The 56995-nt window shown below is 55.9% G+C and carries 55 protein-coding genes (1 of these 55 running past the window's edge); 34 read left to right on the top strand and 21 right to left on the bottom strand.

Translation table 11 applies throughout. The features are described from left to right. Both ABRP31_RS27200 and ABRP31_RS27195 read left to right on the top strand, forming a co-directional pair. Window positions 1-840: the 3' portion of a response regulator gene (locus tag ABRP31_RS27200; protein ID WP_087273808.1), read on the top strand. 75 nt of this gene lie to the left of the window's left edge; only the last 840 of its 915 coding nucleotides appear in the window; its start codon lies off the left edge, out of view; its stop codon occupies window positions 838-840. Between the two features lie 217 nt (window positions 841-1057). Continuing rightward, entirely contained in the window at window positions 1058-1954 is an 897-nt protein-coding gene (locus ABRP31_RS27195) for a M23 family metallopeptidase (RefSeq protein WP_087273807.1), read from the top strand. A 111-nt stretch (window positions 1955-2065) separates the two neighbouring features. Here ABRP31_RS27195 and ABRP31_RS27190 read toward each other — a convergent pair whose 3' ends face one another. The 3 genes from ABRP31_RS27190 to phoB form a co-directional block, all read right to left on the bottom strand. After that, the gene (locus ABRP31_RS27190) at window positions 2066-3406 is read right to left on the bottom strand and encodes a hemolysin family protein (RefSeq protein ID WP_087273799.1); all 1341 of its coding nucleotides are present in this window, start codon (window positions 3404-3406) and stop codon (window positions 2066-2068) included. Window positions 3407-3527: 121 nt separating this feature from the next. After that, window positions 3528-4793 (bottom strand): phosphate regulon sensor histidine kinase PhoR, encoded by a 1266-nt coding sequence (gene phoR, locus ABRP31_RS27185; protein WP_349972640.1) that lies wholly within the window; start codon window positions 4791-4793, stop codon window positions 3528-3530. A gap of 126 nt (window positions 4794-4919) precedes the next feature. Next, window positions 4920-5609, bottom strand: a complete 690-nt coding sequence (phoB, locus tag ABRP31_RS27180; RefSeq protein ID WP_027901508.1) for a phosphate regulon transcriptional regulator PhoB — start codon at window positions 5607-5609, stop codon at window positions 4920-4922. A 183-nt stretch (window positions 5610-5792) separates the two neighbouring features. On the opposite strand from phoB, the gene ABRP31_RS27175 reads away from it, so the two are divergent. Further along, on the top strand, window positions 5793-6152 hold the full coding sequence (locus ABRP31_RS27175; RefSeq protein ID WP_372489481.1) for a hypothetical protein: 360 nt from the start codon (window positions 5793-5795) through the stop codon (window positions 6150-6152). Window positions 6153-6258: 106 nt separating this feature from the next. Here ABRP31_RS27175 and ubiA read toward each other — a convergent pair whose 3' ends face one another. Both ubiA and ABRP31_RS27165 read right to left on the bottom strand, forming a co-directional pair. After that, entirely contained in the window at window positions 6259-7149 is an 891-nt protein-coding gene (gene ubiA, locus ABRP31_RS27170) for a 4-hydroxybenzoate octaprenyltransferase (RefSeq protein WP_349972600.1), read from the bottom strand. Then, window positions 7149-7709, bottom strand: coding sequence for a chorismate lyase (locus tag ABRP31_RS27165; RefSeq protein WP_349972641.1), 561 nt, complete (start codon window positions 7707-7709; stop codon window positions 7149-7151). Before ABRP31_RS27165 ends, ubiA begins: the two co-directional genes overlap by 1 nt. Before the next feature lie 201 nt (window positions 7710-7910). On the opposite strand from ABRP31_RS27165, the gene ABRP31_RS27160 reads away from it, so the two are divergent. The 3 genes from ABRP31_RS27160 (at window position 7911) to ABRP31_RS27150 (ending at window position 9724) form a co-directional block, all read left to right on the top strand. Next, the gene (locus ABRP31_RS27160) at window positions 7911-8078 is read left to right on the top strand and encodes a rubredoxin (RefSeq protein WP_002555879.1); all 168 of its coding nucleotides are present in this window, start codon (window positions 7911-7913) and stop codon (window positions 8076-8078) included. Window positions 8079-8111: 33 nt separating this feature from the next. Next, window positions 8112-9260 carry an FAD-dependent oxidoreductase gene (locus tag ABRP31_RS27155; protein ID WP_349972601.1) on the top strand — a complete coding sequence of 383 codons (1149 nt, stop codon included), beginning with the start codon at window positions 8112-8114 and terminating at the stop codon, window positions 9258-9260. Window positions 9261-9448: 188 nt separating this feature from the next. Further along, the gene (locus ABRP31_RS27150; RefSeq protein WP_003213368.1) at window positions 9449-9724 is read left to right on the top strand and encodes an HU family DNA-binding protein; all 276 of its coding nucleotides are present in this window, start codon (window positions 9449-9451) and stop codon (window positions 9722-9724) included. A 115-nt stretch (window positions 9725-9839) separates the two neighbouring features. Here the strand turns inward: ABRP31_RS27150 and ABRP31_RS27145 are convergent, their stop codons facing one another. Further along, the gene (locus ABRP31_RS27145; protein ID WP_349972602.1) at window positions 9840-10535 is read right to left on the bottom strand and encodes an OmpW family outer membrane protein; all 696 of its coding nucleotides are present in this window, start codon (window positions 10533-10535) and stop codon (window positions 9840-9842) included. 232 nt (window positions 10536-10767) lie between these two features. On the opposite strand from ABRP31_RS27145, the gene ABRP31_RS27140 reads away from it, so the two are divergent. Then, on the top strand, window positions 10768-11436 hold the full coding sequence (locus ABRP31_RS27140) for a hypothetical protein (protein WP_349972603.1): 669 nt from the start codon (window positions 10768-10770) through the stop codon (window positions 11434-11436). Between the two features lie 148 nt (window positions 11437-11584). On the opposite strand, the gene ABRP31_RS27135 is transcribed toward ABRP31_RS27140, so the two are convergent. Further along, window positions 11585-12103, bottom strand: a complete 519-nt coding sequence (locus tag ABRP31_RS27135; protein WP_349972604.1) for an Hcp family type VI secretion system effector — start codon at window positions 12101-12103, stop codon at window positions 11585-11587. Between the two features lie 367 nt (window positions 12104-12470). Between ABRP31_RS27135 and tssA the strand changes: the two genes are divergently transcribed. From tssA to ycaC, 17 genes are all read left to right on the top strand, one after another. Further along, a complete protein-coding gene (tssA, locus tag ABRP31_RS27130; RefSeq protein WP_349972605.1) occupies window positions 12471-14024 on the top strand; it encodes a type VI secretion system protein TssA in 1554 nt (517 codons plus the stop codon). Between the two features lie 33 nt (window positions 14025-14057). Beyond that, window positions 14058-14564 carry a type VI secretion system contractile sheath small subunit gene (gene tssB, locus ABRP31_RS27125; protein ID WP_349972606.1) on the top strand — a complete coding sequence of 169 codons (507 nt, stop codon included), beginning with the start codon at window positions 14058-14060 and terminating at the stop codon, window positions 14562-14564. A 28-nt stretch (window positions 14565-14592) separates the two neighbouring features. After that, on the top strand, window positions 14593-16068 hold the full coding sequence (gene tssC, locus ABRP31_RS27120) for a type VI secretion system contractile sheath large subunit (RefSeq protein WP_349972607.1): 1476 nt from the start codon (window positions 14593-14595) through the stop codon (window positions 16066-16068). A 7-nt stretch (window positions 16069-16075) separates the two neighbouring features. Continuing rightward, a complete protein-coding gene (tssE, locus tag ABRP31_RS27115) occupies window positions 16076-16483 on the top strand; it encodes a type VI secretion system baseplate subunit TssE (protein WP_349972608.1) in 408 nt (135 codons plus the stop codon). A 142-nt stretch (window positions 16484-16625) separates the two neighbouring features. Then, complete coding sequence (gene tssF / locus ABRP31_RS27110) at window positions 16626-18413, top strand: type VI secretion system baseplate subunit TssF (RefSeq protein WP_349972609.1); 1788 nt, start codon at window positions 16626-16628, stop codon at window positions 18411-18413. Further along, window positions 18377-19399 (top strand): type VI secretion system baseplate subunit TssG, encoded by a 1023-nt coding sequence (gene tssG, locus ABRP31_RS27105; RefSeq protein WP_349972610.1) that lies wholly within the window; start codon window positions 18377-18379, stop codon window positions 19397-19399. Before tssF ends, tssG begins: the two co-directional genes overlap by 37 nt. Next, window positions 19396-22008 (top strand): type VI secretion system ATPase TssH, encoded by a 2613-nt coding sequence (gene tssH, locus ABRP31_RS27100; protein ID WP_349972611.1) that lies wholly within the window; start codon window positions 19396-19398, stop codon window positions 22006-22008. The genes tssG and tssH overlap by 4 nt, the downstream gene beginning before the upstream one ends. Window positions 22009-22098: 90 nt before the next feature. Further along, window positions 22099-22239, top strand: coding sequence for a type VI secretion protein (locus tag ABRP31_RS27095; RefSeq protein ID WP_349972612.1), 141 nt, complete (start codon window positions 22099-22101; stop codon window positions 22237-22239). A gap of 16 nt (window positions 22240-22255) precedes the next feature. Continuing rightward, a complete protein-coding gene (gene tagH / locus ABRP31_RS27090; protein WP_349972613.1) occupies window positions 22256-23458 on the top strand; it encodes a type VI secretion system-associated FHA domain protein TagH in 1203 nt (400 codons plus the stop codon). Between the two features lie 10 nt (window positions 23459-23468). Continuing rightward, a complete protein-coding gene (gene tssJ / locus ABRP31_RS27085; protein ID WP_349972614.1) occupies window positions 23469-23957 on the top strand; it encodes a type VI secretion system lipoprotein TssJ in 489 nt (162 codons plus the stop codon). Continuing rightward, window positions 23954-25285 carry a type VI secretion system baseplate subunit TssK gene (gene tssK, locus ABRP31_RS27080; RefSeq protein WP_349972615.1) on the top strand — a complete coding sequence of 444 codons (1332 nt, stop codon included), beginning with the start codon at window positions 23954-23956 and terminating at the stop codon, window positions 25283-25285. The genes tssJ and tssK overlap by 4 nt, the downstream gene beginning before the upstream one ends. A 5-nt stretch (window positions 25286-25290) precedes the next feature. Continuing rightward, window positions 25291-26154 (top strand): type IVB secretion system protein IcmH/DotU, encoded by an 864-nt coding sequence (gene icmH / locus ABRP31_RS27075; protein ID WP_349972616.1) that lies wholly within the window; start codon window positions 25291-25293, stop codon window positions 26152-26154. 9 nt (window positions 26155-26163) lie between these two features. Next, on the top strand, window positions 26164-29661 hold the full coding sequence (gene tssM, locus ABRP31_RS27070; RefSeq protein ID WP_349972617.1) for a type VI secretion system membrane subunit TssM: 3498 nt from the start codon (window positions 26164-26166) through the stop codon (window positions 29659-29661). Next, window positions 29658-30389 carry a PP2C family serine/threonine-protein phosphatase gene (locus tag ABRP31_RS27065; RefSeq protein WP_372489182.1) on the top strand — a complete coding sequence of 244 codons (732 nt, stop codon included), beginning with the start codon at window positions 29658-29660 and terminating at the stop codon, window positions 30387-30389. Before tssM ends, ABRP31_RS27065 begins: the two co-directional genes overlap by 4 nt. After that, window positions 30386-31366, top strand: coding sequence for a serine/threonine-protein kinase (locus ABRP31_RS27060; RefSeq protein ID WP_349972619.1), 981 nt, complete (start codon window positions 30386-30388; stop codon window positions 31364-31366). Before ABRP31_RS27065 ends, ABRP31_RS27060 begins: the two co-directional genes overlap by 4 nt. A 157-nt stretch (window positions 31367-31523) precedes the next feature. Further along, entirely contained in the window at window positions 31524-31967 is a 444-nt protein-coding gene (locus ABRP31_RS27055) for a hypothetical protein (protein ID WP_087273755.1), read from the top strand. 260 nt (window positions 31968-32227) lie between these two features. Further along, entirely contained in the window at window positions 32228-32854 is a 627-nt protein-coding gene (gene ycaC / locus ABRP31_RS27050; protein WP_349972620.1) for an isochorismate family cysteine hydrolase YcaC, read from the top strand. 165 nt (window positions 32855-33019) lie between these two features. Here ycaC and ABRP31_RS27045 read toward each other — a convergent pair whose 3' ends face one another. After that, window positions 33020-34180, bottom strand: a complete 1161-nt coding sequence (locus tag ABRP31_RS27045) for an HPP family protein (RefSeq protein WP_349972621.1) — start codon at window positions 34178-34180, stop codon at window positions 33020-33022. Between the two features lie 124 nt (window positions 34181-34304). Then, entirely contained in the window at window positions 34305-35402 is a 1098-nt protein-coding gene (locus tag ABRP31_RS27040) for an NADH:flavin oxidoreductase (RefSeq protein WP_349972622.1), read from the bottom strand. A 124-nt stretch (window positions 35403-35526) separates the two neighbouring features. On the opposite strand from ABRP31_RS27040, the gene ABRP31_RS27035 reads away from it, so the two are divergent. From ABRP31_RS27035 to ABRP31_RS27005, 7 genes are all read left to right on the top strand, one after another. Further along, on the top strand, window positions 35527-36411 hold the full coding sequence (locus ABRP31_RS27035) for a LysR family transcriptional regulator (RefSeq protein ID WP_349972623.1): 885 nt from the start codon (window positions 35527-35529) through the stop codon (window positions 36409-36411). Window positions 36412-36550: 139 nt separating this feature from the next. Beyond that, window positions 36551-37231: a GntR family transcriptional regulator gene (locus tag ABRP31_RS27030; protein WP_349972642.1), complete on the top strand. Its 681-nt coding sequence runs from the start codon at window positions 36551-36553 to the stop codon at window positions 37229-37231. Window positions 37232-37476: 245 nt separating this feature from the next. Further along, window positions 37477-38379 carry a transporter substrate-binding domain-containing protein gene (locus ABRP31_RS27025; protein WP_349972624.1) on the top strand — a complete coding sequence of 301 codons (903 nt, stop codon included), beginning with the start codon at window positions 37477-37479 and terminating at the stop codon, window positions 38377-38379. A gap of 66 nt (window positions 38380-38445) precedes the next feature. Further along, on the top strand, window positions 38446-39186 hold the full coding sequence (locus tag ABRP31_RS27020; RefSeq protein ID WP_349972625.1) for an amino acid ABC transporter permease: 741 nt from the start codon (window positions 38446-38448) through the stop codon (window positions 39184-39186). A gap of 2 nt (window positions 39187-39188) precedes the next feature. Then, window positions 39189-39881: an ABC transporter permease subunit gene (locus ABRP31_RS27015; protein WP_349972626.1), complete on the top strand. Its 693-nt coding sequence runs from the start codon at window positions 39189-39191 to the stop codon at window positions 39879-39881. Between the two features lie 12 nt (window positions 39882-39893). Continuing rightward, window positions 39894-40622 carry an amino acid ABC transporter ATP-binding protein gene (locus ABRP31_RS27010; protein WP_349972627.1) on the top strand — a complete coding sequence of 243 codons (729 nt, stop codon included), beginning with the start codon at window positions 39894-39896 and terminating at the stop codon, window positions 40620-40622. A 13-nt stretch (window positions 40623-40635) separates the two neighbouring features. Then, window positions 40636-41814 (top strand): glycine hydroxymethyltransferase, encoded by a 1179-nt coding sequence (locus ABRP31_RS27005; protein WP_349972628.1) that lies wholly within the window; start codon window positions 40636-40638, stop codon window positions 41812-41814. Here the strand turns inward: ABRP31_RS27005 and ABRP31_RS27000 are convergent. Beyond that, entirely contained in the window at window positions 41807-42118 is a 312-nt protein-coding gene (locus ABRP31_RS27000) for a hypothetical protein (RefSeq protein WP_349972629.1), read from the bottom strand. The genes ABRP31_RS27005 and ABRP31_RS27000 overlap by 8 nt on opposite strands. A 626-nt stretch (window positions 42119-42744) precedes the next feature. Between ABRP31_RS27000 and ABRP31_RS26995 the strand changes: the two genes are divergently transcribed. Next, window positions 42745-43134 (top strand): helicase, encoded by a 390-nt coding sequence (locus tag ABRP31_RS26995; protein WP_349972630.1) that lies wholly within the window; start codon window positions 42745-42747, stop codon window positions 43132-43134. On the opposite strand, the gene ABRP31_RS26990 is transcribed toward ABRP31_RS26995, so the two are convergent. From ABRP31_RS26990 to ABRP31_RS26940, 11 genes are all read right to left on the bottom strand, one after another. Continuing rightward, window positions 43131-45092 (bottom strand): DUF4105 domain-containing protein, encoded by a 1962-nt coding sequence (locus tag ABRP31_RS26990; RefSeq protein WP_349972631.1) that lies wholly within the window; start codon window positions 45090-45092, stop codon window positions 43131-43133. The two genes, ABRP31_RS26995 and ABRP31_RS26990, sit on opposite strands and share 4 nt — an antisense overlap. Further along, the gene (locus ABRP31_RS26985; RefSeq protein WP_087274609.1) at window positions 45089-45409 is read right to left on the bottom strand and encodes a DUF2388 domain-containing protein; all 321 of its coding nucleotides are present in this window, start codon (window positions 45407-45409) and stop codon (window positions 45089-45091) included. Before ABRP31_RS26985 ends, ABRP31_RS26990 begins: the two co-directional genes overlap by 4 nt. 36 nt (window positions 45410-45445) lie before the next feature. Then, window positions 45446-45751 (bottom strand): DUF2388 domain-containing protein, encoded by a 306-nt coding sequence (locus ABRP31_RS26980; protein ID WP_349972632.1) that lies wholly within the window; start codon window positions 45749-45751, stop codon window positions 45446-45448. Between the two features lie 104 nt (window positions 45752-45855). Then, on the bottom strand, window positions 45856-46173 hold the full coding sequence (locus ABRP31_RS26975) for a DUF2388 domain-containing protein (RefSeq protein WP_087274612.1): 318 nt from the start codon (window positions 46171-46173) through the stop codon (window positions 45856-45858). Between the two features lie 134 nt (window positions 46174-46307). Beyond that, a complete protein-coding gene (locus tag ABRP31_RS26970; RefSeq protein WP_349972633.1) occupies window positions 46308-47501 on the bottom strand; it encodes an MFS transporter in 1194 nt (397 codons plus the stop codon). Between the two features lie 415 nt (window positions 47502-47916). Further along, window positions 47917-48132 carry a DUF1127 domain-containing protein gene (locus tag ABRP31_RS26965; protein WP_122664644.1) on the bottom strand — a complete coding sequence of 72 codons (216 nt, stop codon included), beginning with the start codon at window positions 48130-48132 and terminating at the stop codon, window positions 47917-47919. Window positions 48133-48450: 318 nt separating this feature from the next. Next, on the bottom strand, window positions 48451-49944 hold the full coding sequence (locus tag ABRP31_RS26960; RefSeq protein ID WP_349972634.1) for an acetyl-CoA hydrolase/transferase family protein: 1494 nt from the start codon (window positions 49942-49944) through the stop codon (window positions 48451-48453). A 183-nt stretch (window positions 49945-50127) separates the two neighbouring features. Further along, window positions 50128-51573 carry an NAD(P)(+) transhydrogenase (Re/Si-specific) subunit beta gene (locus tag ABRP31_RS26955; protein WP_087274619.1) on the bottom strand — a complete coding sequence of 482 codons (1446 nt, stop codon included), beginning with the start codon at window positions 51571-51573 and terminating at the stop codon, window positions 50128-50130. Beyond that, window positions 51573-51893 carry an NAD(P) transhydrogenase subunit alpha gene (locus ABRP31_RS26950; protein WP_027899877.1) on the bottom strand — a complete coding sequence of 107 codons (321 nt, stop codon included), beginning with the start codon at window positions 51891-51893 and terminating at the stop codon, window positions 51573-51575. The genes ABRP31_RS26955 and ABRP31_RS26950 overlap by 1 nt, the downstream gene beginning before the upstream one ends. 10 nt (window positions 51894-51903) lie before the next feature. Continuing rightward, on the bottom strand, window positions 51904-53025 hold the full coding sequence (locus tag ABRP31_RS26945; protein ID WP_349972635.1) for a Re/Si-specific NAD(P)(+) transhydrogenase subunit alpha: 1122 nt from the start codon (window positions 53023-53025) through the stop codon (window positions 51904-51906). 422 nt (window positions 53026-53447) lie between these two features. Then, window positions 53448-54365, bottom strand: a complete 918-nt coding sequence (locus ABRP31_RS26940; RefSeq protein ID WP_349972636.1) for a LysR family transcriptional regulator — start codon at window positions 54363-54365, stop codon at window positions 53448-53450. Window positions 54366-54518: 153 nt separating this feature from the next. On the opposite strand from ABRP31_RS26940, the gene ABRP31_RS26935 reads away from it, so the two are divergent. Both ABRP31_RS26935 and ABRP31_RS26930 read left to right on the top strand, forming a co-directional pair. Next, window positions 54519-55700: an acyl-CoA dehydrogenase gene (locus ABRP31_RS26935; protein WP_349972637.1), complete on the top strand. Its 1182-nt coding sequence runs from the start codon at window positions 54519-54521 to the stop codon at window positions 55698-55700. Between the two features lie 11 nt (window positions 55701-55711). Next, window positions 55712-56932, top strand: a complete 1221-nt coding sequence (locus tag ABRP31_RS26930; RefSeq protein ID WP_349972638.1) for a CaiB/BaiF CoA-transferase family protein — start codon at window positions 55712-55714, stop codon at window positions 56930-56932. Window positions 56933-56995: the final 63 nt, after the last annotated feature.

The raw sequence follows: 56995 nt of genomic DNA, 5'->3' as shown, positions 1-56995 counted from the left end.
TATTTTCCCGGTATTCACACCGAGGACGCCGTCAACGGTCGCAAGGCTCAGGTCACCCTGAACCGCGAAGAGTTTGACCTGATCCTGTGCGACTGGGAAATGCCGGAGATGTCCGGCCTTGAACTGCTGACCTGGTGCCGTGAACAGGACAACTACCTGAAAACCGTTCCCTTCATCATGGTGACCAGCCGTGGCGACAAGGAGAACGTGGTGCAGGCGATTCAGGCTGGCGTGACTGACTTTGTCGGCAAGCCATTCACCAACGAACAGCTGCTGACCAAGGTCAAGAAAGCCTTGGCCAAAGTCGGCAAACTCGACGCCGTGATGTCCACCGCGCCGTCGCGCATGAACTCGCCGCTCAATGACTCGCTGAGCGCACTGACTGGCGGTAAGGCTGAAGTGGTACGTCCTGCCGCTGGCCCTGCTGTGACGGCCGCACCCGGATTTGGTGGTATTGCCAAAGCTCCGCCAGTCCCGCCGAAAGCCGCTGCGAAAGAACCTGCAGGCCGTGGTCAGGGCCAATTGCGCCTGCCGAGCGGCAATCAGAGTTGCGTGATCAAGGCGCTGACCCTGAAAGAAGCATTGCTGGTGGTACGCCGCAGTGAATCCCTGCCGCAGATCCTTGAGCAGGCTGTGCTCGACCTGGAACAGGGCGAGAGCAATGAAGTAGCGCGCCTCAACGGCTACCTCCACGCGATCGTGGCGTTCGAACAGAAGCCGGACAGCGAGTGGCTGCAAGTGACCTTCCGCTTTACCGATCAAGACGCGCAGAAGCTGGACTACATCTCCCGCCTGATCGCCCGCGGCACGGTACAGAAGCACTTCTCGCCGGGAGCTTGATTGCGACACTCGCAGGACCGGCTTTAGCCGGGAGGGCAATACTGCCGAATGATGCAGTATTGCCCTCTCTCGGTTGAAGCCGGTTCCTTCCGGTTGAACGCGCATCTGGCGCGATTTCCTTGACGGCTACTCTATTGCCGATTGAGACAGCTGAGTCCTCATTCGCAGGAATCACTGTTAGGCTTGCCTCATCTTCTTTACAGCCCAGACCAATCCCATGCTTGAGCGCTTACTGATCCTGTGTGCTCTGTTGCTGGCTGCTCAAACGGCCGGAGCGGTGACGATCTACAAATTCACCGATGCCAACGGCGTGGTCTCGTTTACCGACCGGCCGACGCCGGGGGCTGCCGTGGTGGTGTTCAAGGATCGGATGGTTGAGCACATCGAGCGTCAGGTGCATTTGAGCACCAAGCGCGACAAAGGCGTGGACAGCCTTTATGTCCGCAACGACCTGTATGCGCCGGTAGAAATCGAACTGAAAATCTCTGGCGGGAAGAACGTCCTTGGCGTCGCCGACCAGACCATTCGTCGCACGATCCCGGCGCGGGGCAATGAGCGCGTCACGGTCCTGAGCCCCAAAGTCGTCGGCAAGGCCATGAGCTACAAAACCAGCCTGCGTTCGATTGTGGGTGATCCGCAGCGCACAAGCCTGGCTTATCGTTATCCGTTGCCGTGGGTCGGCGGTCCGTTTCGTTTGAGTCAGGGGCCTAACGGCAAGTACAGCCACTTCGGCCCCAAAGGCCGTTATGCCATGGACATCGCCATGCCGGAGGGCACGCCGATCATCGCCGCGCGCGGTGGCGTGGTCGTCAAAATTGAAAACGACCAGACCGGCAAAGGTTCGAACCCATCAGGCAATTTCGTGCGCATCCTGCACGACGACGGCACCATGGGCGTGTACCTGCACTTGATGCGCGGCTCGGTCAGCGTCAAGGAAGGTCAGCACGTCGTGGTAGGCAGCGCCCTGGCCCGCTCAGGCAACACCGGCAACAGCAGCGGCCCGCACCTGCACTTCGTCGTCCAGCGCAACGTGGGCCTGGCGCTGGAGTCCATCCCGTACGAGTTTGCACAGCCGGTGCAAAGCCTGCCGAATTTTGCTGTGGGTGGGAATTGAGGGAACACGGCCGAGCAGTAAACATGATCTCTGTAGGAGCTGCCGAAGGCTGCGAAAGCGCTGCATCAGGAGATGGGTTTCGCAGCCTGCGGTAGCTCCTACATAAACGCCTCAATCAATCTTGACCACCTTGGCCAACACGATCTTCGGGCCTTTCATCTTTTTGATGATGATCCGCAGGCCCTCGAACTCCATGACTTCTTCGACTTCCGGCACCCGCTTGAGGGTTTCGTAGATCAGGCCTGCCAGGGTTTCGGCTTCCACGTGGTCCAGATCGATGCCCAGCAGGCGTTCGACCTTGAACAGAGGGGTATCGCCGCGCACCAGCAGTTTGCCGGGCTGATAGGCGAGGATGCCGCGCTCTACCTTGCGGTGTTCGTCCTGAATGTCGCCGACCAGCACTTCCAGCACGTCTTCCATGGTCAGGTAACCGATGATCTTGCCGTCGGCTTCTTCCACCAGCGCAAAGTGCGCGCCGCCCTGACGGAACTGCTCAAGCAGGCGCGACAGCGGCATGTGCTTGGACACCCGCTCAAGCGGACGCGTCAGCTCGGCCAGGTTGAAGGATTCCGGGATGTGGTCCAGTGCCGCCAATTCCAGCAGCAGGTCCTTGATGTGCAGCAGGCCGACAAATTCGCCGCGGTCGGCGTCGTAGACCGGATAACGGCTGAACTTGTGGCGGCGGAACAGGGCGAGGATTTCTTTGAGTGGCGCGTTGAAGTCCAGCGTCACGAGGTCTTCCCGGGAGTTGGCCCAGTCGACCACTTCCAGTTCGCCCATTTCCACGGCGGAAGCCAGTACCCGCATACCCTGATCGCTCGGATCCTGGCCACGGCTGGAGTGCAAGATCAGTTTCAGCTCTTCGCGACTGTAGCTGTGTTCATGATGCGGACCAGGCTCGCCCTGGCCAGCAATACGCAGAATCGCGTTGGCGCTGGCGTTGAGCAGGTAAATGGCCGGGTACATCGCCCAGTAGAACAGGTACAGCGGCACCGCCGTCCATAGCGACAACAGCTCCGGTTTGCGGATCGCCCAGGATTTGGGAGCCAGCTCGCCGATCACGATGTGCAGGTAGGAGATGATGAAAAACGCGGTGAAGAACGACACGCCCTTGATCACTTCCGGAGTGTCTACGCCCAAAGCCGCCAGCAGCGGCTCCAGCAGGTGGGCGAACGCCGGCTCGCCGACCCAGCCCAGACCCAGCGAAGCCAGGGTGATACCCAACTGGCAAGCCGAGAGATAAGCGTCAAGCTGGCTGTGAACGGTGCGCAGGATGTGTCCGCGCCAGCCGTTTTTTTCTGCAATGGCTTCAACCTTGGTCGAGCGCAGTTTGACCATGGCGAACTCTGCCGCAACGAAAAAGCCGTTGAGCAGGACCAGAACCATTGCGAAGAGAATCATGCCGAAGTCGGCGAACAGTGAAGCGAGGTTAAAACCAGGGGAAGGGTCCATGATGGAGTTTTACGGGTTCCGTTTTAGCGAGATAGGTTATTGCCGCACCGAAATCCGGGGGCATAAGTGCCGCAATGTAGCGGCTGAATGCCTGCTTGCCTAGTGGCGGAGGTGTCGCAGCCTAGGCTTGAGCCAGTTGGATGGGTGGGAAATGGCAGGTAAACACGCTGCCTTTGCCTGGAACGCTGTTGATTTCCAGTGTTCCACGGTGGCGCAAGAGCACGTGTTTTACGATCGCCAGACCCAGACCTGTACCGCCAGTATTGGAGGCGCGGCTGGAGTCTACGCGGTAGAAACGCTCGGTCAGACGCGGCAAATGCTTGGTTTCGATGCCGATCCCCGAATCCTGCACGCTCAGGTGCGCGCCTCGCTCGTCGGCCCACCAGCGAATCTGGATTTTGCCTTCGGCGGGGGTGTATTTCACGGCGTTGAAAATCAGGTTGGAAAACGCGCTGCGCAGTTCGGTATCGCTGCCCTTGAGCTGAACATCGGTTTCGATATTCAGGTTGATCTGCTGATTTTTGTTGCCGGACAACGCCTGCGCATCACTGGTGATGGTCTTGAGCAATGTGCTGATGACAATCGGATGGTTATCCGACGGATAGTCCGTGGCTTCGAGCTTGGCCAACAGCAACAGGTCATTGAGCAACGTCTGCATCCGCCCACCTTGCTGATGCATTTGCTGCAAGGCCCGCACCCAGCGCGGGTTCACTTCTTCGACGTTATCCAGCAAGGTTTCCAGATAACCAAAAATTACGGTCAAAGGCGTGCGCAGCTCGTGGGACACGTTGGCGACGAAATCCTTGCGCATCTGTTCCAGTTGATGAATTCGCGTGACGTCGCGCACCAGCATTAAATGTTCGTTGTTGCCGTAGCGGGTAATCAGCATCTGAATGCGCACCCGGTCATTGGTCGGCGAAGGAATTTCCAGAGGCTCGGCAAAACTGCCCTGCTCGAAATACTCCTTAAAACGCGGGTGGCGAACGAGGTTAGTAACCTGCTGACCGCTGTCCTGCGGAGTTTTGAGACCCATCAGGGTTTCTGCGGCGCGATTCCACCATTCCAGGTTGCCTTCGCTGTCGAGCATGATCACCGCGTCCTTTAGGGCGGCGGTGGATTCCTGCACACGGTCGATTACAGCCTGCAGGCGACCACGTACCCGCTGATCACGGCGTTGCAGGTGGTAGATGCTATCGAAGACCTCACCCCACAGACCGTAGCCATCCGGCGGCGGTTCGTCGGTCTGGTGGTTGCTGAGCCATTCGTGCAGGCGCAAGAGTTGTTTGAGGGTCCAGGCCAGATACAGCCCCAGACCGATGGCCAGGCTCCAGCCATATTCGCCGCTGATCAACCCGACCACGAGGCAGGCCGTCACCAACAACAGCATGTGGCGGATCAGGGTGCCATGCCAATTTTGATTCAATTAAACGTACATCCATGTCGAGCGCATACCGGGCGGTTGCGCTGCCTGTTTGCGGCTATCTGTTCAAACTGTCTGTTTACGGGCAGGTCATCAGCTTTTTGTAGAAAAGCGATAGCCTGTGCCGCGCACGGTTTGTACCAGATTTTCATAAGCATCGCCGAGGGCTTTGCGCAGTCGACGGATGTGCACGTCAACGGTACGTTCTTCGACATAAACATTGCCTCCCCAGACTTGATCCAGCAATTGGCCGCGGGTGTAGGCGCGCTCCTGGTGGGTCATGAAGAACTGCAGCAAACGGTATTCAGTAGGCCCCATCTCGGCAGGTTTGCCATCAATGGTCACGCGGTGGCTGATCGGGTCGAGCAGCAGACCGCCGACTTCGATAGGCGCTTCACCATCGGTAGGGCCTGCACGGCGCAGCACAGCCTTGAGGCGTGCGACCAGTTCGCGAGGGGAAAACGGCTTGGTGATGTAATCGTCGGCGCCCACTTCCAGCCCCTGGATCTTGTTGTCCTCTTCACCCTTGGCGGTCAGCATGATGATCGGGATGTCCCCGGTCAGCTCATCGCGTTTGAGGCGTCGGGCCAGTTCGATACCGGAAGTGCCAGGCAGCATCCAGTCGAGCAGGATCAAGTCCGGTTTGCGGTCTACGATGATTGCATGGGCTTGCTGAGAGTTCTCTGCTTCCATGCAGTCATAGCCGGCCATTTCCAATGCAACGGCGATCATTTCGCGAATAGGCGCTTCGTCGTCAACGATCAGAATGCTCCTGCCAACCATGCTTGAACCTCTTGTCATTTAACTGTCTTGGGGCGCATTAGATAACGGAATTATTGCAGTCGTGTGACAGTCAGGGTATGGGCTAGCATGCCACGTTCTTTAAGGACTAATGTGCAGTCTCGTCCGACAACGGTTTCCACATAAGAAGAGGATCTACCGATGTTCAAGATTTCATCGACATTCATGGGCTTGATAGCTGCTGCGGCAATGGCGTCTTCCAGTCTGGTCATGGCTGCTGAACCCGGCATGACAGGGGACAACGGCTACCTCACCGACCACAGCGGTAAAACGCTCTACACCTTCGACAAGGACTCGGTAGGCAAATCCGTTTGTAACGACAAATGCGCAATCAACTGGCCGCCACTTGTGGCTGAAGCCAATACCAAAGCGTCAGGCAAATGGACCCAGATCAAACGCGACGACAAAACCCTGCAATGGGCTTACGACGGCAAGCCGTTGTACTTCTACAAGGATGACAAGAAAGTCGGTGACGTCACTGGCGATGGCAAAGGCGGCGTCTGGCACATCGTCAAACCTAAATAGCACGACACTTCCGTAGGAATTTTCGGAGGTTACGACGGCGCCGATTGCGATGTAACTGACACACCGCCATCGTGACCTCCGATTGCTGCTACGTTTCCAGAGTCATTCAACGCAACCCATAATCCGCAACAATCCCGACAAAGATCGCCAACCCAGCCCAATGGTTGTGCAGAAATGCCTTGAAGCAGGCATCGCGGTCGCGATTGCGGGTTGACCAGAATTCCCAGACGAAACAACCCGCCGCCACCAACAGACCCAGGTAGAAATACACCCCCAGCTCAAAACGCGCACCGGCCAGCAGCAGGCAGCCCAATGCCAGGACTTGCAACGTCAGAATGATGATCCGGTCAGCATCGCCAAACAGCACAGCGGTGGACTTCACTCCAATCTTCAGATCGTCTTCACGATCGACCATCGCGTAATAGGTGTCGTACGCCACCGTCCATAACAGGTTAGCGATGTAAAGCAGCCACGCGGCGGCAGGCAGGTTGCCGGTTTCGGCGGTGAACGCCATCGGCATCCCCCATGAAAACGCCGCACCCAGTACCACTTGTGGGTAATAGGTGTAACGCTTCATGAATGGATAACAGGCTGCTAGCGCCAGACCGCCGAAGGATAACCAGATGGTTGTTGCGTTAGTCAGCATTACCAGCAGAAAACTCACCAGCACCAATACCGCAAATAGAACCAGCGCCTCTTTAGAGCTGACTTTGCCACTCACCAGCGGCCGCTGCTCAGTGCGTTTGACGTGACCATCGACCTTGCGGTCGGCGAAGTCATTGATCACACAGCCTGCCGCTCGCATCAGAAACACGCCGACCACAAAAATCACGATATTGAGTAGTGACGGCGAACCTTCACCCGCGATCCACAGCGCCCAGAGCGTCGGCCACAGCAAGAGATAAATGCCAATGGGCTTATCAACGCGCATCAACTGGATGAAGTCCCAGATGCGAGGGTTCAGGCGATTAAGCGATTTCAGAAGTGTCAGGTACATCAACCATGCTCCGTGGTGCGAATCGCCTGCCAGAGCGTAGGCAGGAAGACCTCGGCAACCAGTATTTTCAATGGGCCCCGACTAAAGCACGAGCGGCGTCCCCATAAACCTTCGGTGGCGTCTGCTGCCGGTAGCCAGACCGCAGGATAACGACAGACCTGCAACGCGCCGCGATCAAACGCCGGGTCGCAGAACAACAACTCGCCAAGCGAGCGTGTGCCCAATTCATCCATCTGCAAGCCGCTTTCCTGCAGCGCGCTGCGAGCCGCGACACTTCGAGCGAAGACCCACTTTTCGCCATACCCGTGTAAATAAACTTCCCGTGCCCAACCCATGCTCTGTTCAGGCAGACCCAATGCCTGGCACTCATCGTCGCGCAGCGCTTGCCAGCCTTCGAACAGAGGCGTGACACTGAAGTGGTCAGCGGAAAGGGCTGTCAGGCGGCGAGTCAGCGAGTCCTGATGAAACAGCCACTCCAGAACCAAGGGTTCGACGGCGTCTCCAAGCGGCTCGCGTCCAAGCCAGTCAACAGGTACGCAAGAGGGTTTTTGCTCAGTCACGGTAAGCATTTATTGAGGCTGATCGGGGCCGCGAGCTTAGCATGATTGCCCCCTTCAGCCGACGACCGGCAAAAGGCTGTAGTGATGTTCGGGGTTGCATGTCGGCGTCGCGGTCAGTACAAAACGCCCTGAGTTCGGCGCAAGCGTGGCACCTCACGACCACGTACACCCGAAATAGCCTGAAAATATGAGAGATATACGATGAAAAAGTGGCAATGCATTGTCTGTGGCCTGATTTACAACGAAGCGGATGGCTGGCCGGATGACGGTATCGCGCCGGGCACGCTTTGGCAGGATGTTCCCGAAGATTGGCTATGCCCGGATTGCGGCGTGGGCAAAATGGATTTCGAAATGATCGAAATCGGCTGATCCGGTTTTTTACTCTCTGGTTTGGAAGTACGTATGAACGCACCTGTTGTGATTGTTGGCACTGGCCTGGCGGGCTACAACCTCGCCCGGGAATTTCGCAAGCTCGATGGCGAAACGCCGCTGCTGCTGATCACCGCCGATGACGGGCGTTCCTACTCTAAACCGATGCTCTCCACCGGCTTTGGCAAAAACAAGGAAGCCGATGGCCTGAGCATGGCTGAACCCGGCGCGATGGCCGACCAGCTCAAGGCTGAGGTGCGCACTCACACGCGCATCAGCGGCATTGATCCGGGGCACAAACGCCTATGGATCGGTGAAGAGGCCGTGTATTACCGTGACCTGATCCTCGCCTGGGGTGCAGAAACCATCCGCGTACCGGTTGAAGGCGATGCTAGCGACGCCGTCTTCCCGATCAATGATCTTGAGGATTACGCCCGCTTTCGCGCCGCAGCAGCAGGCAAGCGCCGGGTGTTGATTCTTGGCGTCGGCTTGATTGGCTGCGAGTTCGCCAATGACTTGATTCTGGGGGGCTACGAAGTCGATCTGGTCGCGCCTTGCGAACACGTGATGCCGACTTTGTTGCCGCCTGCTGCCGCAACTGCCGTGCGTGCCGGCCTGGAAAGCCTCGGTGCGCGCTTCCACCTCGGCCCATTGATGACGCGCTTGCAGCGCACTGCCGATGGCCTTGAAGCTCACCTGTCCGATGGGCAGGTCATTGAGTGCGACGTTGTGGTCTCCGCCATCGGCCTGCGCCCACGAGTCGATCTGGCTGCGGCCGCAGGCTTGCAGATCGGCCGTGGCATCATCGTGGACCGAGAGCTGAAAACCTCCCACGCCAATATCTATGCATTGGGCGACTGTGCTGAAGTCGACGGTTTGAACCTGCTGTATGTGATGCCGCTGATGAGCTGCGCTCGCGCCTTGGCGCAAACCCTCGCGGGTACTCCGACAGCGGTCAAATACGGGCCTATGCCGATTACGGTAAAAACTCCGGTTTGCCCACTCGTCGTGTCACCGCCTCCGCGTGGCAGCGAGGGCGTCTGGAGTGTCGAAGGGCAGGGCGCTGATATCAAAGCTCTGTGTCACGACCCGGCCGGCAACCTCTTGGGTTACGCCCTGACGGGAGCCGCCGTGATGGAAAAACTCGCCCTCAATAAGACGCTTCCAGCGCTATTGGCGTAAATACTGGCCGTTCTGTCGGATAAGCCACATTTTTGGCCGCATAAAGGTCGTTGGTCTACTGGCGTCGGCCAGAACAGCATGCCATCCTCATTCCCGTCTGCCGCAACGTAGAGCTGTTGCGGCACCTGACGCCGTTCTGCATGAGCGGTCCGGGACATAAAAACAAAAAACCGTAGAAGAGGCTTCATATGCGTAAACCAGAACTAGCGGCCGCTATTGCTGAAAAAGCGGACCTGACCAAAGAGCAAGCCAATCGAGTTCTCAATGCCGTCCTCGAAGAAATCACTGGTGCTTTGCATCGCAAAGACAGCGTCACCCTGGTCGGCTTCGGCACCTTCCTGCAACGCCATCGCGGCGCACGCACTGGCAAAAACCCACAAACCGGCGAGCCAGTGAAGATCAAGGCCAGCAACACCGTCGCCTTCAAGCCGGGTAAATCCCTGAAAGACAGCGTCAACCCCTAGTTACCAGCTGGACGCCTCGGCGGGAGGCGAGCAGTGAAAAAACGGGCACACCAACTCAGGTTGGGTGCCCGTTTTTTGTTGTGTCGCCATTGATGCCTCGCCTTGGTGTGTGATCTCAGAACTTGTAGCCAAGCCCCACCATGTAAACGAACGGATCCACGTCGACATCGACTTTGGCCCTGACGCCAAGATTGGTGTTGCTGACGTAAGCGTCGGTTTCAATGTCGATGTAGCGCATCTGCGCGTTAATCATCAAACGGTCAGTGAGCATGTAGTCCGCGCCCACTTGAGCGGCCCAGCCCCAGGAATTGCTAGCGTGAAAGTTATCGAACCCTGCGGCGCTGGCGCTGCTGCCGACACTTTCATCATAGATCCAGGTGTAGTTAATGCCCGCGCCCACATAGGGCTGGAAGGCTGACTTATTGTTCAGCGGGTAGTAAATCAGGCTCAACGTCGGCGGCAGATGTTTCAGCGAGCCAAGCTTGCCGTCCGCAATACCACCGGAAGTGCCGCTTATGTTTACGTCGTGCTCAAACGGCGTAGCCGCCAACAACTCAATCCCCAAATGATCAGTGACCATGTAAGCGAAGTTCAGACCCAATTGGGTATCGCTGTTCATGCCTGCCTTGCCACCCAGATCCGTGCCCGCCAGACCTCCGCGATCAACGCGCACGCTGGAACTGCTTTCCCGTGGGTCGACAGTTACTGCACCGGCCCGGACAATAATATCCCCGGCCTCATAGGCCTGGGCCGTCGACACCGCCAGGGTGAAAATCAGCACCGGGGTGCCAAGAAGGGTCAGTCTGCGCATATCTCACTCCGCTATTCGAACAACGACCAGCCGCATCGGGCTGTGTCGGGGAAGGTCCGAGTATCGAGAAGTGACCCTGTATGAACGTCTGCCGGATGGCATAGCATCCTCTCGGATAGACACGAAAAACGTTACGAGGTTTGTCCCCCGAAGCGTCTAGGCTGAGAACTTTCGGTAAAAAAACGGGTCATAGCGTTGTGCCATATCGGCACTTCATATGGAAAACCTAGTGATGACTAGTAAGTCCGCTTTCCTGAGCTCCAAAATCCGATTCGCAGCATTTTTGATGGGTAGCCTTGCGCTGTCACAGGCCCAAGCCGCAGTCGATTTAAGCTCCTACGACGCCACTTCCCAAGACAGCATTGTTGCCAGCCACTACGAGCCAACAGGCGTTTATTCAATACGTAAAACCGACTTCACTCTGGGCGGCTTGCAGCAATTGCAGAAAGAGTCCCGCCAGAACGCCAGCGAGCTGGCCGCCCTCAAGGAAACCGTCAAAGCCCAGACCCGTTTGATCGAAGAACTCAAACGTAACAACGGCACCACCACTCAATCCAGCAACGCTGACGTGTCCGGCCTCAAAAGCAAGATGGACGAGCAAAGCCGCACCATCAGCAAACTGGAAAGCCAGCTCAACGACCTCAAGCGCAGCGCTGGCTCTAGCTCAAGCAGCAACTCAAGCTCCAGTGACGTATCGAGCTTGAAGAGCAAAATCGAAGACCAGAATCGCAGCATTAGCAAACTGGAGAGCAAGTTGAGTGATATCCAGCGCAGTTCGGGTTCAAGCAGCAACTCAAGCTCTGGCGACATCAGCAGCCTTAAACAGGACATCAGCAACCTGCGCAGTAGCGTGGGCAGGCTGGAGAGTCAGGTGAGTAGTTTGAGTAGTAAGGTTAAGTAGTTGTGGTGTGGCAGACGGGGCTTAGGCCCCGTTTGCTTTTAGTGGCTGAAACTAATCTCTGCTAAGTGCTATGTGCATTCTTTAGAAAGAGAAGGCTTATATAAACTTCTACTCTTTCTACCAAGCTGGTTAGTGCGCATGCCTAGCGTTAACCTGCAACAGGAACGCGCCAGTCATCAGAGCCAGAAGTCCCGGAAACTTCATGGGTCCACGTTATCTTACGATAAGTGAAATATACATCTTCCAGGTGGGTGAAGTGCGATTGGCTTGGGTCCTGGCAGTTAGGCATCGTTGAATTAATGTCGACGATAATTGCGTCTTCAAGCTCTATAGTGAAATAGTGCTGCTGGGTACCCTCTGCGGAAGTCCGGTACCATTCCAGACGGCACTTTGTCAGGCGTTCGCCGGTGGTAAGTGCTGTGAATAGCAAAGGCGAAGATTTGTCGAAAACCTTGGTTATCATCAGCGGTTTGTGAACCCGCTGACCAGTGGGCTGGCCGGATTGCGGGTCGCGGGGAATGATTACCTGGTGATCAAATGCCTGAACCAGTATCTGATCTTCGTGGCCTTCCTGATAGATATTCCCCACGGAGTCCTGGGTGAAAGTCCCGGAAGTAATAAGTCCTTGTGTAGTTCCTTCAATGGACAAATATGCTGGTGTAGGCATCGTTGCACTCCTGGCAGTTTTTAAAGATGTTTCTAGGTTTCATAAAAGCTGTGTTTTATTTTTGCTGTGTTTCTTAAAGGTTGGCGAACTTTACAGTCATATGTTTTGCTGGTCTGTAGTTGCTTTCTCGTAAGTGATGTAGGAAGTTTCGCCATATTATGTAAGATTAAATCCGGAGTAAAATATTTGATTTTAATCTTGCATGTGGATTGCTTTGCTGGATAGTATTGTTGCCGGTGATGAGTTTCTGGCCTTGGTTAATAGTTTTCGGATCATATGTGTGTGATTGTTGGTTTGCGTATTCTGCTGACTTTTTGTTGAGTTTTAATATTTGTCGCTGATTTGATTTTTCCGAAGATTGGAAGTTATGTATTCAGCTGATACCGCGCGTAAATACCTGAAACTCGCTCAAAGCCCTGTATCCGAAGATGAGTATGCGGGAGCCGACGTTCGTTATTCGTGTGAATTCGAAGCGTTGGAGGCGGAGCTTTCAAAGCCACTGGCATTGCATGATGCGGCTCAGATCGATTGGCAGCGAGTGCAGGATTGTAGCGAGGCGCTCCTCGCAGAAATGTCCAAGGATTTACGTGTTGCCTGTTGGTTGAGTTGGGCGTTGTACCAGAACCAGTCGTTCGCTGGCTTAGTCGCAGGGCTGGAGATGCTTTGCCATTTTTGCACGCATCGTTGGATGGAAATTTACCCTAAGAAAACCAGAACGCGTGCGGCCACGCTTGGATGGTTAGTCGCGCGGCTTGAGAAAGCCCTGGACGTGAATATCCCGGTCAGCGACCAGCTTGAGTTGTTTCAACGACTGATTCTGCAGCTTGAGGTTCTGGACGTCGCGTTAACGGAGCATTTGGTGGAAGAGGCGCCGCTGATACTGCCACTGCGCAGGCGTCTGGCGAATATGGTAACGCGAGCCACTGACAGCCGACCGCATACCGGCCCCGTGGACACAGTCGTCGCCCAGGTGAAGGAAGTCGCGACTCAGTGGTTTTCGGGGGGCGCCACTATTGAAAGCGAAAGGGATGCACAGCAAGCGTTACGTGCTCAGCGGGAAAATACTTTGCTGTTGTGTAGCTGGTGGCTGCGCCAGAAAGCCATAGACCCTCGCGCCTTACGTCTAAATCGAACGTTGAGCTGGTTATCGATTAACAGCATTCCGCAGCACAACCCTGAGCGCGTTACTGATCTTCATGGAGTGCCAAGCGACAAGCTCAAGAGTTATCAGTTGCACTTCGACCAGGGTCAATACGCCGACCTGTTGGTGCAATTGGAGACGAGTATTGCCCGCGCACCCTTCTGGTTCGATGGTCAGAGGCTGGTTTGGGAGTGTCTTGAGGCTCTGAATGCCGATGCTGCGAAGCGAGAGCTGGAGATCCATTTCGCGTTATTCCTGCAACGGTTACCGGGGATCGCAGATTTGCGGTTTCACGACGGGACGGAGTTCGCGGATGCGGCGACTCGTGACTGGATCGCTGCGTGTGTCACTCCTCATCTGGAGCGTGCAAGCGGTGCGCAACAAGTTTTGGTTTCAGATAGCTCGCCCGCGTGGGATATCGCGCTCCAAGAGGCCACAGTTATTTTGCGTAGAGGAAATCTCAAGGCTGCAATACAAAAGCTCAAGTCAGGTTTTCAGCACGCTCAGGGTGGAAGAGAAAAATTCTGCTGGCAATTGAGTCTCGCCCGACTGTGCCATCAGGCTAAAAAATTCGAACTGGCCAGGGCTCAGCTGGAGGCCCTTGACGAGCAAATACTGCGATCGGATTTGCATCTCTGGGAGCCAGGTCTGGCTCTGGAGGTCTTGCAGCTTTTGCATGCTTGTTATGGGTTGCTACCTACCGGTCATGAAGCGCGCGAGCGTAAAGAAGGGATTTACCGCAGGTTGTGCCATCTGGATATCGAGGTGGTACTCGAATAAGCCCTCGGGCTTCAACAGTGAAGGAGAAAAGCTGTGGCCAAAGAAGGCTCGGTAGCCCCCAAAGAGCGTATCAATATTACCTTTAAGCCTGCCACCGGCAGTGCTCAGGAGGAAATTGAACTGCCGCTGAAATTGATGGTGTTAGGTGACTTCACCCAGCAGGCGGATGAGCGCAAGGTCGAAGATCGCAAGCCTATCAATATCGATAAAAATAATTTCGATGAAGTGCTGGCCAATCAGAAGCTCGGTCTGACTCTGAGTGTGCCAAACCGATTGCAGGATCAGGACGACTCGCAAGAGTTGGCGATCGATTTGCGCATCAACTCGATGAAAGATTTCAACCCTGCGAGTCTTGTTGAGCGCGTACCGGAAATGAGAAAGCTGATGGAGTTGCGCGACGCACTGATGGCCCTAAAGGGACCATTGGGCAATGCTCCGGCATTCCGTAAAGCGATTGAAAGCGTTCTGGAGGATGAAGACTCCCGTAGTCGTGTGCTCGACGAGTTAGGTCTGGAAGCCCCAACTCCAAAGGATGCTTGAGTTAGTAATCGATAAGGAGGCCACTCTTATGAGTACCCGTGCAGTAAAGCAACAAGATGCTGAAACCACTCAGTTCGGCATACTCGATCAGATCATCGCTGAGACAAAACTGACCCCGGATGATGATGCCTACGGCATTGCCAAGCGTGGTGTTGCTGCTTTCATCGAAGAGTTGCTCAAGCCGCACAACAGCCAGGAGCCCGTCAAGAAGGCGATGGTTGACCGTATGATCGCAGAGATTGATGGCAAGCTTAGTCGGCAGATGGACGAGATCCTGCATCACTCTGACTTTCAGGCGCTGGAAGCTTCGTGGCGTGGTCTGCAGCTGCTTGTCGACCGGACCAACTTTCGGGAAAACATCAAGGTTGAAATACTCAATGTCTCCAAGCAGGACCTGCTGGACGATTTCGAGGATTCACCCGAGGTAATGCAGTCTGGTCTTTACAAGCATGTGTATTCCGCTGAGTACGGACAATTTGGTGGCCAGCCAGTTGGCGCAATTATCGCTAATTACTTTTTCTCCCCAAGTTCCCCCGACGTCAAAACCATGCAGTACGTTTCCAGTGTCGCCTGTATGGCCCATGCACCATTCATCGCAGCCGCCGGGCCGAAGTTTTTTGGTCTGGAAAGCTTTACCGGGCTGCCCAACATGAAAGAGCTCAAGGATCATTTTGATGGTCCACAGTTCGCCAAATGGCAAAGCTTCCGTCAGCAGGAAGATGCTCGTTATTTTGGTTTGACCATGCCGCGCTTTTTGCTGCGCAATCCTTACGACCCGGAAGAGAATCCAGTCAAGAGCTTCGTCTATACAGAAAATGTTGCCAGCAGTCATGAGCATTATCTGTGGGGAAACACCGCTTATGCCTTCGGGACACGACTGACTGAAAGCTTCGCCAAGTTCCGCTGGTGCCCAAATATCATTGGCCCGCAAAGCGGTGGGGCGGTCGAAGACCTGCCGTTACATCACTTTCAGAGCATGGGTGAAATCGAGACCAAAATTCCCACTGAAGTATTGGTTTCCGACCGGCGAGAATACGAATTGGCTGAAGAGGGCTTTATAGCCCTGACCATGCGCAAAGGAAGCGATAACGCGGCGTTCTTTTCTGCCAGTTCGGCGCAGAAGACAAAGTCGTTTGGGATGAGTGAGGAAGGTAGAGAGGCGGAGTTCAATTACAAGCTGGGAACTCAACTGCCCTACCTGATGATCATTAACCGTCTTGCCCACTATTTGAAGGTTTTGCAGCGTGAGCAATTGGGCTCCTGGAAAGAGCGCACAGACCTAGAAGAAGAGTTGAATAAGTGGATTCGCCAATACATTGCAGATCAGGAAAACCCAAGCGCTGATGTGCGTGGTCGGCGCCCGCTACGTGCAGCGAAAATCACGGTCAGCGATGTTGAAGGTGAGCCGGGCTGGTACCGAGTGAGTCTTAACGTACGTCCGCATTTCAAATACATGGGAGCGGATTTCACCTTGTCTCTAGTCGGCAAGCTGGATAAAGAGTGATCGAGTAATGTCTGGATACGGCAGCCTTTTCGAGCGCCTTGCAGGTGATGCCGATGAACGTATCGGCATGGGGCACGAGGAGTGCGTCGTTGCCTCCGTTGCAGCCCATCTTGCGAAGATGCTTAGCACTCGGGCTGGCAGTGTGCAAACGCTGCCCGACTACGGGCTTCCAGATTTAAATGACATGAGCTTGAGTCTGCATGACTCGCTTACTCAAGCTCGTCAGGCCATCGAGAATTTCATTGCACTCTACGAGCCGCGTCTGAACAGTGTGAAGGTCACTTCTACTCCGCGTGAAAGCGATCCATTTCGGTTGTTCTTTGCGATTGAAGGAGTGTTGGAAGTTGCAGGCGTCAAGAGACCAATCAGGTTCTCCGCTGCTTTGAATGGATCAGGACAGGTTATGGTCACGTAAGACTCCATTCGCTTATTGCTTAACCAACCGTGTCTGTTTAGACGCTGGAAAGTTATAGAACATTATTAAAACGCTTTCTCGGCACTTGTTGCTGATGGCTTTGTGCGCGCCGCGTTTAAAGGTGCCGGGAATAAATACAGCGATGTCCTTCAATGATTACTACCAGAGTGAACTGACCGCCTTACGGCAGTTAGGTCGTACTTTTGCTGAGCGTAACCCTGCCTTGGCCCCCTTTCTCGGACAAAGTGGAAGCGACCCGGACGTTGAGCGTCTGCTGGAGGGTGTCGCCTTTCTGACCGGGCGCTTGCGACAAAAGCTTGATGATGAATGGCCTGAGCTCACCCACTCTCTTATGCAATTGCTGTGGCCCAACTATATGCGGCCACTGCCATCGTTCAGCATTTTGCAATTCGACGCGTTGCCGCAAACTGGTCCAGCCATACGGGTCGAGCGCGAGACGCCGGTGGACAGTAAGCCTGCTGATGGAGTCATTTGTCGTTTTCGCACCTGTTATGTCACGGATGTCTTGCCGCTCGAGTTAGTTGCGTTGAACTACTCGGCAAGCGGAGAAGGGGCGTTATTAAGCCTTCGTTTGAAGGTTTTAGGCGATGGTCACCTGGGCGATCTAGGGCTGCAACGTCTGCGCTTACACTTTTCAGGCGAGCGCTACATTAGCCAGACTCTCTATCTAAATCTGTTGAGAAACCTTGGCGCTACTGATGTTGTACCTCTGGATTCAGAGGGTAATTCATTCAAGGGCCCAGGCAACAAAACCCTGTCTATCCGCTTGTCAAAGCTGGACATCCAACCTGTGGGGTTTTCCGAGTGCGAAGGGCTGATTCCCTACCCTCTGAACACCTTTCGAGGATATCGATATCTTCAAGAGTTTTTCGCGTTTCAGGACAAGTTCCTGTTTGTGGACATTGGCGGTCTTGATGTTCTAAACCAGCTACCCGGAGACGTACTGGAGCAGACCAAGGGCTTCGAGCTACGGTTCAGCATTCAGAAAAATGCCATTCAGCGTTCACAACCGACACTGGATAACGTCCGTCTCTATTGCACGCCTATCGTCAATTTATTTCCTCAGGATGCGCTCCCTATAAGGCTGGATGGGAAGCAGGATGAGTATCTACTGCTGCCATCTGCTGATGAGCGCAAACACTGCGGCGTGTACTCGGTCGAAAGTGTTGTCGGCCATTTGCAATCCGTTGCGGGTGAGCGCCGCTACGTGCCCTTCGAGTCCTTCAAACATGACCCCAGCTTTGACGTATCCGGGGAGAGTTCGCATTACAGCATTCGTCAACGCACATCCCCATTACACGGTGGTCTGGATACCTATTTAAGTTTTGATATCCGCCATTCGGATGAGCAGGAAGCACTTTCTATCGAGTTGATATGTACCAACCAGAACTTGCCGGCACGCCTCAGGACCGGCGAGATTTGTGTGGGGCGTGAGCTAACGCCGGGCAACTTAACGTTTCGAAATATCACTTCATGCACCGCTCATTATCCACCGCCGATCAGTGAAAACTTCCTTTGGAAATTGATCAGCAATATGTCGCTGAACTATCTCTCGCTGGAAAACGTTGACGCATTGAAGGTCATTCTCGAGACGTATGACCTTGCCCAGTATTACGACCGCAACGCGGCGAATGTCACACAAAAAATGCTCGCGGGGCTTAAGTCCATTCGCCACGAACCAATTGATCATCTATTCAAGGGGCTTCCGTTGCGAGGGCTGCGTACAGAGTTGGTTGTCGATGCAGAGCAATTTATCTGTGAGGGAGAGGTATTTCTATTCGCTTCTGTACTCAACGAATTTTTTGCCTTGTACGCGAGCCTCAACTCCTTTCATGAACTTCGAGTCAAAACTGTCACTGGGGAGGTATACGCATGGCAACCGCGTATGGGTCTGCAGCCCCTGCTTTGAACGATATGACTCACGGTATACGCGAATACTCGCTGTTTCAGGCCGTGTTGCTGACTATGGACGTATTGCGTGAAGCGCATCCGGACCGGAATGAAAATCAGCTTTATGACCAGATCGAGTTTCAGGCGAATCCTGGTCTGGGTTTTCCCTGCAGTGACGTAGATCGCGTGGAGTATTTCCATGAGCACGGGCTTTTGCGCGCGCGTATGCGTCTGAATCTGCTGGGGTTATCGGGGTCTGCCTCTCCATTACCAGCGTTTTACGCGGAGCAGTCGTTGGGTGACAACGATGCTGGCAACCCGACGCGGATGTTCCTGGATCTTCTAAACCATCGCCTGCACCGGTTGATAACTCCGATATGGCAACGGTATCGCTACCGGGCCAGTTTTCAGATGGGAGCCGTCGACCCGTTTTCCCAGCGGCTATTTGCGTTGATCGGGTTAGCGGGCACCCCTATTCGCCAAGGACGAGAAATCAACTGGAAGCGCCTTTTACCCTATCTCGGATTGCTCAGTCTGCGGGCTCATTCTGCTGCATTGATTGAAGCTGTGCTGCGTTACTACTTCAAACATGTTGAGTTGAGCATTGAGCAATGCCTCCCGCGCGTTGTGGACATTCTGCAAGACCAGCTCAATCAATTGGGGGCGGCGAATAGCCTGATGGGGCACGACTTCGTTCTTGGCGAGCGGGTAAATGACCGCAGCGGCAAATTCAGAATCCACATCCGTGAGCTGAGTTGGCAGCGTTTTCATGAGTTCTTGCCCATCGGAACAGGCTACCCATCTCTCGGCGCTTTGGTCCGCTTCAGCTTGCGCGACCCTCTGAGCTACGACATTCGATTAATGCTACGCCAAGAAGAAATTCGGGAGCTGCGTCTTGGCGCCCAGAGTGATTGTCGTCTCGGCTGGACAACCTGGCTTGGACGAGAAGATGCAGACGGTGTTGTAACTCTGGGCAGTAACCTCGCAAGGATTGATGAAAAATGATCAACGTAGACCTACAGCAACTGGTTCAGGCATTGAATGCTGATACGCGCCGCGATCTGGAAGCCAGCGCCGAACGTTGCGTCGCCAGGGGTGGCAGCAAAATTCTGGTCGAAGACCTCTTACTGGCGCTGCTCGAACGACCCCGCAGCCTGTTAAGTCGTGCCCTGATGGATGCGGAGGTTGATGGCGGCGAGTTGGCGGCAGCGCTACAGCCCAAGTGTGAAGACAGCGCATCGCGTAATCCGGTGTTCGCTCCTGAACTGGTTCAGTGGCTGCAAGACTCGCTGCTGGTTGCGACTCTCGAGCTCGGGCAAAGCCAGGTTGACCAAGCTGCGCTAATACTGGCTTTGCTACGCAACCCGATTCGCTATGCGGGCAGTCGTTATTACGTTCTGCTGGGGAGAATTGACGGCCAGCGCCTGCTAGATTTTTCGCTGTCCGAGAAACCTGGCTCTATCTCTGCTGCTACGTCCCCTAGAGATGAGTCGCTACTCAATCGATTTACTCACAACCTCACGCAGCAGGCTCGCGACGGAAAGTTGGACCCCGTGCTTTGTCGTGATGACGCGATTCGGCAGATGGTCGACATTCTTGCCCGGCGACGTAAGAACAACCCTATCGTAGTAGGGGAGGCGGGTGTCGGCAAAACAGCTGTCGTCGAAGGTTTGGCGTTACGGATCGCTAGCGGTGAGGTCCCTCAGGCTCTTGAAGGTGTTGAGTTGCTGTCGCTGGACATGGGCTTGCTACAGGCAGGTGCCAGCGTCAAAGGTGAGTTCGAGAGAAGGCTCAAAGGCGTCATTGATGAAGTGAAGGGTTCACCCGTACCGATCGTATTGTTTATCGACGAGGCCCATACCTTGATAGGCGCTGGCGGGCAGGCGGGTGGTTCGGATGCAGCCAATCTTCTCAAGCCGGCGCTGGCCCGTGGAGAGTTGCGCACCATCGCTGCAACTACTTGGCTGGAATATAAGAAATACTTCGAGAAAGACCCGGCTTTGGCGCGTCGCTTTCAACCCGTGAAACTGCAAGAGCCCACGGTTAACGAAGCCATCACTATTTTGCGGGGCCTGGCCCCCATCTACGAGCAGAGTCACGGTGTCTATCTGCGTGACGATGCTGTTGTTGCTGCTGCGGAGTTGTCTGCGCGCTATTTGACAGGGCGTCAGTTGCCGGATAAAGCCGTAGATTTGTTGGATACGGCGAGCGCCCGAGTGCGTATCAGTCTTGCTGCTGCGCCTGAAAGTCTTGAGCGTTTGCGTAGCCATTTAGTGGAAGGCGCACGCGAGCAGAAAGCCCTGAGTCGCGATATGGATGCTGGGATTGCTGTTGATAGCAAGGCGTTGGATGCGCTTGGCGTACATCTTGCCCAGAAGCAGAGTCAATTGCTGGAACTGGAGCGGCGCTGGATAGAACAGCAGCAGCTTGCAGTGCGTTTGCTTGAGTTGCGCAGGCTGCGAGCGCTTGCCGATATCGTCGGCGATGGCGACGACTTGGCCACGGCGAGCTGTAATGACAGCGAGACAAGTCTCGACGAGTTAGACGCGCAATTGCACGAGACTCAGCGGGCGTTGATGAAGGCGCAGGCGGTCGAGCGCCTCGTCAGTCATGAAGTTTGTCCACGCCTGGTCGCTGAAGTGGTCAGTGCCTGGACGGGGGTGCCGCTCACGCAACTGGCGCGGGAGCACAATGCCAAGGTCACGAGTTTCGCAGACGATCTACGTCAACGCATTCGTGGGCAAGAACAAGCTGTACAAGCCCTTGATCGAGCCATGCGTGCTACTGCAGCGGGCTTGAATAAACCTGATGCACCGGTTGGAGTATTTTTGCTGGTAGGCCCGAGTGGGGTGGGCAAGACCGAAACAGGTTTGGCTCTGGCCGATCTTCTGTATGGCGGCGAACGTTTCGTGACCACCATCAACATGTCCGAATTTCAGGAAAAACATACCGTCTCGCGACTCATCGGCGCGCCTCCCGGGTACGTCGGTTATGGAGAGGGCGGCATGCTCACCGAAGCGGTGAGACAAAAGCCTTATTCCGTGGTGCTACTGGATGAAGTGGAGAAGGCTGACCCGGATGTTCTGAATCTTTTTTATCAGATTTTCGACAAAGGTATCGCCAACGATGGCGAGGGGCGCGAAATAGACTTTCGCAACACGCTGATTTTGATGACTTCCAATCTGGGCAGCGAGCGTATTGATGCCTTGTGTATGAATGGCGATCGACCCAGCGCCGAACAACTGGAAGAGGCCATTCGGCCATTGCTGAGCAAGCATTTCAAACCTGCTTTATTGGCGCGTATGCGGGTCGTTCCGTATTACCCGGTCACTGGTCCAGTGATGCGTGAATTGGTTGAACTGAAGATGCAGCGACTTGGTGAGCGCTTGAGCTGTCGTGGGCTGGTGTTTACCAGCAGTAACGAGCTGCTGGAACACCTTGCCGATCGCTGTGTTCAGGGCGAAAGCGGCGCGAGGCTTATCGACCACCTTATCGAGCTGCATGTCATGCCGCTCATTGCAGACCGTCTGCTAACCGCTATGGCTGAAGGCCAACCTCTATCGCGAGTGCACGCCACCCTGAAGGGGCTTGGTGTCGTCTGCGAGTTCGCCTGAAACACCGCAAGCAACTTTGAAACTATCCGTTTTTATCCGGCAGTCGCTCATCGGGTGGCTGTCTTCACATCGTTATCAGGGAAAACCTCGATGTCTGTACGACCCCGGCACGCCATTGCGTTGTGCCTGTTCTTGATGCTCTGCCTGGCGGGCTGTTCTGGCCACTATCGGTTCAGCGATCACGAGTATCGGCCCTTGGGCGAGCCTCTAGCGGTTAATCGTGGCAACTGATCGCAAGGAGATTCGTATGGAGTTGATATTCGAACTCGCGGGTGGCGAGCTGCCTGCGCAAAGTCAACAAGTGTCCAAGACCTTTAAGCGGGCTGGGGGGCTGATTGGTCGTGCCGAAGGCTGCGACTGGGTCATTGTCGACAATCAGGCTCATGTATCCAGTGAACATGCGCAAATCACGTTCAGTGACGGTGAGTTTTTTCTGACCGACCTTAGCACCAACGGGACGCAAATCCTGCAGAGCGGCCAGCGGCAGGGCCAAAATCTACGCAGAGGGGAAACGCACCTGATTGAACACGGCAGCCGGTATCGTCTGGGCAAATTCGAGATTCATGCCCGGCTGGTCAAAAACGCTGCAGGATTTGTAGGTCACTTGGGATCTGCCTCCATTGAAGGCGCTATCGTTCCGGATGATTCGTTTCTGAGTCTGGATCTACTGAGGGACGTCGATCACTCAGTTGGCCTGGACTTGGGCTTTGATGAGCTACTGCCAACTTACGCATCACAGCAAGCCAGTGAGCAAGGTGTTGATTACGGCTCCGCCGATCGACAGAGTCTTTTGTTGCCCGAGTTGGTTCCTGAGTCTCGGCCGACAACTGACACCGAGCCTGTTCAGAGTAAACCTCAAAGCGATGATTTCTGGCAGCGTTTCGGCGCTGCGATCGGCATTGATTTATTGACTCTGGACCAAGTGCAGCGCGAGACATTAGCCATCAATTCTGCTGCTTTGCTCAAGCAAAGTATTGGCAGCCTCCAACAGACCTTACGTACTCGTAGCGAGTTGAAGAACGAGCTGCGCTTGACGCTGAGCATGGCCCAACACAGCGGCAACAATCCACTCAAGTACGCAGGCGATGCCGGCGAGGCTATCAGCCTCCTCTTACAGGCCCACAGGGTTGGGCAATTGCCCGCAGACGAGGCCGTTGCTCGTGCGTTTCGTGACATCCAGGCGCATCAGGTTGCGCTACTTGCTGCCAGTCGCAAGGCGTTGCGTGGTGCCTTGGATCATTTTGCTCCGCAACAGTTGGCGCTGCGTTTTGAGAGCGACATGCGCAACTCGTTTTTCCACACCAAGGCTGCCCGCTGGAAAGCGTTTGAGAGATATCACCGCACGCTGTGCCAGGACGATGACTGGAGTGAGCGCTTATTGGCTCGGGATTTTGCCCAGACTTATGAGGAGCAGGTGCGCTTGATAGCGACCTTGCATACCGGATTCTAAGGACCCCCCCATGTTGAAAATCAATACCTTGGCCACGTTGGCGATTACGTTGCTGCTGGTGGGCTGTACGGCACTCTCGCCTTACTCAACCCAGACCCGACTTGAGCTAAAGCTGGCGGCCAGTGACCAACTTAACCCGGATATCAACGCTCGCCCCTCGCCAGTCGTTTTGCGGTTACTGGAATTGAAAAATCCCGTGCTTTTCATGACGGCAGATTTTTTCAGTCTCTACGGTCAGCCAAAAGTGGTTTTAGCCCCCGACCTTGTTGCGATTGAAGAGATGGAACTTCGGCCCGGTGAGCAACTGCAATTCAAACTGCATGTTCAGGAGGGCAGTCGGTATGTCGGCGTATTGGCCGCGTATCGGGACCTGCCTGAAACCAAATGGCGATATGTCATTCAACTGGTGCCAGGCGAGACCAATCGGGCGCAACTGACCCTTGATCATGCGGGTATCCACGATAGCGACGATGCATTCAATCAGGCGGATCGCCAATGAACAGCCATAAGGTCATTTGGCAGGAAGGCATGTTGCTCCGGCCCCAGCATTTACAGCAGAACGACCGGTACTTTGATGACAGGATCAAGTCCCAGACACGACTGATGCAGCGCAATGCTTGGGGCTTTTTTGAGCTAATGATTGATCCGCAGTACTTCAAGTTGAGCAAGGTGGTGGTCACCCATGCCTCGGGTGTACTTCCGGACGGGAGCTTTTTTGATATAGGTAAAAGCAGACAGCCCTTGATGCTGGACATCCCGGCTGATAGCGACAATGTTTCGGTCTATCTGGCGTTACCGCTTTTAACGGGTAGCAACATCGAAGCGAGACGCGATGATCATGCGGATGTGCTGGCCCGCTACATCACTTACGAAACCGAGATATTTGACTCCAATGCAGGCAGTGATTCGGCTGCCAAAGTCAGCTGTGCCAAGCCTGACTTTCGATTGCTGACGGGCGAGCAACTGGCGGATCAGCCTTATGTGAAACTCAAGCTTTGCGAGTTGATGGACATCACGAACAATGGCGGCGTCACGCTCAATAGTGACTTTTCCCCCACCGTTCTTTACGTCCAGGCCAGTGACTATCTGGTGTCTTGCCTTAACGAGGTAATTGCTCTGCTTGCGCACCGCGGTGCAAAGATTGCCGACCGTATTCAATCCAGTGGCAGAGGTGGCGCCGCCGAAGTTGGCGACTTCATGATGTTGCAACTGATCAATCGGACCGAGTTGGTACTAAGGCACCTACGTAGTCAGCAGCAACTCCATCCTGAAGAGCTGTATAGCGTTCTGCTGGAGATGCTGGGGGAGCTGGCAACTTTCGCCAGTGATCTGAAACGGCCGCAACTTGAAAGTTTCTATGAGCACAGCGAGCAAGGTAGAAGCCTGCGCTTGCTGATGGCTCCCATTCGTCAAATGCTTTCGATGGTGCTGGAGCAGCACGCCGTGGAGCTGCCATTGCAGGAGCGCCAGTACGGCATTCTCGTGGCTACTTTGACGGATCGTTCGCTGCTGGGATCGGCGACGTTCGTTTTAGCTGCCAGCGCCTCTTGCGATGGTGAAGAGCTACGTACACGACTGCCTGCCCACTTGAAGATTGCACCGGTGGAGAGCATCCGCCAGTTGGTCAACCTGCACCTGCCGGGGATTAGGGTCAAGCCCCTTCCCGTCGCCCCCCGGCAAATCCCTTACCACGCAAACAAAACGTATTTCATGCTGGAGCTGCATTCCCGTGAGTTGGCTCAGTTGGAAGGTTCCGGCGGGTTTGCCTTCCATGTTTCGGGTGAGTTCGCCGACCTGAAGCTGAATTTTTGGGCCATAAGGAGCTGACTGAAATGGGAATGGAAAACACAGAGACCAAAAGAACTGTGCTCTTGAGTCATGACCAACGAGCGCAGGGCAAAGAAGCATTAACGGATCTCGCTTCGGCCCCGAGTTTCGAGCATCTGGAAGACCGCATGGTGTATGCCGCTCGCGTGCAGCCTGCGCACTCATTCAGCGTCAGCCTGAACGTGCTGGTGAGTGCCGCCGCGGATCTTCTGGGCTACGTCATTCAATTCAAGACCAAAGCAGCCAAGGTTGATCTCCTCGAACTCAATCAGCGTTTGTGCAACTGCATCCGTTTGTTCGATGTGACTGCCGTGCAGAAGGGAGCCGAAACCAGCCAGGTCCAGGCCGCTCGTTATGTGCTGTGTACGGTTGTCGACGAAGCGGTGACCACCACGGTGTGGGGGGACAAGAGCGAGTGGTCGAAAATGAGCTTGCTCAGCCAGTTTCACAACGAAACTTTCGGTGGTGAAAAATTCTTCCATTTGCTCGATCGCGTAGTGCAGAGCCCCGAGAAATACATGCCATTGCTTGAGCTCATGTACATCTGCCTGTCACTGGGTTTTGAAGGTAAATATCGAGTCAAACCTCGCGGATCTATTGAGCTGGAAGGGATTCGGGATGGGTTGTATCGGCAAATTGGCAAGTTGCGAGGCGAGGTGTCGCGTGAGTTTTCTCCGAACTGGAAAGGCCTCAATGACGGCCGCCGCCGTCTGATCCGCGTCGTGCCCTGGTGGTTAGTGGCCATCTTCATCCTGATCAGTCTGACTGGCCTTTATTCTGGATTCGCTTGGGTGTTGGGCGAGCAAAGAGAAGCCGTGCTTCAGCCCTATCAAACCCTCGCGCCAGCCTTGGCCTCCTCGCCGCTGTAGAGACATGTAATGAAAGATTTTCTGAAAAAACTGGCTGTCTGGCTAAGTAATACCTGGCTGTGGTCGCTGCTTGTCGTGTTGTGCATGGCTTTATTGGTCTGGTTATTCGGACCTTTGCTGGCTGTTTCTGATAATCGATTCTGGGAGACCGCTACAAGTCGCTTGCTGACCATCAGCATTTTGTTCCTCTTGTGGGGCTTGTTCATGGTGCTTGTCAGTTGGCGACGTGGCATCCGTAAGAAACAGGAAGAAGAAAGCACTGATGGGCTACAGCGGCTAGAGCATGCGGAAAAAATAGCCGAGGAACATAAAGAACTGCGCGGGCGATTCATTGATGCGGTGCAAACACTGAAAACCTCGAGCCTTTATAGCGGCCGCAGCGAGCGGTGGCGTAATGAGCTGCCTTGGTATTTGGTCATAGGACCAAAGGGTGTCGGCAAGACCAGTTTGCTTGACTTCTCTGGTCTGGATTTCCCACTCAACAAGATCGAGCGCAAGCTGACTCGTGACACCCAAGGGACACGCTTCTGCGACTGGTACTTCGCGAATAACGCTGTGTTGATTGACACCCCAGGACGTTACCTGACGCAGCAAGACGACATTGATAGAGCGGCCTGGTCAACGCTCCTGGGTCAACTGCGCAGACGCCGTCGTAATCGGCCGCTCAACGGTGTTTTGGTGACCATCGATATCAAGGCGCTAAAGGGAGACGAGGCAGGTCTGGAAGGTCTGGCGCGTCAGGTACGTGACCGTCTGAGGGAGATTCATCAACGTCTGCATGTCAACGTGCCGGTTTATCTAGTGCTCGCAAAGTCTGATCAGATAGTCGGCTTCGATGCATTTTTTGACCAGCTTTCCCGTGAGGAGAGCGAGCAGGTTTTGGGCACCAGTTTCCAGAAGGGGCAGATCGGCACTGACGTACTTGTCTTGCGCGAGGAGTTTGATGCTTTGCTGCAACGACTCAACACCCAGGTCGTTACTCGCATGCACGTTGAGCGCGATATTGGCCGTCGTGGTTTGATTCTCGATTTCCCTAACCAACTCGCAAAGCTGGGCGAGCGCCTTTGCCTGTTTGTTGACATGGCATTCACAGGAACCCGTTACCAGCGTCCAGCTCAACTACGCGGATTTTATCTGACCAGTGCGCCGCATCTTGCACAGCCTCTGGATAAAGACACCGCGTCTATTGGCGCCGAAATCGGCATGTCCAGCAAATTACTGCCCACCTTTCGTTCAGGGGGCGCGCGTTTCATTCACCATCTATTAAGCCGAGTGATTTTTCCGGAGGCTGAACTGGCGGGGCTCGACAAGCGTGAAACCCGCCGTATTCATTGGTGGCACCGCGCGCTGTATGGCTGCGCTTTGGTGGTTTTGAGTCTTTTCGCATTGGCATGGGCAACCAGCTTTTCCGCCAATCATGATCGATTGGAAAGCGTTCGTGAATTTGCCGCGCAACTGGCACAGGAGCGCTCTCGCTTGCATGCTGAGGATGATGAAAAAGCAGCGTTGAACATTCTGGATACCAGCTTTGCAGCAAGCCAGGTATTTCCGTCTAGAGACGGTACCGCCCTGTATGAGCGCAATGGTTTGTATCAAGGCGATATGAGCAATCCAATACTGGAAGCCTCATATGCGCATGAGCTGGAAACCCAGCTGTTACCTCGGGTTGCCAGGCTGCTCGAAAACCAGATTCAGACAAACCTGAAGGATCGCGAGCAGCTTATGGGCAGCTTGAGAGCCTATCTGATGCTCAATCTTAAAGATCGCCGGGATTCAAGCTGGCTCAAAGAGTGGGTGTTGGCGGATTGGTCCGTACGCTACAGCGGTAACAACGTTACGCAGAATGGTCTGGACGGGCACCTGCAGCGGTTACTCGCTCGGCCTTTCAGTTATCCAATAAACGACGCGTTGGTTAACCAGGCTCGTCAGGTGTTGCGCGGTGACTCACTGGCCACTCTGGTTTACCAAGCGCTTCGGGATCAGGCCCGTGGGCTGCCGGATTATCGCCTCAGCCTGCATCTGGGACCGCAAGGAAGCGCCTTTTCCGGTACCGACTATGTGATTCCCGGGTTCTACACTCAGCAAGGTTATCAGCAGAACTTCATCGTTAAAGGTCCTGCTCTGGTCAGCGGCATCCTGCGCGACAACTGGGTGCTTGGCGAAGCAAGCGAGATCAGTGAGCTGGACTTGCGTCGTTTGATGGTCGAGCTGGAGCAATTGTACTTTCGTGATTACGCCAACCACTGGAGTGAAGCGTTAGCCCAAGTGGGACTGCAGCCCTTTGCCTATGCTTCTGATGGTTCTAATCAAATGGCTAGCCTGACGGCTGCCAGCTCGCCGTTGCTGCAATTGCTGACAGAGGTACGTGAAAATACCCGCTTCCAGACGTTTGCCGAAAGTGCTGATGCCGTGGCGTCGATAGCGCCTGCCCAGAAAGCTGTCACGGCAGCCGCCAAACAGGCTGGACAAGTTATCGTTAAAACCGCACCGGACACCGCCAGGAAATCCCTGCAGCGACGCTTTGAATCATTGCATCGATTGTTGGATGACAATGACGGACCTGCTGCGGATTTAATGCCAGTCTTGCAGATGCTTAACGAGTTACAGGTACAGTTGTCGGGGTTGGCTCGTTCCAGTCAGCAAGACCAAAGCGCTTATGAATGGGCCAAGAGTCGCATGAGCGGCCAGAAAGATGTTTTGAGCGGCTTGCGCAATGCATCCAGCCGCTTGCCTCAGCCGGTAAACGGCTGGCTCAGCTCAATGGCCGATGACACGTGGTCTCTGGTCTTGGGTGATGCATATCAGTTCCTTAATCAGCGCTACCAGAACGACTTGTATGGCTTTTATAGCAAGGCCATCGACAAGCGCTATCCGTTTAGCGCACACAGCACCAGCGATGTTGCGCTCAATGACTTCAGGGAGTTTTTCAAGGAGCAGGGTGTCGCCGATAAATTCTTCGACAGTTACATAAAGGCTTTCACCAGCGGTGACGCAGGGAACTACAAACTGCGCAGTATTGACGGCCGTAGTCTGCCAATGTCACGGGGTTTCCTGGAGCAAATGTCTCAGGTCCAGGTCATTCGCCGGGGATTCTTTGCGGAGAATCCGAATGAGCCTAAGGTGCTGTTCAAACTTGAACCATACACCCTTGACCCGAATGTCAGCCGCGCGGAGTTCCGTCTTGGCGATCAGACGATGGAATACCGTCACGGCCCTATCATGCCTGTTTCGTTCGAGTGGCCTGCCGATGCCGATGATGGACGTACCAGTCTTGTGCTGGAGAAGATTGCAGGTCGAGCAGTGGGGTTGGAGGAAAATACAGGACCGTGGTCTCTGTTTCGTCTGTTCGATTTGATGCAGACCGAGTATCTACGAGGGCGCGACGTGATGGTGTTGAAGGGCAACGTCGGCGGGCTGAGGGTTAATTATCTGTTGTCCAGCCAGCGGTCTCCAAACCCGTTTGATATGAATGCGATCCGGCGTTTTCGACTTGCGGGGCAGCTTTGACACGCTTGGCTCGTAGGTGCGCAAGTGCCGGGCGCACCGAGCGAGGCAAGGTGCGAGAGCGTAACGAAGATGCATACCTCAACCATCCCGAGCATGGACTTTGGGTAGTCGCTGACGGGATGGGTGGTCATCAATCTGGCGACGTTGCGAGCCAGTTAATTGTAAGCAGTATCGCCGCACTTGCCCGTCTCACTGACCTCAATGATCGGCTGGCCGCCGTGCGTAAGTGTTTGGTGGGGGTGAATTATCGTCTTGGGGAGGGGATCCCGGTGCGCGGTGGCAATTCACGCACTGTGATTGGCAGTACGGTAGTTGCGCTGTTGATTGAAGAGGCGCGAGCCGTATGCGTGTGGGCAGGCGATAGCCGTTGCTACCTTTGGCGGGAACAACGTCTGTATCAACTGACGCGTGATCATTCCTTGCTTCAAAAGTTGATTGCCGACGAACAAATGTGTTCGCGCAAAGCCGCACAGCATCCTGCGGCTCATGCGCTTACCCGAGCTGTTGGCGGCGGGGATGGCTTGAGCCTTGAACTCATTGAGCTAGATGTAAGGTGTGGCGACGTATTTGTACTGTGCTCTGATGGTCTTTACCAGGCACTGGACCATCAGGTATTGGGCGATGCGTTGAACAACCGCTCACCCAGGCTGGCCGTTGATCTTTTGTTTGACTACGTTTTGCGAGGGCCGGCCAGCGACAATGTTACTGCGGTGGTGGTTCGGACATGAGCGCTGAATCAAAAGCAGGCCTGGAGCATCAGGAAGTGGGGGCGCTGACCCAATTTGCGCTTGCGGGTGGGCTTGGTGTTGCTCCCCGCATGAAGGCTTCCTCGCAATCGTTTAATACGCGATTACCCGATGTATTGTGTGGTCGTTATCGACTGGAGGAAATATTGGGTGCGGGCGGTATGAGCGTGGTGTATCGCGCCCGTGATTTATTACACGAGCAGTTTGGCGACCCCGACCCCTTCATCGCGATAAAACTCTTGAACGACGACTTCGCCGAAGTGCCGGACGCAGGCGTTTTGTTATATCGCGAGTTTGCTCTGACCCGGCATCTTTGCCATCCCTACATCATCCGTTTGCGTTCTTTTGAGGTGGACCTTTCATGCAGGAGGGCTTTCGTCACTCAGGACTTGCTGCGAGGCACCGGGTTGGACAAGTTTCTTTGCGAACAACCTTCGGGCCTGAATGCTGCTGAGGTAAAGGCTGTTGCGGTTCCACTGCTTGATGCGCTGGCCCACAGTCATGAAAGTGGCGTACTGCATGGTGACCTGAAACCCGCGAACATGATGCTTACCGATAACGGACCACGGCTGATTGATTTCGGGCTGGGAGGTACGTTCGATGGTGTTTTAAGTGGCTTACCGCGACTTAGCCGTGAACGCTTCGACGCCTGGACGCCAAGCTATGCTGCCCCGGAACTATTGGAGGACGGTGTGCTTTCACCAAGCACAGATGTCTACGCCATGGCCTGTGTCCTTTATGAGCTTGCCAGTGGTAAACACCCTTATGGCAACAGGACTTCAATTCAAGCGAGAGACGAACAGCTTTGGCGGTCTTTATCTGGACCGCCGAATCTTCCCGTTCGCTTCTGGCCAGCTTTGCGTCATGCACTGTCTCTGGACTCGAATAAAAGAACAATCAGTGCGCAGGAGTTACATGATGCGTTCTGCACGCGTCCGATTGGGTACATGCAATTTTGAGAGGTATGAGCCAATTTTTTGAGCGTCTGAAATTTCCCTCATAACCAATCCATAAGCCTACATAACCTACGGATTTTTCTGACATTTTTATCCATTTATTTCCCTTAAAGTGCGGCCGCTGTTTACAACTCCTAAACATTTGACCGGGAAATAGTTAATGAAAAAGCTATGGATGTCTGCTGCTGTTGCGACCTTGATTGCAACCACCAGCGGCTGCGTGAGCTACAACATGAGCCAGCCAAGCGCGCCGCTGGAAGGCGTTGTTAAAAGCGACCTGAAAGCAGACGTTAAAGTCGGCGATACCATCAGTGGTGAATCCTCCACCAACATCCTGTTCAACTTCCTGAGCTTCGGCGGTGATACGCAGTTCGCGGACGGCGTTGTTTACGGCGGTGGCGGTGGCGGTGCTCTGGCCGGTCTGCCGATCCCTGATCCGATCTCCCAGGCTAAAGCTGCAGCGGCATACAAAGCAGTCAAATCTTCCGGTGCCGACCTGATCGTAGCGCCACGCTATGAAGTGAATGTTCAGGACTACTTCATTTTCAAGAAAGTCGACGTGAAAGTGACAGGCAACAAAGGCAGCATCACCAGCATTCGCTGATATCTATTCTCAGAATGCCCCCCACAAAAACGCCGCCTCTTTAAGGTGGCGTTTTTGGATCGGGTTCCAGATCAGCAGAGCATCTGAGCTCCGTGCCGCAAGCGCCAGCGGTCTGCGCGACGTGTGTTAGTCGACTGTCTCCTTTGAGTTGACAGTAAAACCCTTTTCAGCCGATTTATCCCTTATTCGAAGACCTTTAATCTGGCCTCAAGTTGAACGACGCCACTAACTACTTACCTACTTCGATAAAGGATTCCACCATGACTAACGCCACCTACAACCGCCTGAACAAAGACGACGCCGTAGTTCTGATGGTCGACCACCAGACGGGGTTGATCTCGCTGGTGCAGGACTTCACGCCGAACGAGTTCAAGAACAACGTGCTGGCGCTGGCCGATGTGGCCAAGTTTTTCGAACTGCCAACCATCCTGACCACCAGCTTCGAACAAGGTCCTAACGGCCCACTGGTTCCAGAGCTGAAAGAGATGTTCCCGGACGCGCCGTACATTGCCCGCCCTGGCCAAATTAACGCTTGGGACAACGAAGATTTCGTCAAAGCGATCAAGGCGACGGGCCGTAAGCAACTGATCATTGCCGGTGTGGTGACGGATGTTTGTGTAGCGTTCCCGACGCTGTCGGCACTGGCTGAAGGGTTTAATGTGTTCGTGGTGACTGACTCGTCCGGCACTTTCAACACCGCGGTGCAGCAAGCTGCCTGGAACCGTATGACCCAAGCGGGCGCGCAGATGATGAACTGGTTCTCGGTGGCGTGTGAGCTGCAACGCGACTGGCGCAACGATATCGAAGGCCTGGGTAACTTGCTGTCCCAGCGCATTCCGAACTACCGCAACCTGATGAACAGCTACTCGGCGCTGACAGCTCGTTGATCGAGTTGCAGTGAGCCAAAAACAAAGCCCGCTTTTAGAGCGGGCTTTTGTGCAATTAGCTGCTTTACAACTACTCCTGTAGGAGCTGCCGAAGGCTGCGATCGGTTTTACCTGACTCACCGCAATTCGCAGCCTTCGGCAGCTCCTACGAGTTATGACGTCGCCTCAAGCACGCACCGCCGCATACAGCGCTTTGATCAAATCCGACTGGGTGATGATGCCGACCAGATGCCGTTCAGCGTCGATGATCGGAATGTGCCTATGGCCGTTTTCGGAGAACACGGGCACGAGGTCGATCAATAAGCGATCACTGCTGGCGACGCGCACGCTACGGGTCATGATTTGCCCGACGATATTGGCGGGTTGATCTTTACGGGAGTGTCGCAACAGTGCGCGCAGGTGCCAGCCGACACCTTCGTGTGCGTCGAGGTCGATCTGCTGCATGAAGTCCGCCACGGTCACGATGCCCATCAGGTGCTGCTGTCTGTCGATTACCGGCAGTGCTTTGATCTTGTGTTTGCGCATCAAGGCCCAGGCTTCCCGGAGCGGCATTTCTTGTCGAGCCGAGATGGGCTGGGTACTCATCACATCGGCGCAACGCAGTTCGCCCATCTTGCGTTGGTAGGCAGAAGCTTCGGCCTGTTCAAGCAAGGTTTGCAGGTCATCGCGGCTGACATCCAGCACTTGGTTGTAATGGGCGAGGGCCGCGTCCAGGTCTGCGTTACTGAAGCGGCTGGCAGCATTTGTGGTCGCGGGCTTCTGCACGTGCGGCCACGGTCTTCGAGTCAGGTTGTTGTAGATCAGACCTGCTACCACCAACATGGCGGAATCAATGAGCACGGGGCTTAGCGCGAACTCGAATCGATCACAGCCAATCAGCACCATCAACAAGGCCGACGCCCCGCCGGGTGGGTGCAGACAGCGCAGAGCGAACATGATGGCGATGGCCAGGCTGACGGCAAGCGCGGCGGCGAGGGTCGCATCGGGTACCCATTTCACACAGGCTATGCCCACCAACGCTGACAGCGTATTGCCGCCCAACACCGACCAGGGTTGGGCCAGCGGGCTGGATGGCACCGCAAACACCAACACCGCGCTGGCACCCAGCGGAGCAACCAGTGCCAAAGCCAGCATGTTGTATTGGCTCGCCGGTGCGCCCTCTAGCCAGAAGGCGGCAGCCACTGCGACCAGTAGAATGCCGAGGGCCGCGCCGCAGCAGGCGCGCCATTTTTCCCGTGCATCGACGGCGTGGGGCGCGGGCCAAAGTGCACGAAGGTGCGATGTGAATGTTGAGCGTGGCGGTGGTGAGGGCAGTTGGGCGGTCATGATCAAATGGATGCCGAGTTGAATAGCAATGCGCTGCGACTGTGTCGTCGCTTGGGCGTGGTGGGGAACGTTAAACCCTATGGCGCACTCATTCAATTCGGCTGAAGTGTGTATCCGGTTCAGCTCATGCCAGTTCACTGGCCTTTATGTTGGCGATTGGGCCAAGAATCGAAGGCTCGAAGTTCGCAAGCGGTTGACCGCCCGCCAGGCGCAAAGGCAGGTCTGGATTAGCCAGCGCCGCTTTACCAATGGCGATCAGATCGGCCCCGTCCCGCAGGGCGATATTGGCCTCGGCTGCGTTGTGTAGGCCGCCGTTGGCGATGATGGGGATATCCCCTGCAAAGCGGCGCGCCAGTTTCACCAGGCTGGCTTCGTTGTTGGCGAATGCGGGCTGCCATGCTTCTCGTTCGGTCACATGAATGAAGTCCACGTTAGCGTCGGCCAATGTGCCGAAGATGACTTCCGCGTCGGCTTCGCTTCCGGCCCATTTGTGATCGAAATCGTTCACCTTGCCCTGAGATATGCGCACACCTACCGGATGCGCACCGGCAACCTGCTTGACCGCCTTGATGACCTCCAGCGTCAGCTCCAGACGAGCACGCACATTTGCGCCCCAGCGATCGTCGCGCATATTGGTGTAGTCGGTTAAAAACTGATCAAGCAAGTAGCCGTTCGCGCCGTGAATTTCGATCCCGTCAAAGCCAGCAATATCGACAGTGCGCGCCGCTGCCTGCGCAAATCCTTCGATGACGTCGGCGATGTCTTCATCGGTCATCGCGCTGGGCATCGGGTACTGGCCCTCGCCGTAATAAAAGGCCATCTGCGTGCCCTTGGGCCTGATGGCTGAAGGAGCGGCGGAGCGACCGGTAAAACGATTCCCCTGACTTAAAGCGCCTGCGTGCATCAGTTGGGCGAACACTATTGCGCCATGGTCATGTATGGATCGAGTAACTGCGAGCCAGGCCTGTGCTTGCTCTTCATCGCTGATGCCGGGCTGGCAAGAGTAGCCTTGCGAGAATTTCTGGTCTGTGTAGATCCCTTCGGTGATAACCAGCCCGAAGCCACCTTTGGCGAAGCGTTCGTAATAGCGCGCCATGGTGGTGGTTGCATTGCCGCTTTCGGTAGCGCTGACCCGGGTCATGGGCGCTACGGCCAGCCTGTTCTTCAATTTGATCGGGTTAATATCGATTGGCGATAGAATCTGGCTGTCAGGTATTTTCATTTTCGAGCCCTCAGTTCAGGTGAATGTGGCTCACTGCTGAGCTTGAGTAGAAGATAGGCTGTATGCCGAATGTTCAGTAGTGCCCATGGCCGATAAGCCGCTTTAACGAAATGAGATATAAAGCATGCAGCTTCCAGAGGTAGAAGTGTTTTCCGCCATCGCGGCGAGCGGCAGTCTTTCAGGGGCCGCCCGGCGTTTGGGCGTCTCGCCAATGACTGTTTCCAGGCGACTGGCATCTCTGGAGCGCGAGCTGGACGCTCGGCTGGTTCAGCGCACGACCCGCTCTACGTCGCTCACCCCTGAAGGCGAAGCGTTTCTGCCCTTTGCCAACAAAATGCTTGAGGCGCAGGAGGGGGCTCGCGCCACTTTACGAAGCCATTCAGCGACCGCCAGCGGCCTGCTCAAAATCACTGCTCCTACGGTTTTCGGTCAGGCGGTAATCATGCCTCTGCTGCCCGAATTAATGGCAGAGAACCCTGATCTGCAGGTGGACCTCACCCTTTCGGACAGCATCGTGGACATCGTCGGTCTGGGGATTGACGTCGCCATTCGCATTGCGACCTTGCGTGACTCGACACTCGTGGCGCGGGCCTTGGCAAGTAACCCGCGAGTGGTGTGCGCCAGTCCGAATTATCTGGCGAATCGTGGCACCCCCAAAACACTGGACGAGTTGAAACTCCATTCCTGTATCGCTTTGCACGGGATGCCTTACTGGCCGTTTACGAGGGCGGGAGCCAGTGTTTCGATTCGAGCTGAGGGGCCGTTCTCTGCAAACAGTGTTGAGGCGGTTCGGACCGCGAGCAAGAGTGGTCTGGGTCTGGCGATGTTGACCTTCTGGGATGTCAGAAATGAGCTCGACGACGGTAGCCTCGTTCTGGTCGAGCTGGCGGATGTCGTGCCCGAGCAACTGTCTGTCACCGCGGTATTGCCGACCCGCCATCATGTGCCATACAGGGTCGAAGCCTTTCTGAAAAAGCTTGAGCATGATCTGACACAAACCGACGGATGAGGGGGGTAGGGCTGCGTGGTGTGACGGCGGTATACGCTAATCTCTGGACAATTGCCGACGCCGGTGGCTAAGTCTTACCGCAGTTGAGCCGGTGCTGATCATCGCGCTGCGTCATGGTCCCAGGAGTCCCGATTTGAGCGTGCCAGAAACAAGAGTCATCAAGCGCAAGACGCTGCACAGTGAAACCGTTGATCATCTGAGGGACATGATTGTCAGTGGCGAATTGGGCCCTGGGCAGAAAATTCCGGAGAAGGAGCTGTGCGCGCGTTTTGATATTTCGCGCACGCCGTTGCGCGAAGCACTCAAGGCTTTGGCGGCAGAAGGGATGATCGAGTTGTTGCCGCAGCGCGGTGCACGGGTCGTGACAATCTCGGATGAGGAGCTTCAGGAGCTGTTCCCGATCATTGCCAGCATTGAGTCACTCGCCTGTGAGCTGGCGTGCGATTTGATTACTGATGCACAGTTGGCAGATATCACGACGATGCACGAAGAGATGCTTGTCGCTTATCGGGAGTCTCGACGCCTGGACTATTCGAGGCTTAACCGCGCTATTCATTTTGCGATCTTCGAAGCCGCTGGCAATGCATCTTTGCTGACCCTGTATAAAAACCTTGAGCTGCGCATCCGCAACATCCGTCACACGGTGCGCCAGATGCCCTCCGATTGGGAGGAGGCCGTCACTGATCACGAAAAAATCCTCAAAGCGTTAACCGCCCGCGACCGTACTCGACTGGCGAAAGTCATGCGCCAGCATGTGATGAACACGGCAAAAACGGTCCGTCACTCCATTGATGAAATGGTCGATATCGAGCCGGTTTAACAAATCCTCGAGGGACCAGCTTAGCTGGTCCCAATCTAATCAATCAAAAAACGCGCTAAAACTGCACATTTCCCATAAAAATGGCTCTAATTACGTGCAAATAAAATGAATTCATTATTTATTATTCTTTTTTGTTGACGTCAGCGCTCGACGAAAGCCAGCATGCTTGCGCATATCACTGGCGGCTCGTCGGCCCCTTCAATGGAGGTGGCCGGAACGCGATCACTACCCAAAGGGGGCACCTCATGAAGAAGACGCTGACCACTTCGTTGTTGATGTTCATGTTTGCAGGTGGGGGCGCGCATGCGCAGGACGACGGCACACTGGCGAAGATCGCCGAACTGGGCGAGATCACGGTCGGCCACCGCGACGGAGCCGTTCCGTTCTCTTACTACGACGATAAGCAGCAACCCGTTGGATATGCGATGGACCTGTGCGCCAAGGTCGTCGACGCGGTGAAGGTCAAACTGGGCAAGCCTGACTTGAAGGTCGTCTATATGCCGGTCACTGGCACCACCCGTATACCATTGCTGGCCAACGGCACTATCGACATGGAGTGCGGCACGACCACCAACAATGCCGAGCGACAGAAGCAGGTCACGTTCTCCACCACCAACTTCGTCGCCGGGGTGCGCATCCTGTCGAAGAAAGCCGCGCCCATCGATACATTGGCCGAAGCCAAAGGCAAGACCATCGTCACCCTGGCCGGGACCACCAGCGTCAAGGTGATCAACGAGGCCAACAATGAGCAGAAGCTGGGCCTGACGGTGTTGACCGCCAAGGATCTGGCCGAGGGCATGCTGACGCTGGAAACCAACCGCGCCGCTGCGTTGATCTTCGATGATGTTTCGATTGCCGGTGTTGCGGCTACGTCCAAATCGCCCGCTGATTACGTGCTTTCCAGCCAGCCACTCTCGGTTGAGCCATACGGCATCATGCTTCGCCGCAACGATGAGGCCTTCAAGGCGCTGGTCAATCAGACCCTGGAAGGTCTCTACAAGAGTGGCGAGATCAACACGATCTACGCCAAGTGGTTCACCCAGCCAATTGCGCCACGCGGCATCAACATGAATTTCCCGATGTCGAGTCAGCTCACCAAGGTGATCGCACACCCGACTGACGATCCCAATCCCGACCTGTATCGCTGATCGAAGCATTACTCATGCGCCGGGCGTTCGCGTCCGGCCTGCTACCTGCGCTAAACGGGCGACGCTATGAGTTACAACTGGAATTGGTGGATCTTTTTCGAGCCGTCCATGGACGGTACCCATACCTACCTTGAGACATTGATCTGGGGCGCGGGGTGGACTGTCGTTACGGCTCTGGGCGCGTTCACGATTGCGCTGACGCTGGGCTCTGTTGTCGGTGTGGCACGCACTTCTCCGTTGGCCGGTTTGCGTGCATTGGGTAAGGGTTTTGTCGAGGTTTTTCGAAACGTACCACTGCTGGTGCAGATGTTCCTTTGGTACTTCGTGCTGCCGGAGCTTGTGCCAAGTGACCTTGGGACCTGGCTAAAGCAATTGCCTAATGCGCAGTTCTACACAGCAGTGATTTGCCTGGGTTGCTACCACGCTGCCCGGATGGCCGAAGTGGTGCGTGCCGGTCTCGAAAGCTTGTCCACCGGGCAGCGCATGGCGGGGCAGGCGCTGGGGCTGAATCTGGTACAGACCTATCTTTATGTGCTGTTGCCGATGGCCTATCGCATCGTGGTCCCGGCCATTACTTCTGAGTTTCTCAGTTGCACCAAAAACACGTCTGTCGCTTTGGCGATTGGCCTGATGGAGCTCACTGGCAGCGCCCGTGCAATGCAGGAAAACAGCTTTCAGATCTTCGAAGCGTTTACAGCTGCCACGACCCTGTACCTGACGCTGAACCTCATCATCGTCTTTGCCATGCGCGCCGTTGAACGACTCTCTGTCGTTCCCGGCTATGGCTCGACCAAGAAGGCAGGCTGATCATGCTGAGCGGATTTGACCTGCAGGCGGTCATCAATGCCTTGCCGTATCTGTTCCTGACGGGAATGTCTTTTACTCTGACGTTGACCTTGTTCGCCACGTTGGGCGGCATCTTCTTCGGCACCTTGCTGGCGCTGATGCGTTTGTCGCGCTACCGGGCGTTGTCCCACGTTGCAACAGGTTATGTGAATTTGCTGCGCTCGCTGCCACTGGTGCTGGTGATTTTCTGGTTCTACTTCCTGATGCCTTATCTGGGGCAGTGGGTGACAGGCTCATCCCGACCCATGCGGATCGATCCGTTCTGGTCCTCGGTCATCACCTTCACGCTGTTCGAAGCCTGTTACTTCTGCGAGATCATTCGTTCAGGCATTCAGTCATTGCCCAAGGGCCAGTCGATGGCCTCGCAGGCCTTGGGCATGACTGGAAGCCAAAGCATGTTGTACGTGGTTTTGCCGCAAGCGTTGCGCAACATGCTGCCGCTGATGCTCACCCAGACCATCATCCTGTTTCAAGACACGTCGCTGGTGTATGTGCTGTCCATCACGGACTTCCTCGGTGCCACCGCAAAAATCGCTCAGCGCGATGGCCGTCTGCTGGAGATGTATATCTTCGCGGCGCTGGTCTACTTCGTGATTTCCCTATTGGCTTCCCACGCAGTGCGCCGCCTTCAACGCCGCGTTGCGATCATCCGTTAAGAGCGCACGACCATGATTACGATCAGCGACGTCTGCAAATCCTACGGCCAGTTTCAGGTGCTCTCGCATTGCACCACTTCCGTCGCTAAAGGCGAGGTGGTTGTGGTGTGCGGGCCTTCCGGGTCTGGCAAATCCACTTTGATCAAAACCGTGAACGGCCTTGAGCCAATCGACAGCGGCGAAATCGTTATTGATGGTGTCAGCGTTGTCGCCAAAGACACCAATCTGTCGATGCTGCGTTCGCGGGTCGGGATGGTTTTTCAGCATTTTGAGCTGTTCCCGCATCTGTCGATCATCCAGAACCTCATGCTTGCGCAGATCAAAGTGCTCAAGCGCTCCAAACCTGAGGCGCACGCCAAAGGTATGGCGTTGCTCGAGCGCGTTGGGCTGAAAGCTCATGCACATAAGTTTCCGGGTCAGCTTTCCGGTGGACAGCAACAGCGTGTGGCCATTGCCCGAGCGCTGGCGATGGACCCGATCGCAATGCTGTTCGATGAACCCACGTCGGCCCTCGACCCGGAAATGATCAACGAGGTGCTGGATGTGATGGTCGAGTTGGCCCGCGAAGGCATGACGATGATGGTGGTTACTCATGAGATGGGCTTCGCGCGAAAGGTCGCCAATCGGGTGATCTTCATGGACCGTGGCGAAATCGTCGAGGACGCTGACAAGGATGCTTTTTTCGGTCAGCCGCGCAGCGAGCGCGCCCAGCAGTTTCTATCCAAAATTCTTGTGCACTAAGGAGCCCGGCGGCATGGAAATTCTGAACGAGCAGCAGTTGCTTGAGCGGGCGGTTGCACGTGGCACTACGCTCAACGATGGGCGCCTGATGCTGTATGCTGGCGCCAACTTGCCCAGTGCGCAAGCGCAACAGGCTTATTCCCCCCAGCTGAGTGCGTACCCGGCAATGGGGCCGAGCTTTTCCAAGGAGCAGCCTGATACCGATGTGGTTTCCGGGCTGGAGGTCGCCATACGCGAGCGCATTTGTGAGTTGTTTGGTGCGCAGTGGGCAGAGCCGCGTCTGCCCAGTTGCACTATCGCCAATCTGGCCGTGTTCCATGCGTTTTCCAAACCGGGTGATTTGCTGCTCGCGCCTGCTGCGGCACATGGCGGACATCTGAGCCAGCGTCGGGGCGGGACGCCTTCACTGGCGGGACTTGTGGTCGAGGACCTTCCCTTTGATACGCGCCAATGTGTGCTGGATGCGCAGCGTTCTGCTGATCTGGTCCGTGAGCGTCGACCGACGCTGGTGATGCTCGGGCGGTCAGTGATTATCAAGCCTGACGACATCGAGCCTGTGGTCGAAGCGGCTGGGGAGGTGGGCGCCAAAACTATTTTCGATGCATCGCATGTTTCAGGGCTTATCGCTGGCGGCACTTTTCCAAATCCGCTCTCGCTGGGGGTTGATGTCATCACCAGTTCCACTTACAAGACATTGCCGGGCCGCCCGCATAGTCTGATTGCTGGCCGACATCCCGAGGATGGCGAGCGTCTGGCAAAGCTCATTGACGGTGCACTGCTCGCCAATTACGACGCCGGTAAACTGCCTGCGTTTCTTCACACGCTGCGCGAGGTGCAGGCAAATGGCAGGGCCTATGCCGAGCGTGTTTGTGCAAACTCCCAGGCATTGGCGCAAGCATTGCTTCAGCGTGGAGTTGTTGTCATCGCACCTGAGGCAGGTGAAGTGTTCACCCATCAGATTCTGATCCCCATGACTCCAGACCTTACCGCTGCGGCGGCAATGGCAGCACTGGAGAAGCACGGCATTCTCGTTGGAACCTGCGCGGACCCTACGACCCCAGGTGGCTATGCCCTGCGCGTGGGCACCCAGTTCTTCACTGCGCAACAGCCGAACCCGAACATCAACGCCATCGCGCAGCGGTTGGCGAGTGTGCTGCGGATTGACAGGGTAGGGCGCATGGCTGTTATTTGATCAGGGCACCAAGCTCTGTTTCACTGCCCCGCCAAAGGCGCTTCTCAATCACTCGGCTCACATCACAGGCCTCCAGCATCAGCAAATGCGCGGTGCTGGCCAAGGTAGAGATGTCGGATTCGTCGGTGTGGGTCGGGTTCATGTGGGCGAGGGTGTCGAGGAAGCGGGTGGCGAGGCTGATGCGGGTTTCGGCGAAGGCGTGCAGGTCTTTGAGCGAGGCGTGGCTGTCGAGTAGCAGCACGGCGTTTTCTTGCCCTGGGTGGGTGAGGGGGATGTAACGGGCGTGTTCGGTGTCATGGTTCATGTGCTGAAAACTCCTGACCGATGTGATGTTGCCACGCCTGATTAGAAGGGTGGCGGCTGTGCGCGGGTTGACGAACCGGTGACGAAAAGCCCATAAAACCGGCAGACCCGAAGGTCTCCCGTGCACAGCTGCCATAACATGGCCTCTGCTGACTTTTCGTCTGTACGGATCGTCAAATCCGGTCGTTGATTTGGCAACGACGGCGCGCAGGTTAAAGGTTCAGCGGGAGGCCAAGGCGGTATATATAGCTATTGTCTGGAGCAGGTGAAGCGGGGATGTGTTGCCGGACGTGAGTTTGATTCTCGAGGCAGTAGTAGATCGTATCGACCCCTGTGGGAGCCGAGCTTGCTCGCGATAGGACTAACTCGACCTCAGACCGCGTCATCGTTTATCGCGGGCAAGCCCAGCTCCCACAGAATCTACGTAAATTTCGACGGTCCGCGCGGCCATTCCTGCGACTTTGATCAAACTTGCGCGCAAACATAGAATCCCCCCATCCCGAAGTTTAGAGCGACTTCAATATGACCAATCAGTCACGAAAAGTTATCTATCTTCTGCGAATTTGCTACTGAATTGCCTCTAACAAGCAGCTACACTCGCGGCCCGATCCTCCTTCGAGCACGCCCATGAAATTTCGTTTTCTACTCTGGATGCTAGGGCTATTGATGGCGCGGGCCAGCCGCAATAACCCGGCTTTTCAACAGCAGTTGGCAGGCAAGGAATTGACCTTTGTGCTGCAGACCGCTGACGGCAAGGTCGCTAGGCATTTTGTGGTGAGCGGGCACCGGGTCAGCAGTGCTTCGGGGGTCATTGCAGAGCCTGGTTTTGCGATTATCTTCAAGGACGCCGCTTACGGTTTTGCGACGTTGCAAGCCAAGAATAAACAGCTGGCGTTCATGCAGGGCATTCAGGACAAAGACATTCAGATCATGGGCAATGTCGGTCTGGTGATGTGGTTTCAGGGCTTGATGAAGTACCTGAAACCACGCAAGAACAAGCCAGCGGTAAAAGCTTAAGGCAGTTCCAGGCCGCCACCGGCTTTGTGCAAGGCCCGCAAGTGCTCGCTGAGCTGCTTGAGGTTGGCCTCGTTGGCGGCGATTTCCTTGGCGCGTTCGGGTTCGAGCAGGGCGCGGACTTCTTTATCAAGGTCACCGGTCAGACGCTGTAGCTGTTTCTGACGCTGACTGCTTTCGTCTTCCAGACGTTTCCATTCTGCTGTTTGCGGCAAGCCGTAGCCGCCGCTGTCGAGCAGTTCGGCCGGGCGACTGAGGAAGCCGCTGCTGGCGAGAATTTCCTGCAAGGTGCCAGTGGCTTTGGAAACGCTGCCGTCTTTCTGCTCACGAGCGCTGAGGTAGCGTTGCTTGACCTCATCCTGGGCCAGCAACAATTGCCGACGCAGGCTGGCTTGCTCAAGCAGCAACATCGCAGCGCTGGTGCGCAAGTCCGCTTGTGGCAACCACGGTTTGCGCTCTTCGGCGGACAGCGACATCCATTCTTCAACAGTGGTCTGCTTGATCGGCAGGTGCTTCCTCAGCACGTCGAACATCGCTTGATAACGGTCACGATAGGAGTCGAAACGGTAGCCTTTGCGCAGCGCTTCCTTGGGATCATCCAGCACGCTGGTGTCAGCCAGGCCGCGGCCTTTGAGCACTTCAAGCAAGCCATTGGGCAGGATGCTGTCCAGGTCGACCAGCTTGGGATTGTTGGTCCCGCTGCGCAGCAGCTTGAGGTTTTCCACAGCGCAGTTGTTGGACAGGAAGAAGTAATTACCGTCGTAGCTCCAGTGCATTTCAGCGGCGTGCTGCACCAAGCCTTCGATTTCCGGACGGGACAGTTTCAGCGGCACCGAAGCAAGGCTGCGCAGTTCCGTCTTGGTGTATTCATCGATCACCTGTGCCAGTGGCAGCACGAACAGCCTTGACGGGTAGGCGCCCATCAAACCATCCCAACTGGACAGTTGAACGTCGCCGACAAAGGCGCGGTACGAAAGCACCAGATGTTGGTCAAGATCGAGGCGGCAGTCGGGTCCACGCGGGCGACCGGGTTTGCAGATGACCAGGCGCAGCATGCTGTGGCCCCAGCGGCTCATCATGTTCTGGTTGGCTTCGGCCAGCAGGTAATCCACTTCATAGACGCGTTCGGGGTCGAGCTTACCCAGCGGCTCACGGCCGAAGTCGTTGCCCGCGTTCAGGTACGGGTAGAAGGAAGGGCATTGGTCTTTTGCCGCGGGTGCCCATCCGAATTGTTCTTTGTAGTAGGCGTACAGCGCTGGGCGACGGCAAGCGTATGCCGGGTCGAGCAGGAAGTACTCCATGTTGACCGCGACGAATTCCAGCGGGCTGGTGGTCTCGTAGATGTCGGGGCTGCGCGCAACCTGGCCGTTGTGTTCTTCGCGATCACCACGACGGCCCACGTATTGCGGCCAGCCTGCCAGGTCCAGCAGGCGCGGGTCGTCGCTCAACGTGAAGCGGCGGTCAGTCTGGCCACGGCAGTAATCAGGCAAGCCGACTTTGCCCAGCGAGCTGCTGCGCCGTCCGCACTGGAAGATCACCGAGCGTTGGGCGGGTGACCACAAGCGCGCGCGGTCATAAATGTGGGTCAGCTCGTGCAGCACAGTGGCGAGCATTTCTCGGCGCACGGTGCCATGGGGACGATTGGTTTGTTTGGTCGCGGCACTGCCGTCGGTCAAGCCCGCCAGCAGGTTGGTATTGAGGTCCAGGCGATAGGGGCCGGATGCCTGACCATAAGCATTGGCAGGCATGTCGGCGGACCAGCGCACGTCAACACGGCGGTCCAGATCCTTGACGAAGCTCGGCGGCAGGGCGCCGAGCGCTTCATCCAGTAGCGTCTGGGTGGCTGTTTGCTGCGCAGGACTGAGGCCGCTGGTGTCCAGCGACAGGCTCAGGTCAGCGAAGGCGGACGTGCCCAGCAGAGACAATGCGCCTGCCAGCAGCCAGACGCAGAGGCGCCTCACAGTGCGAGAATGGCTTCGGCCAGGACTTGGTCGCTGGCACCGCGCGCTTCTGGCAGGCGAGTGCGCAGCATGTCGAATGCTGCATCGAGCTGCGCGCCGTGAATGTCACCGCCAGTGGCTACGTAGCTGGCCGCATCGTCTTTGGCCTGAACGACGATTTTGGAGTCACGGATCGAGGTGGTCGTATCGGACGTGAAGTCGATGGTGCGACCGAAAGCGCGCACGATGATGTTGCTGGTCTGCACGACGGTCTGTGCTTGAGCAATGTCAGCTAGCAAAAACAGGCCCAGGGTGGCGGCAATCAGGGGGGTACGCATGGAACGTCTCCAAGTAATGCAGAAGAGGTGAAGTGGCTATTGGACGAGGATTGCTTGCGCGAGTTCGAGGTCGCTGACACTAAGTTTTGGATCAGCCTGGCGCAAGGCCATTAGCGCTGATTCCAGACGTGCTCCCAGCAGTTCGCCGTCACTGGCGACAAAAGCCGCAGCATCATCCTGCGCTGCAACAATCAGCTTTCTATCAAAGGGCGCGGTCGTCACCTTGCTGGTGACGTAGCCTGTTATGACCAAAGATTGCGTGGTGGTATCCAGCGCCTGGGCCGGTACGGTCCAGAGCAGGCACGTTATCGGGGTGATGAACAGCAGCGGCAGTAAACGCATGGCTCTCTAACACTTGCAAAAACGAGCCGCAAGGCTAGCGCAATGGCCGGGCTAGAGCCAGCCCGACAGCCTGGCCGGATTGCCCAGGCTGTCAGAGCATGACGTCAGATGGCCAGGATGGCTTGGGCCAGTTGAGCGTCGGAAGCTTGAAGTTGTGGAGCGAGCTGGCGAATGTGCTGGAAAGCATTTTCCAGGCGGGCACCACGAATTTCACCGGCGCTGCCTACAAAAGTGGCAGCGTCATCGCGGGCTTCACGAACGATCTTGTCATCCCTGAAGGAAGAGCTGACGTCAGATGTGGCGTTGGTTGTTGAATCGACTGTGCGCACCATGGCATCTGTTGTTACAACAAAGCTGGTGGCATTGGCGCCGGTAGCAGCAGTCAACAAGACGGCGGCACCTAGCAGGCGAAGACGGGACATGGTCGGACTCCAGTGGAACAAAAAACGATAGTAAAGAAACGCGGGCTGGCCCGGCTGTTTCGTGAAGGCCTTGACAGAACTGATAGTACGGGGCTGTCACAAGCCTAGCATGGCGCTGCTGTAGGCGGTGCTTGCTATGCGCTGCGGGCATTTGCCAACAGAGCGTCGTTTAGCCATCTGCCCAAGCTGATGACCCAGACCAGCAGGGCTATCAAGCCGGTGCTGAACAGCATCCCATTGACCCCGCCGTGGACGATGAGTTTGCCTGCGATGAAAGGAAAACCGAACACACCCAGGAAATACGCCAGGCTGAAAAGCACCAGTGACTGCGCTGTCAGCCCCGAAGGTGCTTCGTTGGCAGCAAGCCCGTTGATGACTGAATAGTTGAGGCCATAACCGACGCCCAGCATGGCGGCGGCTGCGCCATAGCTCATGTTGTCATGGACCCACTGGCCAAAACCGATGACGGCGATCAGCATAATGGCGCTCAACACGCAGGACGCTGCGAACGGATTGCGCTTGACCACCCAGCTTGCGATCAGCAAACGGCAGCAGATGGCCGCCCCCATAAAACAGACGAAGAACACCGAGTAATCCAGCCCTAGGCTTGAGGCATAGCTGGTCTGAAAGCTGCCCAGGCCACCGAAGATCGCGCCACCCAGGCCCACCATCAGAATCGAAAAAGCTGCTTTGGATGTCAGCACTTTGCGTACCGAACCGAAGCTGATTTGTGCGCGATCTGCGGATGAGGCGTTTGCGTGCTTCCGTTGTCCTGTTTGCCAGAAATACAGTCCTCCTGCTACCGCCATGGCCGAAGCACAGAAAAAAGCGGTCTGGATCGGCAGCCCAAAGTAACCCGCCAGTTTCCCTGCCAAGGGGCCAGAGCCAATACCCGTAAGCATGCTGCCCGAGAGCAACGCAAAGCTGTGGCTGCGGCGAGCAGGTTCAACCATACCCGCGACCATAATGGGCCCCAAGGTATAAAAGACTCCCCAGCCGAGGCCAAGCATCAGGGCGCAAATCATCAGCCAAGGGCCGAGGCTATCTGCAGTTGCGAATCCTAGAGAGGCTGCCGCCAGAAAACTCGCCCCCAAGGCTATACAGCGCGCAGGCCCCCATTTATCCGTCAGGTGCCCAGAGCCCAGCACGGCTGCAATAGTGCTGATCATCGCGACGCAAATCACTTGGCCGGCATAACGCTCGTCCCCGCCGAAGGATTTGATCAGTAGCGTCAGGAGGAAGGTTGAGCCATATGAGACCGAAAGCAGCAGGCTTGCGATGCAGAAGGCGCCAAAGCTTGAAGGCTGGCTGGGTGGAGAATGGGTCATGCGCGTATCCATGCGTGGTGGTTCTGGCTTTTTAGCACTGACGCACATGGAGTTGGTTGCCTAAGTGGCGGAGTGAAGGTCAGGGGATTTATAACAAACTGTACTTGTTTTATGTTGGATTTAAATAACTGTACTTGTTCGGGCTGTTCAGCTTTGATTTCGGTCCTTAGCCGTTCACCTCCATTCAATACCGCGAATTGGAGCGTATTCCACGTGGGAGCTGACGAAGGCTGCGAATGCTATGAAGCTGACACACCGCCATCGCAGCCTTCGGCAGCTCCTACAAGGCGAGGCCAGAGTTTTTGATGCCCCAGAAATGACAAAACCCGTCAGCAGTTACCTGCGACGGGTCTTGTATGAAGCAATTCGGGTTGCTGGTGAGTGACCTTGGAAGGTCAGGACCAGCGTGCGCCAGTTAGCGCCAGAACGGCTTGCTCAGCTCTTCGTAACGCTGCGATTCGCTGATACCTGCGTCAGCCAGCAGACGTGCATCCAGGCGGGCCAATTGGTGGCGGCTGGACAGGCGACGTTGCCAAAGCATCAGGTTAGCGAAAGCGCGAAGAGGCCATGCAGCTTTTGCGGTTGTAGCGGTGTTTTCGTTGAAAAGGTCGGAACTGAGTGTACGTTCCATGGTGTGCATCCTTCCGCTTGTGGCGGGCTAGAGAGTGATTTAACTGGTGCCCATCTTCCTCCGAGTTGGCCAGTCTCTCTAGACACAGTTCAACTGTATTGTGCGAGTTCAGTTAACTGTTTAAAGGCACTGTTTTGTTCCTATTTGGGGCAACTGTACCGGTCGGCACCTTTATAGTGCATTTTGTGCGCTGATTTGGTGAAAACCTCGTTTTACCCCCTCCAAATGACCGGTACAGCAGTACAGTTTTTTCAGAATTGTCTTTGTCAGTCTTTTTGCGAAGCAGAAAAGTGTATTGCTCTCTCGCAACTGTTCACGTCATACGGGCAGCATGCTGCCTGTCTCATCCAGGCGGGAGTGCCAACTTAGTGCTTCGCGCAACACATGAGGGGTATGTCCTCCCTTGAGGCAGGCCGCCGCAAAGTAGGTATTCAGGGCGTCGCGGTAGGCTGGATGCACGCAGTTGTCGATGATCACCCTGGCGCGCTCCCTAGGTGCCAAACCGCGCAGATCCGCCAGACCTTGCTCGGTTACCAGAATGTCCACGTCATGCTCGGTATGGTCGACGTGGCTGACCATCGGCACGACGCTGGAAATCGCGCCACCTTTGGCAATCGACTTGGTCACGAAAATGGCCAAGTGCGCGTTGCGGGCGAAATCACCCGATCCTCCAATGCCATTCATCATGCGCGTGCCGCAGACGTGCGTAGAGTTGACGTTGCCGTACAGGTCGAACTCAAGCGCGGTGTTGATGCCGATGATGCCCAGCCGACGGATGATTTCCGGGTGGTTGGAGATCTCTTGCGGGCGCAGCATCAGGCGTGACTTGTAGCGCCCGAAGTCGGCGTACACTTCAGCGTATTTGCTGGCGGAAAGGGTCATGGAGCTGCCGGAGGCAAAGCTCAGCTTGCCCGCGTCGAACAGTTCGAATGTCGAGTCCTGCAGAACTTCGGAATACATCGTCATGTCGTGGAAAGGCGAGTCCACCAGACCATGCATGACCGCATTGGCGATGGTGCCGATCCCGGCCTGCAGCGGCATTAGTTTGTTGGTCAGTCGATCCTCGCGAACTTCATTTTTGAAGAACTCCACCAAGTGGTTGGCGATAGCCTGGGTATCCTGATCCGGCGGCAACACCGTTGACGGCGAGTCAGGCTGGTTACTGATGACAATGCCGACGATTTTTGCCGGATCGATCTGTACCGCCGGGTTGCCGATGCGCGTGTCAGCTTGCAGCACCGGGATTGGCAGGCGGGTAGGGCGATAGCTCGGGATATAGATGTCGTGCAGACCCTCCAGCTCCAAGGGCTGGGCCAGGTTGATCTCGACGATGACTTCCTTGGCGAGGATCGCGAAGCTGGCGGAATTGCCTACTGAGGTGCTGAGTACCAGATGCCCCTCTTCGGTAATCGCTACGCATTCGATTACCGCCAGATCCACGGCTTTGATTTGCCGGTTTCGCAGTTGCTCGACGGTATCGGAAAGGTGGCTGTCGATGAACATCACCGAGCCGTCGTTGATGGCCTTGCGCAGCGTGCTGTCGACCTGAAACGGTGAGCGACGCGACAGCACGCCAGCTTCGGTCAACTGCTTGTCCAGGTCGTTGCCCAGGCTGGCGCCGGTCATCAGGCTGATCTTGAGCGGCGACAGCTTTGCGCGCTCGGCCAGTGCATGAGGTACAGCCTTGGCTTCGCCGGCGCGGGTGAAGCCGCTCATGCCAACGGTCATGCCGTCCTGAATCAAAGCGGCAGCGTCAGCCGCGCTCATGACCTTGTTCATGAGCGAAGGCAAGCGGATACGATCACGGTACATGGGATTCTTTTCTCGGGGGTGGAAGCGAAGCCCAAGTCTAGAGAGTTGGGCGGTGTTCGTCCCGCTACCAAGGTCGCATTTGGAGGCTCTAATTAGCGGGTTTCAAAGCAAAACACTGTTACGCAGAATGTAAAAAGCCCCGGCGTTTTTCGCGCCGGGGCCCGGTTTTAACGCATCAGGAGCCTACGCGTTGTCGACCGCCTTAACCATGTCCTCGATCACCTTTTTGGCGTCTCCGAAAACCATCATGGTTTTGTCCAGATAGAACAGTTCGTTATCCAGACCGGCATAACCGCTGGCCATCGAGCGCTTGTTGACGATGATGGTTTTGGCCTTGAAGGCCTCCAGAATCGGCATGCCCGCAATTGGCGACTTGGGATCGTTCTTGGCGGCCGGGTTGACCACGTCGTTGGCACCCAACACCAGCACCACGTCCGCCTGACCAAACTCGGAGTTGATGTCTTCCATCTCGAACACTTGGTCGTAAGGCACTTCGGCTTCTGCGAGCAAGACGTTCATGTGGCCTGGCATACGTCCGGCAACCGGGTGGATCGCGTACTTCACGGTCACGCCGTGGTGAGTCAGCTTCTCGGTCAGCTCTTTAAGCGCATGCTGCGCCCGGGCAACCGCCAGGCCGTAGCCCGGAACGATGATCACGGTGTCGGCGTTGGTCAGCAGGAAGGTTGCGTCGTCGGCCGAACCGGACTTCACCGGACGGGCTTCTTTGGCGCCTGCCGGGCCTGCATCGTCAGTCGCGCCGCCGAAGCCTCCGCCAATCACGTTGAAGAACGAGCGGTTCATGGCTTTGCACATGATGTACGACAGGATCGCACCCGAAGAGCCCACCAGCGAACCGGCGATGATCAGCATCGAGTTGTTCAGCGAGAAACCGATACCGGCCGCGGCCCAGCCCGAATAGCTGTTGAGCATCGACACGACGACAGGCATGTCAGCCCCGCCAATCGGGATGATCAGCAGTACACCGATCACGAAGGCCAGGGCCAGCATGATGGCGAACGCGGCGAGATTGCCGGTGAACATGAAGAACAGGCCGAACGCCAAGGTAGCCAGACCCAATACCAGATTCAGCTTGTGCTGCCCGGCGAACTGTACCGGTGCGCCTTGGAACAGGCGGAACTTGTATTTGCCCGACAGCTTGCCGAACGCAATGACCGAGCCGGAAAAGGTGATTGCACCAATGGCCGCGCCCAGGAACAGCTCCAGACGGTTGCCCGCAGGAATAGCATCGCCCAGGTTCTTCACGATGTTCAGCGACTGCGGCTCAACCACGGCTGCAATGGCAATGAACACCGCTGCCAGGCCGATCATGCTGTGCATGAACGCAACCAGCTCAGGCATTTTGGTCATTTCAACGCGCTTGGCCATGATCGAGCCTGCGGTTCCGCCGACCAGCAGACCGATCACGATGTAGCCAATGCCAGCCGAGGTGTCGGACAGAGCGGCCAGCTTGTAGACCAGGCCAATGGTGGTCACGACGGCCAGACCCATGCCGAGCATGCCGAACAGGTTGCCGCGACGTGACGTCGTCGGGTGCGACAAGCCTTTGAGGGCCTGAATGAAGCAGACCGCCGAAACGAGGTACAGCAGGGTGACGAGGTTCATGCTCATTACTTCGCTACCTCATCTTTGGCTTTCGGTGCTTTTTTCTTGAACATTTCCAGCATTCGTCGGGTGACAAGGAAGCCACCGAATACGTTGACGGCGGCCAGAGCCACGGCCAGGGTGCCCATCGTCTTGCCCAACGGCGTGACGGTCAGCGCAGCGGCGAGCATTGCGCCGACGATGACAATCGCCGAAATGGCGTTGGTCACCGCCATAAGCGGTGTGTGCAGTGCTGGCGTTACGTTCCAGACCACGTGATAGCCGACGTAGATCGCCAGTACGAAAATGATCAGGTTGTAGATACCTGGGGAGATCAGCTCTTCCATTGTTTTATCCTCAGCCGTTCTTGCGGATGACTTGGCCGTCGCGGCACATCAGGCACGCAGCAACAATGTCGTCTTCCAGGTTGATGTGCAGCTGACCGTCCTTGTCGAACAGCAGCTTCATGAAGTCCAGCAGGTTGCGGGCATACAGTGCCGAAGCGTCAGCAGCGACCAGCGCGGGCAGGTTGGTGTAGCCCACCAGCGTGACGCCGTGCTCGACAACCACTTGATCGGCCACGGTCAGCGGGCAGTTGCCGCCTTGGGCTGCGGCCAGATCGATCACCACGGAACCGGGCTTCATCTCGGCCACGGTTTCTGCGCTGAGCAATACCGGCGCTTTACGGCCCGGGATCAGTGCGGTGGTGATGACGATGTCCGACTGCTTGGCGCGTTCGTGCACTGCAATCGCCTGACGCTGCATCCAGCTGGCGGGCATCGGGCGGGCGTAACCACCCACACCGACGGCGCATTCGCGCTCCTCATCGGTTTCGTAAGGCACGTCGATGAACTTGGCACCCAGAGACTCAATCTGTTCCTTCACCGCTGGACGCACATCGGACGCTTCAACCACGGCACCCAGACGCTTGGCGGTAGCGATCGCCTGCAGGCCAGCCACGCCAGCGCCGAGTACCAGTACTCGCGCAGCTTTGACCGTGCCCGCTGCGGTCATCAACATCGGCATGAAGCGCGGATAGTGATGAGCGCCCAGCAGCACAGCCTTGTACCCGGCGATGTTGGCCTGGGAAGACAGCACATCGAGGCTCTGCGCGCGGGAAGTGCGCGGCGCAGCTTCCAGAGCAAACGCTGTAACGCCCTGCTCGGTCATCTTGCTGATGGTTTCGTTGTTGAAGGGGTTGAGCATCCCGACAACGAGCGTGCCGCTCTTGATTTGCGTCAGTTCGCTGTCGTTCGGCGCGCAAACCTTGAGCACTAGCTCGGCAGCCAGCGCATCGGTGGCGGTGCCAATTGTCGCGCCTGCTGCTTCATAAGCGCTGTCCGTGACGCTGGCAGTGATGCCTGCTCCACTTTGCACCGTAACCCGATGGCCTTGGGCGATCAGCTTCTTGATGGTTTCAGGGGTTGCAGCAACCCGCTTTTCACCCGACTGGGTCTCGAGAGGAACGCCAATGTGCACGTGTAATCTCCTGCGTGATCTTCTTGTTTTCTTCAAATAGGCCAGCGCACTTCAGCGAGTACGACTGGGGCTGCCGATCAGCATGATCCCGCCAATTTCAGGGCGGGGCGCGGCATTTTGCAGGCGAAGTTTGGTGCCTTCAATCCATTTTGTAAGGAGACGATAAATTAACTACAAGTCATCCCGTGACCAAATGTCGCAGTGATCTGCTTCTAGCCCTTGTTTACTGGGCCTTAGAGGGAAAGTAGTCGAAATATGAGAAAACCATGAATTCAATTCCTGAATCATTGGCATAACCAAAGAACAGGGCTGTACCTCAGGCATTTAGAGGCTTATAGGCCTTATTTTTCGTGCGGAGATACTAAGGCGTTTATGCGACAAAAACGTATATCTGTAGGTTTTTCTGAGGGCTGACTACAAAGTTATTCAAGGTTTTGTATAGCGCTCTCGTGCTCGTAAGTCTTGGCTTGCCCGGCGAGCCAGTCTCGGAATGCGCGCAGTGATGCCGACTCCACTTTGCGCACCGGGATCATTAGGTAGTAGGCCTTGGGGCTGGCAAGTGCGCGGGGGTTGGCGATCACTAGCCGCTGTTCTTTCAGCTCACGCTGTATAAGGAAGGGCGGGATCAAGGCAATGCCCATTTCGTGGCTGGCGGCTTGGGCAAGCATCGAAAACAGTTCGTAACGTGGGCCGGTCATGTCCCGTGCGACGTTCATCTCCAGCCCGCTGAACCATTGTCGCCAGGCGTAGGGCCGAGTGGTTTGCTGCAGTAGCGGTAAAGTTGCGATTTCTGCCGCGCCAAGCTCGCTCCGTTTGCCTAACAGTGCAGGACTGCAGACCGGGACGGGGTTCTCACCCATCAATCTGTAAGACTCGGTGCCTGGCCATTCGGCATCGCCAAAGTAGATGGCGGCGTCGAAGTCGGTATCGGCAAACAGGAACGGCCGGGTGCGGTTGGTGAGGTTCACCGTGACGTCAGGGTGGCTCTGCTGGAAATCCTTCAGGCGGGGCAGTAGCCATTGAGTGCCAAACGTGGGCACAACTGCCAGTTCAATCGCGTTGGCGCCTTGGTTGCCCATCACTGACAAGGTATCGCGTTCTACCGCGTCCAGTTGCGTGGCGACTCGTCTGCTGTAGGACAAGCCCGCTTCTGTCAGCTTCACTCCCCGCCGAGAGCGTCGGAACAGTTCTATGCCGAGGAACGATTCGAGGCTACCTATCTGTCGGCAGATGGCGCTCTGAGTCAGAGAAAGTTCGTCAGCGGCCTTGGTGAAGCTCTCATGGCGAGCGGCTGCCTCGAAACTGACGAGTGCAGCGGTGCTGGGAATTTTGCGGCGCATGTACGCAGCCCTCACTAATCAAAGCCGATATGGGTCTTGATATGAATCTCGGAGTGAGAAATTAGCACAACAGCGTGCAGATTCATCGTTTGTGAGGTCGCCGTCTCAGGTCTAGGATCATTCCATAATTATTTCAATGATTGAGGATGGCTCATGGCTGGCAAGGCAAGCTTCAACTGGATCGATCCCCTGCTGCTGGATCAGCAGCTCACGGAAGAAGAGCGCATGGTGCGCGAAAGCGCGGCGCAGTTCGCCCAGGATAAGCTGGCACCCAGAGTGCTCGAAGCCTTTCGTCATGAGCAGACCGATCCGGCGATCTTTCGCGAAATGGGTGACGTAGGCCTGCTCGGTGCGACTATTCCGGAAGAGTACGGAGGCAGCGGCCTCAATTACGTTTGCTATGGGTTAATTGCGCGGGAAGTGGAGCGCATCGACTCTGGCTACCGTTCCATGATGAGCGTGCAGTCCTCTCTGGTAATGGTCCCTATCAACGAGTTCGGGACAGAAGCGCAAAAGCAGAAGTATTTGCCAAAGCTCGCTTCCGGCGAATGGATTGGCTGCTTTGGTCTGACGGAGCCTAATCACGGTTCCGACCCTGGCGCGATGATTACCCGGGCAAAGAAAGTCGACGGCGGCTATAGGCTTTCAGGCAGCAAGATGTGGATAACCAACAGCCCGATCGCCGATGTGTTCGTGGTTTGGGGTAAGGACGATGAGGGTGATATTCGCGGCTTTGTGCTTGAGAAGGGTTGGGCCGGACTGAGTGCGCCGGCTATCCATGGCAAGGTCGGTCTGCGCGCCTCGATCACTGGCGAAATCGTCATGGATAACGTCTTTGTGCCTGAAGAGAATATCTTCCCGGACGTGCGCGGCCTCAAAGGCCCCTTTACCTGCCTTAACTCGGCTCGTTATGGCATCTCGTGGGGCGCTTTGGGAGCCGCGGAGTTCTGCTGGCACACCGCCCGGCAATACGCTCTGGACCGGCAGCAGTTCGGGCGTCCATTGGCGGCCAACCAGTTGATCCAGAAAAAGCTGGCCGATATGCAGACCGAGATCACCCTGGCGCTGCAAGGTTGTCTGCGCCTGGGGCGTATGAAGGATGAAGGCACGGCAGCAGTTGAAATCACTTCGATCATGAAGCGTAACTCCTGCGGCAAGTCTTTGGACATCGCCCGTATGGCTCGCGACATGTTGGGTGGGAATGGCATCTCCGATGAGTTCGGTATCGCCAGGCACCTGGTGAACCTTGAGGTGGTGAACACCTATGAGGGTACTCATGACGTGCATGCGCTGATTCTCGGGCGTGCGCAGACCGGCATTCAGGCCTTCTATTAAGGAGGCCGGCAATGAGTGCGCTATCGCATATCCGCGTACTGGACTTGTCTCGCGTATTGGCCGGGCCCTGGGCGGGTCAGATCCTTGCTGATCTGGGGGCCGAGGTCATCAAGGTCGAGCGGCCTGGCAGTGGTGATGACACTCGCGCATGGGGGCCACCATTTCTGAAGGATGCTCAGGGCGAGAACACGGGTGAGGCGGCTTATTATCTGTCCGCGAACCGGAACAAGCAGTCAGTGACCATCGATTTCACTTTGCCTGAGGGGCAGAGGTTGGTCAGGGAGCTGGCTGCAAAGTCCGACATCCTGATTGAAAACTTCAAGGTCGGTGGTCTGGCTGCTTATGGTCTGGATTACGCTTCGCTTAAGGCAATCAACCCGCGCCTGATCTATTGCTCCATTACCGGGTTTGGACAAACCGGACCCTATGCCAAGCGAGCTGGGTACGACTTCATGATTCAGGGGTTGGGTGGTTTGATGAGCCTGACCGGGCGTGCTGATGAGCAGGAAGGGGCTGGGCCGGTAAAAGTCGGTGTTGCGCTAACGGATGTCATGACCGGTGTGTACGCGAGCACTGCGATATTGGCGGCGTTGGCGCATCGAGATCAGGGTGGGCAGGGTCAGCACATTGATATGGCCTTGCTGGATGTGCAGGTGGCCTGTTTGGCAAATCAGGCGCTGAACTATTTGACCACAGGAGTGGCGCCGACACGTTTGGGTAACGCCCATCCCAACATTGTTCCTTATCAGGATTTCCCCACCGCTGATGGTGATTTCATTCTGACGGTGGGTAATGACAGTCAGTTTAGAAAGTTTGCGCAGGTCGCAGGTCAGGCTCAGTGGGCGGACGACCCGCGCTTCCTCACTAATAAGCTGCGGGTTGCCAACAGGGCTGAGCTGATTCCGCTGATTCGTCAGGCGACGGTGTTCAAGACTACGGCGCAGTGGGTGAGAGAGTTGGAATCTGCGGGTGTGCCCTGCGGGCCAATCAATGATTTGTCCCAGGTCTTTAGTGATCCGCATGTGCAGGCGCGAGGGCTGGCAATGAATCTGCCGCATGCGCTGGGTGGGAGTGTGCCGCAGGTGGCCAGCCCCATCCGTATGTCCGCAACTCCGGTGGAGTACCGGCATGCGCCTCCCTTATTAGGGGAGCACACTGCGGAGGTGCTTGAGCGGGTCTTGGGAATGCAGGCTGCGCAGATCAATACACTCGGTCAGGACGGAGTGCTGTAACTCCTTCTATATATAGAGGAAAACGCGTTTTTCAGGTTTTTCACTAAAAGCGTAAATTAAGGG

The organism is Pseudomonas caspiana (assembly GCF_040224095.2).
In the GTDB taxonomy this organism is placed as follows: domain Bacteria; phylum Pseudomonadota; class Gammaproteobacteria; order Pseudomonadales; family Pseudomonadaceae; genus Aquipseudomonas; species Aquipseudomonas caspiana.
Note: the sequence above shows the minus strand (reverse complement) of the source record. Positions and strands in the feature narration are given on the sequence as shown.

Coding starts and splice junctions, on each gene's coding strand:
- ABRP31_RS27195 (WP_087273807.1), top strand. CDS start 1,058: ATGCTTGAGCGCTTACTGATCCTGTGTGCTCTGTTGCTGGCTGCTCAA.
- ABRP31_RS27190 (WP_087273799.1), bottom strand. CDS start 3,406: ATGGACCCTTCCCCTGGTTTTAACCTCGCTTCACTGTTCGCCGACTTC.
- phoR (WP_349972640.1), bottom strand. CDS start 4,793: ATGCTGTTGTTGGTGACGGCCTGCCTCGTGGTCGGGTTGATCAGCGGC.
- phoB (WP_027901508.1), bottom strand. CDS start 5,609: ATGGTTGGCAGGAGCATTCTGATCGTTGACGACGAAGCGCCTATTCGC.
- ABRP31_RS27175 (WP_372489481.1), top strand. CDS start 5,793: ATGGGCTTGATAGCTGCTGCGGCAATGGCGTCTTCCAGTCTGGTCATG.
- ubiA (WP_349972600.1), bottom strand. CDS start 7,149: ATGTACCTGACACTTCTGAAATCGCTTAATCGCCTGAACCCTCGCATC.
- ABRP31_RS27160 (WP_002555879.1), top strand. CDS start 7,911: ATGAAAAAGTGGCAATGCATTGTCTGTGGCCTGATTTACAACGAAGCG.
- ABRP31_RS27155 (WP_349972601.1), top strand. CDS start 8,112: ATGAACGCACCTGTTGTGATTGTTGGCACTGGCCTGGCGGGCTACAAC.
- ABRP31_RS27150 (WP_003213368.1), top strand. CDS start 9,449: ATGCGTAAACCAGAACTAGCGGCCGCTATTGCTGAAAAAGCGGACCTG.
- ABRP31_RS27145 (WP_349972602.1), bottom strand. CDS start 10,535: ATGCGCAGACTGACCCTTCTTGGCACCCCGGTGCTGATTTTCACCCTG.
- ABRP31_RS27140 (WP_349972603.1), top strand. CDS start 10,768: ATGACTAGTAAGTCCGCTTTCCTGAGCTCCAAAATCCGATTCGCAGCA.
- ABRP31_RS27135 (WP_349972604.1), bottom strand. CDS start 12,103: ATGCCTACACCAGCATATTTGTCCATTGAAGGAACTACACAAGGACTT.
- tssA (WP_349972605.1), top strand. CDS start 12,471: ATGTATTCAGCTGATACCGCGCGTAAATACCTGAAACTCGCTCAAAGC.
- tssC (WP_349972607.1), top strand. CDS start 14,593: ATGAGTACCCGTGCAGTAAAGCAACAAGATGCTGAAACCACTCAGTTC.
- tssE (WP_349972608.1), top strand. CDS start 16,076: ATGTCTGGATACGGCAGCCTTTTCGAGCGCCTTGCAGGTGATGCCGAT.
- tssF (WP_349972609.1), top strand. CDS start 16,626: ATGTCCTTCAATGATTACTACCAGAGTGAACTGACCGCCTTACGGCAG.
- tssG (WP_349972610.1), top strand. CDS start 18,377: ATGGCAACCGCGTATGGGTCTGCAGCCCCTGCTTTGAACGATATGACT.
- tssH (WP_349972611.1), top strand. CDS start 19,396: ATGATCAACGTAGACCTACAGCAACTGGTTCAGGCATTGAATGCTGAT.
- ABRP31_RS27095 (WP_349972612.1), top strand. CDS start 22,099: ATGTCTGTACGACCCCGGCACGCCATTGCGTTGTGCCTGTTCTTGATG.
- tagH (WP_349972613.1), top strand. CDS start 22,256: ATGGAGTTGATATTCGAACTCGCGGGTGGCGAGCTGCCTGCGCAAAGT.
- tssJ (WP_349972614.1), top strand. CDS start 23,469: ATGTTGAAAATCAATACCTTGGCCACGTTGGCGATTACGTTGCTGCTG.
- tssK (WP_349972615.1), top strand. CDS start 23,954: ATGAACAGCCATAAGGTCATTTGGCAGGAAGGCATGTTGCTCCGGCCC.
- icmH (WP_349972616.1), top strand. CDS start 25,291: ATGGGAATGGAAAACACAGAGACCAAAAGAACTGTGCTCTTGAGTCAT.
- tssM (WP_349972617.1), top strand. CDS start 26,164: ATGAAAGATTTTCTGAAAAAACTGGCTGTCTGGCTAAGTAATACCTGG.
- ABRP31_RS27060 (WP_349972619.1), top strand. CDS start 30,386: ATGAGCGCTGAATCAAAAGCAGGCCTGGAGCATCAGGAAGTGGGGGCG.
- ABRP31_RS27055 (WP_087273755.1), top strand. CDS start 31,524: ATGAAAAAGCTATGGATGTCTGCTGCTGTTGCGACCTTGATTGCAACC.
- ycaC (WP_349972620.1), top strand. CDS start 32,228: ATGACTAACGCCACCTACAACCGCCTGAACAAAGACGACGCCGTAGTT.
- ABRP31_RS27045 (WP_349972621.1), bottom strand. CDS start 34,180: ATGACCGCCCAACTGCCCTCACCACCGCCACGCTCAACATTCACATCG.
- ABRP31_RS27040 (WP_349972622.1), bottom strand. CDS start 35,402: ATGAAAATACCTGACAGCCAGATTCTATCGCCAATCGATATTAACCCG.
- ABRP31_RS27035 (WP_349972623.1), top strand. CDS start 35,527: ATGCAGCTTCCAGAGGTAGAAGTGTTTTCCGCCATCGCGGCGAGCGGC.
- ABRP31_RS27025 (WP_349972624.1), top strand. CDS start 37,477: ATGAAGAAGACGCTGACCACTTCGTTGTTGATGTTCATGTTTGCAGGT.
- ABRP31_RS27020 (WP_349972625.1), top strand. CDS start 38,446: ATGAGTTACAACTGGAATTGGTGGATCTTTTTCGAGCCGTCCATGGAC.
- ABRP31_RS27015 (WP_349972626.1), top strand. CDS start 39,189: ATGCTGAGCGGATTTGACCTGCAGGCGGTCATCAATGCCTTGCCGTAT.
- ABRP31_RS27010 (WP_349972627.1), top strand. CDS start 39,894: ATGATTACGATCAGCGACGTCTGCAAATCCTACGGCCAGTTTCAGGTG.
- ABRP31_RS27005 (WP_349972628.1), top strand. CDS start 40,636: ATGGAAATTCTGAACGAGCAGCAGTTGCTTGAGCGGGCGGTTGCACGT.
- ABRP31_RS27000 (WP_349972629.1), bottom strand. CDS start 42,118: ATGAACCATGACACCGAACACGCCCGTTACATCCCCCTCACCCACCCA.
- ABRP31_RS26995 (WP_349972630.1), top strand. CDS start 42,745: ATGAAATTTCGTTTTCTACTCTGGATGCTAGGGCTATTGATGGCGCGG.
- ABRP31_RS26985 (WP_087274609.1), bottom strand. CDS start 45,409: ATGCGTACCCCCCTGATTGCCGCCACCCTGGGCCTGTTTTTGCTAGCT.
- ABRP31_RS26980 (WP_349972632.1), bottom strand. CDS start 45,751: ATGCGTTTACTGCCGCTGCTGTTCATCACCCCGATAACGTGCCTGCTC.
- ABRP31_RS26975 (WP_087274612.1), bottom strand. CDS start 46,173: ATGTCCCGTCTTCGCCTGCTAGGTGCCGCCGTCTTGTTGACTGCTGCT.
- ABRP31_RS26970 (WP_349972633.1), bottom strand. CDS start 47,501: ATGACCCATTCTCCACCCAGCCAGCCTTCAAGCTTTGGCGCCTTCTGC.
- ABRP31_RS26965 (WP_122664644.1), bottom strand. CDS start 48,132: ATGGAACGTACACTCAGTTCCGACCTTTTCAACGAAAACACCGCTACA.
- ABRP31_RS26960 (WP_349972634.1), bottom strand. CDS start 49,944: ATGTACCGTGATCGTATCCGCTTGCCTTCGCTCATGAACAAGGTCATG.
- ABRP31_RS26955 (WP_087274619.1), bottom strand. CDS start 51,573: ATGAGCATGAACCTCGTCACCCTGCTGTACCTCGTTTCGGCGGTCTGC.
- ABRP31_RS26950 (WP_027899877.1), bottom strand. CDS start 51,893: ATGGAAGAGCTGATCTCCCCAGGTATCTACAACCTGATCATTTTCGTA.
- ABRP31_RS26940 (WP_349972636.1), bottom strand. CDS start 54,365: ATGCGCCGCAAAATTCCCAGCACCGCTGCACTCGTCAGTTTCGAGGCA.
- ABRP31_RS26935 (WP_349972637.1), top strand. CDS start 54,519: ATGGCTGGCAAGGCAAGCTTCAACTGGATCGATCCCCTGCTGCTGGAT.
- ABRP31_RS26930 (WP_349972638.1), top strand. CDS start 55,712: ATGAGTGCGCTATCGCATATCCGCGTACTGGACTTGTCTCGCGTATTG.